A 57671-nucleotide genomic window follows, 5' to 3' on the forward strand; every position below is an offset into this window, starting at 1 on the left:
CTGATCACATATTCCTTCAATCGATCACCATTTTGTTCAACCAATTCACAAGGCAGAATGATCAGTCCTTTCTGCTCATCTCCAGCAAATGCTTTAAACCTGTGATACAAGAACGCTGTCAGCTTTCCTGGAAAACTGGCTTGCGGCCGATCCTCCAAACGATCCTCCTTTCTGAGCACAAGTCCTGCCTCTGTCGTGTTTGAGAAAACAAAGCGGAGATCCGGGTTTTCCGCTACGTGTAAAAATTCCTCGTAATCCGTATACGTACTAATTCCTCTGCTAATCGATTGAATGATCATACGTTCATTCATTTCTTGCTGGTCATGATATCCCTGAATACATAATGTATACAGGCCATCTTGTTCATTTAAGGCTGCTACCGATCCTTTTCGAGGAGGAACAACAACCGCTCTTCCTTTAAAATCTGTGCAGTCGTTCAGCTTCTGGATGTGCCAATTGATAAATCCTCGCATAAAATTTCCTTCACCAATCTGCAAAATCGTTTCCGGATACTCAGGTGCCGGGTATATGGCTTTTGATAATCGTTTCAAATGGATTCCCCTCTCCAAGTATTATGCACACGTGAACATTTTTCTAAGAAGGTGCAGATTACTGCACCTTTTTGACTGAATCTCTGATCATCAGCTCTGTGTGGACATACACTTTTTCCATATGATCTTCTTCTTGCTCTTCACCGTTTATCACTGAAAGGATAGCTTCTGCTCCAAGTGCACACATTTTTTCAATCGGTTTTTTCACCGTTGTCAATGCAGGTGTGGTATAGGATGAAAAGGCAATATCATCAAAACCAATAATAGAAATATCACCTGGACACGTTTTGCCTTTTGCAAATAATGCATTCATTGCACCAATCGCCATGTCATCGTTTGAGCAAAAGAGCGCTGTTGGCGGATCATCAAGGGCCAGCAGCGATTCCATTGATTCATAGCCGCTTTTCATATGATAGTCGCCTTTCATCATATATTCTTTCTTCATAGGTATTTGGTGATCAATTAACGCTTGCAGGAAACCAGCTTTTCTTTCTTGAGTTGATTTAAAGCCTTCTTTCCCTTCAATGATGGCGATTTGTTCATGACCTTGCTGAATGAAATGGTGTGCAGCCTGGTAAGCTCCTTGACTATCATCTGCTAATATATTCATGACCTCATGACTTTCTACACGGCGATTCAGCACAATGATGGGAATGCCCTGTTTCTTCACATGATGGATAAATGCTTCATCGTGTTCGCTTTGACTCATGAGCAAAATGCCATCGTAGCGTTGTTTATGAATGGTTGTGTAATCGTGAAAGTCGTCAATTCCTCTTACAAAGAGATTATAATACTCTGTCATGACGCTGTTGACACCTTTTAACGCATCCACAAAGAAGCTTGAAGATGTGCCTTCTGTTAAACTCGTAAAAAACAGACCGATTGTAAATGATTTTTGTGATACTAGGCCTCTCGCATGGACATTCGGTGAATAATTCAGCTGTTTTGCAATCGACAAAATCTTTTGTTTTGTCTTCTCTTTAATAAAAGGACTGTTATTCAAAGCCCTTGATACCGTGGTATGAGAGACGTTTGCCAATTTTGCTATGTCTTTAATTGTGACTGTCATGCTATTCCGCCTTTTATGATTTTTTACCATCTTATCATAAAACCGTTTTCATTTTCTTCATGTCATTTTGTTTGGTTGGTGCTTGAGCTGATTTGCCCGGTCAAATTGGAAATACTGTCTGGCATTTTCATAGCTGATTCCTTTCACGATTCCCCCTAACAGCTCAAGATCATAAGGGGCTTCTCCTTTTTCTACCCAATCTCCAATGATATCGCAAAGCAGTCTTCGAAAATATTCATGCCTTGTATACGACAAAAAGCTTCGTGAATCTGTCAGCATCCCAATGAAACGGCTGATCAGCCCAATACTGGATAGAGCCATCATCTGTTCTGTCATCCCTTGTTTCGTATCATTAAACCACCAAGCTGTGCCGTGCTGGATCTTCCCAGGTGTCGTCCCGTCTTGAAAGCTTCCAGCCAATGTGGAAATCACAACATGATCCCTAGGATTCAAGGAATAAAGAATGGTTTTTGGCAGTGCCTGTTCTTGTTCTAAACGGTCCAATATTCTGCAAAGCGGCTTGGCAATGTCTTCATCATTCATCGCATCATACCCTGTATCTGGCCCAAGCCGCTCAAACATTTTCGTATTGTTGTTCCTAAGCGCATTGATATGAAGCTGCATCGCCCAGCCCCGCTCATAGTAAGCCTGACCTAGCTTTATGAATGTTTGTGTTTTAAATTTGATCTTCTCTTTTTCCGTCAATGAATGCCCCGACATTTTTTTATAAAAGATGGCTTCCACTTCTTCTTCCGTCGTTTCTTCAAACGTCATTTCGTTAATGGCATGATCTGAGATCAGGCAGCCTTGTTCATGGAAAAAATCAATTCTTGTACGGAGTGCTTTCAAAAAGTCTTGGTAGGATTGGATTGGAGTAGATGAAGCCTCTGCCAGTTCGTGAACATACGCTGTAAATAGGTGATTCGTTATATCAAGTGCCTTATCAGGCCGAAATCCGGGCAGTACTTGCACAGTGAATCCTTCTTCCCGCAGTTTTTGATGATAGCAAAGCGAGTAGACTGGATCATCTGTTGTCACGACTGTTTCAACGTTCGATTTCACAATGAAGTCTCTTGCACCAAAACCCTCTCCTTGCAGCTTTTCATTTACTTTTTGCCAGATGATGTGTGCGGTTTTTTCGTTTAAAAGTTCTTCAACTCCAAAATATCGTCTCAGCTCTAAATGAGTCCAGTGATAGAGCGGGTTTCCAATGGTCATGGGAACGGTCTTCGCCCACGCCAGAAATTTCTCATAGTCTGAGGCATCCCCTGTGACGTGCGATTCGGGTATGCCATTAGCTCTCATGGCACGCCATTTGTAATGATCTCCGTAAAGCCATGCTTCGGTGATATTATGGAAGGTTTTATTTTCATAGATTTCTTTGGGGCTTAAATGACAATGGTAATCTATAATTGGAAGGTCCTTAGCAAACTCATGGTATAGCTTTTCCGCCGTCTGACTGTTGAGTAAAAACTGTTCATCTAAAAAGGCTTTCATCAAACTCCCCCATTTCTCTTATAGATAAAAATAATTTGTTCACGTTAACAATTTTATTGTAATCGTTTACAAAATTGATTTCAATCCTAAAACAGGAAAAAACGATCTCCTTTAGAAAAGAAAATCGTTTTTTGGCTATTTTACAGGTGATGATTTTTTTAGGATAATCGCAATAGTTGTTCCAGTGCCTAGTTCACTTTCAATTTGAATATCACCGTCATGCAGCAAGACGAGCTCTTTTGCTATCGCAAGCCCGAGACCTGTTCCGTTCGTTGGATCATTTGTATTTGTCCCTCTGTAATAGCGGTTAAATAGGTGATCCACCGTTTCCTGTGCCATTCCGCGGCCATTGTCTTTCATTTCGATCCGAACTTCTTCCTCTGTTTCAGATAAAACAGCTGTAATATGGGTGCCTTTTTCGTTATGCTTCACTGCATTCGCCAGCAGGTTCTCAATCACTCGTCTGAACCATGCTTTATCGATCTCAAATATGACACCATCTGTTTGATCTTCAAAGGAGCATGGATAATCCTCAGATGAAGAGCTTCTTGAAAACTCGTCCATAATGGAAGTTAAAAATTCACTGAGTTCAACCGGTTTCCGATTAATAGGCAGGGCACCATTCTTCAATCGGTACGTGAGGTTTAAATCCTCAATCAGTGTCGACATGTATTCTGATTTCTCACGAATCACCTGTCCCATTTCCATGACTTCTTCTTTGGACCATTGATATTGATCGGATTCAAGCATGAGTCCATAGCCGTAAATCGTACTTAGAGGCGTTTTCAAATCATGAGACAATCCTGCAATCCATTCTTCCCTTGTGGTTTGAATTTTTCTTCGGTTTGCTTCATTCTCTTTTAATGTAAGCGTGAGCTGATCCATTGTTTTTAGGATATCCTCAAATAATCGGTATTCCCGCTTAATACGGCCTTTTTTATTTTTACTGACTGGAATTCCCTTTCTATTTGTTGGTTCCTGCAATTTATTTTTTGATAAGAAAATCAGCCAGCGAATAATGTGATAAATTGGCAGCCCATAACGATACGAATACCACAATGTCATGACAATAATAATAGTGAGTGCAAGACCTGCAATTAAGATGGTTGTATATTGATTTAAAGCGTCTCTCTCTTTATCGTAAAGCTCGTCTGGGCTGTATACTTTATTTGGTACCGAGACGATGATATACAGGTTTTTATTCACCTTCATATAAGTGAGGTCACTTCTAAACTCCCAAGGCTTCGATTGATACTTGAGCAATTCAACATCTGTTACGTTATGTTTCAAACTAGTGTTGGCCCGAATGCCTTTTAAATATTTTCCTTCTTCATTGAACAAATGAACCGATCCATTCATTCTCTTCAAGAATTCTTTCGTTTCAACCGAATATTGAGATAATGCAGCCAAATTTTTCTCGTGCTGTTTCAGATAATTGGCTACCTTTGTGCTGTTCGTTTTGAACCCATATAACACAGTAAAACTTTCTTGATCAATCTCAATTGGCCAGAAGTACATCTTGTAATCTTTAAATTCTCTTTTTTCAAAGATCTTGATCATTTCATCCTTTTGATAAGACGTTGGAATTGATTTAGGGCGGTGATAGCTATAAACGGTATTCTTCTTTGAATCAATCACTTGCAGCCAGCCGTCTCTTTTTTCCACTGCTTGCTTGAGCTGATCGTCGGCTTCCATTTTTCCATCCTCGTTAAAATAAAGCCAGCTCATGAGTGTATCTCCATCAGCTTTTGTTAAACCAGTTTCGGTCATGTTCTCATAGTATTTATTTAAATATAAGTTCTCAGAGAACGTATTGCCGATCGTCAGAATGGCAATCACAATAAACATTTGTCCGACAAAGTGAAAGAAAAGTTTTGCTCGTAAATTCATAAATTATTGAAGGACCTTTGCAGGGTGCGGTATAAATTTATATCCCATACCACGGATCGTCACAATATATTCTGGCTGACTCGGATCTAATTCAATCTTTTCTCTCAGCTTTCGAATATGAACCATGACAGTGTTGTTATCACCATATGATGGGACGCCCCATACTTTCTCATAGATTTGATCTTTTGAGAGAACCACATTCGGATGGTCACAAAAGTACTTCAGCAAAGAAAGAAGCTGAGCAGAACATGCCGTCACCTCTCCTCTTACTTTCAATTCGGCTGCATGAGGATGATAGGAGAAATGGGCATAATGATATTGGCTTTGAGTGTCTTCTTGCTCCTCCTGTAAGGAGATATATGTTCGGTTTAGGTGAGCCTTAATTCTAGCCACTAGCTCAAGCGGGTTAAATGGCTTTGTGATGTAATCATCTGCCCCCTGTGCAAAGCCCGTCAGTTTATCGACATCAGACGTTCTTGCAGTTAAATAGAAAATAGGCACTTTCGTTAACTTTCTGATTTCAGGCAGAACGTCAAAACCAGACTTACCGGGCATCATTACATCTAGAAGTAAGAGGTGGATGTCCTCGTTTTTGACAATATCTAATGCTTCATCTGCATGGTAGGCTTTATAAATATGCTTGAATCCTTCTTTTTTTAATACGCGTTCAACCATTTTCACAATTGCTTCTTCGTCATCTGCAATCAATATTTTTGCTGTTTCCACGCATCTCTTTCCTTTCTAGCTATGATCTCTAACCGTATATTACCATTGTCTAAAGTAAAAAAGTACCTCTTTTCCGCATAAAAGCGAAAAAATATCAACTGGAGAAAATGGCAGCACGAGGAAGTTTCAAACATGCAAAAAAACCCGGCAGCTGCACCGGGTTCCTTTACATCTATTATCCATTCACAGCTTCTAGCTTTCGTTCATGATTCATTAAGTCATAGGTTAAACAGATCGGCTTATTCGTTCTAGGATCAAGCACAATTTCTGCATCAATATGGAATACCCGACTGAGTACCTCTTTGGTCATGACCTCATGAGGCGTACCATCTTTTATGACTTTCCCTTGATTGAGGGCAATCATGTAATGTGAAAAACGAGCCGCATGATTCAAATCATGGATGACCATCAACACAGTTCGGCCCTGCTCTCTATTTAAGCGTTCTAACAGCTGAAGAATCTCGAGCTGATGTGCAAGGTCTAAATACGTCGTAGGTTCATCTAATAGGAGCAGCTCTGTTTCCTGGGCAAGTGCCATCGCAATCCATACACGCTGACGCTGTCCGCCGGAAAGTGCTTCAATTGGCCGATCATGAAAAGCAATCATTCCCGTTTCCTCAAGTGCCCACCTAATGATTCGTTTATCTTCATTTGATAAACGGCCAAACCCATTTTGATGCGGGAAACGTCCATATGACACGAGCTCATACACTGTCAATCCACTTGGTGCTTCGGGCGTTTGCGGTAAGATCGCCATTTGTTTTGAAATTTCTTTTGTCGGCGTCTCATGGATAGCCTTGCCATTTAAGTAAACAGCTCCTTGATTGGACTTCATAATACGAGACATCGTTTTTAAAATGGTTGATTTCCCGCAGCCATTCGGTCCAATCAGTGTTGTCACCTTGCCTTTTGGGATGCTGACATTCAAATCTTCTACAATCAAACGGTCTTGATAACCGATACAAAGCTTTTCTGTTTCGAGCGATTTCATATGTTGTCTCTCCTTCCTCATTAGTTCGATTTCATCAATAAGTAAATGAAGTAAGGTGCGCCTAAAGCAGAAACGACAAGGCCAACTGGCACTTCTGATGGTGCAAGGATGACGCGGCCAATTGTATCTGCCAGTAATAATAACAGCGCGCCAATCAGCGCGGAGGCCGGTATCATTCCTTGATGCTTTGGCCCAACAAGCTTTCTAGCCAAGTGCGGTGCGGCTAATCCTAGGAAAGAGATACTTCCTGCAACAGCAACACTCGCACCTGCTAATGCAACGGCAATCAGCATGAGAAGACTTCTTTCTTTATGAACAGAAATGCCCAATCCATAGGACAGCTGATCACCTAAATTCATAATGTTTAAGTAGCGTGATCTGACAAGCGCTAATATAAGGAAAATCAGCATCCATGGCAGAACAGATAGGACATACGTCCAGCTCGAGCCATAAATGCTTCCAGATAACCACACGATAGCTTGGTTAAAATCATTTGGGCTCATTTTCAACTGGATGACCACAATTGCTGCTGAAAACGCAGCATTCACACCAATACCAGTTAAAATCAATCGAACAGGTGTGATGCCTTTTTTCCACGCTAACACATAGATGAGAAATGCAGCAAAGCCTGCACCTACGAACGCGAAAAGCGGCAGTATAAAAATTGTAAGATCACCTAAATTTGTCATCGTGCCTTGAAATGCAAAGATAAATAGCACAACGGCAAAGCCTGCACCGGCATTGACACCAAGAATACCTGGGTCAGCTAAACCATTTTGAGAAACACCTTGCCAAATCGCTCCTGATACAGCGATAGAAGCGCCGACAAGTAAAGCGATGACCATTCTTGGAAGCCTGAACTCGAATAATACGAGTTCATCCATTTCACTTCCGAATCCAAAAAGTGTTTTCAATGTATCCATCGGAGAGATCCGAATTTCTCCGGTATTTAAACTAATGAGAAACACAGCTACGATCGCGAAAAAAATCATGAGCATCGTTCGTTGATATTTCTTTTTCTTTGCTTGCTGCACCATTTCCATTTAAATCCCGCTCCTTTCACGTCTAGCTAAGTATAAGAAGAAAGGAACGCCTATAATCGCTGTAATGGCACCGACTGGCGTTTCAAACGGAGCGTTGACCAGTCTTGCAGCAATGTCTGCATAAATTAACAATGTGGCCCCTAAGATAGCGGAGCATGGGATAATCCAGCGATAGTCCACTCCGACCAAGAACCGAGTGACATGAGGGATCACAAGCCCAATAAAACCAATAGAGCCTGCTACCGACACGGCAGCACCCGTTAAAAGAATAACAACCAATATACCAAGCACCTTGACCGTTTTCGTATACTGTCCAAGCCCTTTCGCCAGTTCTTCACCTAAGCTTAAAACCGTGATCGAACGAGCAAGGATCATTGCAATGATTAGTCCTGCAATGGCAACTGGAATGATGATATGAATGTTACTCCAATTCACACCTGCCACTCCGCCAGCATACCAAAAGCTCATATCTTGAGCGACGTCAAAACGGATGGCAATGGCTGAGGAGATGGAGCTCAAAAGTGCTCCAACCGCTGTACCAGCTAGTGCGAGCTTTACAGGAGTCAGCCCCCCTTTTGACATAGTACCAACACCAAATACAATAGAGGCACCGAGTGCGGCTCCAACAAATGACCAAAGAATTAATGTAAAAGAAGATTGGCCAGGGAAAAATGCTAGTGCAATGGCAATCGCAAATGCGGAACCATTTGTCACACCCATAATCTCAGGTGACGCAAGCGCATTTCTCGTCATTCCTTGCATAATGGCACCTGATACGGCTAAAAAGGCACCGACGAGAGCAGCTCCAACTGTACGCGGCAGCCTCAATTCCCGAATGATTTGATGTGAAGTTTGATGTGGATCAAAATGAAAAACGGCTTCCCATACAGTCTGTAGATGAATGTTTGCTGCTCCTAATGATACTGATAAAAAAAGACCAAATGCTAAAGCGATCATTCCTATGATGATAACAGCTGCTGTTCCAAAAGGCTTCGTGACAATATCGATCGTATCATCGCTGGCTGGCAGCTGTTTATTCGATTGTGAGCCCAAAACCAGTCTCTTCCTTTCCGTTCATGTCTATTCTCTATTAGTGATAATGATTATCAATCTCGAAGTCTAGTATATCACTTTCTTTTCTTTTTGAAATCACTGTTCTGATAAATTTCTTTATTTTCCGCAAAAAACTGTGAGAATTTCATCATTTTTCTTTTGGTTCTAAATTAGCCGATGCATTTTTATTCCTATCATGGTACGATAAAATTGAAAATGAGAATCATTATCAAGGGAAAGTGAATAGGAGAGAATTTTTGTGAAAAAACGAACTGGATTTCTTTTGATTTCTTTATCCATCCTTATGATCTTTACAGCCGCTTGCGGCAGCACTTCAAATAAACAATCTGCAGCGAAAAAGAATGACATGATCACATATCAGGATGCCAAAGGAGAAGTGAAGCTTCCGAAAAATCCGAAGCGAATAGTGCTTCTTGCAGAAAGCTATTACGGGGACCTCGTCACACTCGGCAAGACGCCGGTTGCTACGACATCACCCATCTTTAAAAACCCTTTTTATAAAGGGAAAACAGATGGAGTGAAGAATCTCGGAAGGACCCCATCAGTCGAAAAGGTAGCCGCTTTGAAGCCAGATATAATTATTGCATGGGGAGAAGACGAGAAGTTTGATCAATACAAAAAAATCGCCCCAACTGTAGCGGTTAAATACAACCAATATTCCTTCAAAGACCAGCTAAAAGAATTCGGTAAAATGACAGGTACACCAAAAAAAGCAACAGAATGGATCACGAAATGGGATACTAAAATTGCTGAGGTGAAACCAAAGGTAACAAAAGCTGTCGGCAGCAAAACGGTTTCGATCGTATCGCCATTTGATAAAGGTATTTATATCTTTGGAAACACCTTTGGCCGCGGGGGAGAAATCATTTATGACGAGCTGAAATTAAAAGCACCGAAAGTCGTCAAAAAAGAAGCGATCGACAGCGGTGTCGGCTATGCAAACATTTCTCTTGAGAAGCTGCCAGAATTCGCAGGCGACTATATTTTCACAGGTCCATGGAGCGGCTCAAAAAGTAATGGTGACCAAGTCTATCAAAGCAGCATTTGGTCATCACTTCCTGCCGTCAAAAATAAACGTGTATTTGAAATAGATCCAGTCGGTTACTTCTTTAATGACCCAGTGTCACTAGAAGGTCAGCTAGAGTTCATTGTGGACCGATTGACATCTGCATCATAAAAAAACGTTTCTCCAGAGATGGAGAAACGTCCAAATTATTGACAAAGGGATAAAATGATCTTGATTTTAGCCCTTTGTCTTCTTTTCAGCGTGATAGAAAACCTTTGCAGTCTAGGAAGGACGAGTACCGGAGCGGAGCGAATTGAACATTCGTGAGCACCGGAGCGCAGACCTGACAACGAATGCGAGGGTTTGTCTACACGCTGAACGTTTCTCCAGAGATGGAGAAACGTCTTCCTTATCTTATACCGTTTCTTTGGCAAATCCTTTTGACATAAGTGGATAAAGCAAAATACCCACTAAGAATAGACCGATTCCAAGACCAAAAGTTTTCAAGTCGGCTGTTCCTGAAATAATGACCCAAGCCGAATACCCCATCGCAACAAGTGCAATGATGCCGTCTCTTGTTCGATTTCCTTTTTGAAGCTCATATGTGTCACCTTGCATGATGACCTTAAAGCTGTAGATGGAAGACACAATATACGGAATAAGATACGCAAGTGTCGCTGATGTGGTTAAAAAGGTAAAAGCTTCATTAATCGTACGTGACATCACAGAGAAGATAAACAGCTGTGACATAATATTTGTAACAGTCAAAGCGAAAGCAGGGCTTCCTTTTTTGTTTGTTTTTGCAAATACTGCTGGAAAATCACCAGCCTTTGCTGCTTGATACGGTACTTCTGAACCAAGTAAAATCCAGCCAAGCATCGAACCAAACAAACAAATAATCGCCAGCAGTGCCATGACAATTCCGCCAGCCGGCCCAATAATAAGCTGAAGCACATCCACGAATGGTTTGTCAGAGCCTTGCAATTGATCATGCGGCAGAACGCCCATTGTAATCAATGTGATAATCATGTAGATCGAAAGTGCGATTAAAAGACCTGTAATCGTCGCACGTTTCACATCACGCTGTGAGGATGCTCTTCCTGATAAAATGACAGCTGATTCAATCCCAATAAATGCCCATAGTGTGGAAATAGCCGCATGATGAATTTGGCCTCCAAGTCCGAGCACTCCTTCCCCGCCTGTTTCAACCGGGAAGTAATAATGTTCAAATAATGCCGTTTGAAAAGCAAATAATCCCGCAACAATAAAAAGGACAAATCCAAGCACCTTCGAAAAGGTCGTAATAAAATTCAATTTACTCGCAGCACTTAAGCTTGTGATTAAAATGGTATGTGTTCCCCATAGAAGAAGAGTACATACGATAAACGTCATGAGCTGGCCAAGTGTGACCGCTTCTTTTCCAAAGGTAAAAACCTCAGTCTTCACGGTGAGAATAGGGAAAAAAGTCGTTAAATAACCAGCAAGGCTTGTAATAATCGCGACATTACTAATCCAGCTTGCCACCCAATATCCCCAAACCATTGTAAAACCGGCCGCTTTCCCTTTTTTCGGATCTTTAAAAAGCGCCCTTGCATAACTTTGTGGTCCAGCCGTCAGCTGCGGCTTATGAATGGACAAATGCCCAAATACAAGCGCAATCATCAGCACACCGCCGCCTGTGACAAGCCATGCCATCGTCACACCTAAAGGACTGGCGTGCTGGGCAAGCGTACTTGGCAGCATAAAGATGCCTGAACCTACCATATTTCCGACGACAAAGGCCGTCAATAACCAAAAACCCCATTTTTTTGTCTGTTCCATTTCCGTACCTCCGTTTTATTCACTTTGGACCAGACCCGGCAGTATCTTCATTGATATATTTGTGAAGCAATGACTTGCATTCTTTATGTTCATCATGGATTACCTTTTTAACAGCATACCCTTATTTTTGTTACTCAGAACATAAAAAAAAGCCTGAACAAAAGTCCATGCTTTTCAAAACATACACCTTGATCTCCGGATAGCCCTCCACGCTTTAAAGACGTGGCAGTCCTGCATTTATTCAATGCAGACCCAGCATAAAGAAAGTTGGAGCTCTCTTTACACTTCGGCGCTGATGCCTTTTTTCTCATGATCTACGATTCCATCTCTCCTATGAGTGACTCATCATCCGCGCAACCTCTACCTCACTGAGACATAGCGTGAGGATTTCTATTCATTTTTACTACACGAAGGTTATCAAACATTCTCACATCTGTCAAAGGGAAAAACATAGAAAAAAGGCAGAGAAGTGTTTCTCTGCCCTTTACCTGCTTATTGTTGGTTGTTTTTCTTCTTTTGTACAGCTTCCTGAAGCGGGTCGCCTGCTAGCTCTTTACTTGCTTCCTCTAACAGCTGATCTACCTGCTGATGGTCTTTCTCACTTTTCGCCTTTTTATCCTTTTGGAAAAATGACATCGCTGTTTCCTCCCTTTTCATAAAATGCGATTGCCTGTTTAATTTGTGCTACAGCGCTCAGACTTATTCAAGGGAAGAGGCTCAATCATCATGAAAGGTCTGTCTCATTTTTTGCAAGTACGACAGAAAGGTTTTTAAATCTTCCTTTGTGAAGTCTGACATCATATGCTGAATCACTTTTCCGAAAAGACGTGTATGCTTTTCATAAATCGCCATCCCTTTTTCCGTGACTTCTAAACGAACAAGTGATGAATCGTCCTTGTCCCGTTCTCTCTGAATATAACCCTGCTCACATAATTTATTGAGCGCAATAGAGGCTGCACCTGGGTTTAATGAGAGTCTTTGCTTCAGCTCTTCGGCATGTGATACTTTGCCTTGTATCAAAATAGAAAGAGCATATATCTGCGGCGGCGTGATGTCTTTCTCTAACTCAAGTAACTTGCGGTTTAATTTACGGCTGACTTCATAATGTACAAGAACAATTTCTTTTAAAATGTCTGCATTACCCATCCGAATCGCATCCTTATCGTTAGTATCAACATGACTTCCCCCTTATTATAGAATGTTTTTCCATTCAGCCAACCCTTTTGGCCTCTTTTTCTTTAGAAATAAGCCTTGCTGAATGAATCCACCCTTGATATAGTGAGTACTTGAACTAAAGATAGAACAGGAGTACGCATCATGACAGGAAAAACACACATCATGGGCGGAATTGCCGCCTCCACAGCCGTTGCCTACTATTATGGATTCGACCCAGTGATAATGGCTGCCGCTGGATCAGCAGGTGCCCTGATCCCTGACCTTTGCCATACAAAAAGTAAAATCGGCAGAAAATTCCCGCTGCTCTCGGCACTGATCAGCAGTGTGTTCGGTCATCGCACGTTTACACACAGTTTATTATTTTTGCTGATCATTTATTTTCTAGCGACCACATACATTCCAAATGACAGCCTAAGTATCGGTTTACTAGTCGGGATGGCAAGCCATCTCATCCTGGATGCAGGAACAGTGAACGGGATTAAATTTTTATTTCCAGCTTCCATTAAAGTGCGTCTTCCCTTCTATGTCAAAACAGGCAGCGCAGGAGAACAAGTCGTACTGGCTGCTCTTACCGTCGTTACCTGCTATTACATCGCTGTTATCTGCAGCATATCCATCCCATTCTAATGAATCAAAAAGAGATTTCCGAAAAACACAGGATATGAATTGATCATTCCTCATTTTTTTAGTAGGTTTAAGATAAGTGTTTTTGCCTTGCAGCTGAATACAGAATGGTGAGGAGCTACATAAATGAAAGCGTTTTTCAAAGATCACTGGTTTTTAGTGTACTCCATCCTCTTCATGTGGATGAAAACATACATCATTTATCAATTCGGATTTCACATACGAACAGCCAATCTGTTTCATGAATGGCTGCTTTTGATCAATCCACTTAGCTTTTTGCTCCCCTTGTTTGGGATTGCTCTTTTTTTAAATGAAACGAAGCAAAAGGTTTTTTTATTGACCGCAAATTTGATTTTGACGGCGATTCTCATATCGAATACGATTTTTTATGGATTTTATATTGATTTCATTACGATCCCTGTATTATTCCAAGCGAAAAACATGGGAGATATGGGCAGCAGTATGACGGAATTATTCCACCCGCTGTTCTTGCTGATGCTCATTGATTTCGTGGTGCTGGCTTGGCTGTTAAAGCGCAAACCTTTAGCGCCAAAAGCCTCCTTCAAGACGATCAAAACATATTATGCCGTGTGCTGCAGCTTTCTATTGTTTCATGTCAGTTCAGCCATGCTGGATCACCCTCGCTTTCTGACAAGCTCTTATGATCGAGAAGTGATTGTTCGAAACCTTGGGCTGTTCCAGTTCCACCTGTATGACGGCGCTGCCCAAACAGCGCGTATTGGACAAAAAGCCTTTGCAGATGAAGATACACTTTCAACCGTAGCAAACTACACAAAAGCTGATTACAGTGCACCAAACGAAGAGTATTTTGGACTTGCTAAAGGCAAGAACGTTGTGTTCATTTCACTCGAATCAACCCAGCAATTTGTCGTTGATCAAAAGGTGAATGGACAATACATCACCCCCTTTTTAAATCAACTCGCTAAAAAGAGTTTTTATTTTGATGAATTTTATCAGCAGACTGAGCAAGGAAAGACGTCGGATTCAGAGTTTATTGTCGCAAATTCCCTCTATCCATCTAGCAGCGGCGCTGTCTTTTTCACAGCTAGTGACAACGAATACGACACGTTATACAAGCAGTTGAAAAAAGAGAACTATCAATCCGTCCAATTTCATGCGAATAATAAAACGTTTTGGAATCGTGATGTGATGTATGAAGCGTTTGGGATTGACCGCTTTTATGATGTCGATTCGTATCAGGTCAATGAACAGAATTCAACTGGCTGGGGCTTAAAGGATATCGACTTCTTTGACCAATCCATTGATTATTTAAAAAAGTTGAAGGCGCCTTATTACAGCACGTTCATTACTTTGACCAATCACTTTCCATTTGAAATCGATCCAAAGGATCAATTGATTGATGAATATGATTCGTCCAGCGCCATTTTAAACCGCTATGTGACGACCGTCCGCTATCAGGATGAAGCCATTAAGACCTTTTTTGACCGTATGAAAGAAGAAGGACTGTATGACAATACAATGTTTGTTCTCATGGGAGATCACTATGGAATCTCCGAGGCACATCATCAGGCAATGGCAGAGCTGCTCAAAAAAGATGAGATCACACCGTTTGATGCTGTGAAATTGCAGCGGGTTCCCTTTTTGATTTACATTCCGGGAGTCACAGATCAAGCACCGCAGACAATCTCTGAAACAGCTGGGCAAATCGACGTGAAGCCGACACTCCTGCACTTACTCGGTATTGAAACGAAGGATGCCATTCAATTTGGCAATGATTTATTTTCAAACGAACGGACGCCTTTTGCTGTTTTGAGAAACGGGAACTTTATTACAGATGATTATCTCTATACAAAGAACACCTGCTATGATCAAAAAACAAAAGAACCTGTTGAACAGGATGAGGTGTGTCAGCCTTATATCGAAAAAGCCAATAAAGAGCTTTCCTTATCAGACAAAGTGATCAATGGGAATTTGCTCCGTTTTTATCAGCAATAAAAGCCGCCTTCTGGCGGCTTTTTCTTTTCTCTTTTTACTGAAAGCCTATGAATGGTCAAATAAGTTTGCTTATAATAAAGGATACAGATGATATTGAATAATAAGAGGTGTGAACATGAAGTATACGTTCTTCGCCTTCATCGCCATCTGTTTGCTCCTGAGCGGGTGTCAAACAGAGATGAAGTCATCGGATACAACAACCAAAAAAACAGAGCTTGTCATTTCAGCTGCGGCAAGTCTTCAGGATGCACTTAAAGAAATTGAATCTGCCTTTAACGATGAGCATCCGAATGTGACATTAACAAATAATTTCGGGTCATCCGGCGCATTGAAGCAGCAAATTGCGCAAGGGGCAAAGGCGGATCTCTTTTTCTCTGCAGCTGAAGCGCCCTTTGATGAGCTTGTGAAATCTGGAGACATCGATCAACATTTTATCAAGGATGCCATCCAAAATGAGCTTGTACTCATTGTGCCAAAAGATCACTCTTCCTCTATTAAAAGCTTTCAAGATGTCGAGCACATAAAAGGAAAGGTTGCTCTTGGCACACTTGAATCCGTTCCTGCTGGTACATACGGCAAAGAGATTTTTACAAAACTGAACATCTGGGATCAAGTGAAAAAGAATACTGTGTACGGCAAGGATGTACGGCAGGTTTTAAGCTACGTAGAAACAGGAAATGTGGAAGCAGGTGTTGTGTATAAGACAGATGCCCTCGTTTCCAAAAAAGTAAAGATTGCGGCTGAAGCCAATCAGGACATGCATTCCCCGATCATTTACCCGGTAGGGATCGTAAAAGGGACAGAACATTTAGAGGAAGCCAAGTCCTTTTTTCAATTTCTACAATCAAAAGCAGCCAAATCCATTTTTAAAAAGTACGGCTTTCAAGTGACATAATGCCCATGCTGACTGAAGAATTTCTATCTCCCATCTGGCTGTCCGTGCAAGTTGCCGTTGTGAGCGGGCTGCTGGCAACTGTTTTTGGTACAATGATTGGCTATTGGATGGCGCGAACATCATTTAAAGGGAAAATGATCGTAGAAACACTCTTGATGATGCCGCTTGTCCTCCCGCCAACGGTTGTAGGGTTTTTATTGCTCGTCATATTCGGAAGGCATAGCATGATCGGGGAAGCAATTGAATGGATCTTCCACCAGCCGGTCATTTTCACATGGTGGGCGGCGGTAATTGCATCAACGGTTGTGGCATTCCCGCTTATGTATCAATCAGCAAAAGCTGGATTTTCTACGATTGAGTCAGATATTGAAGGGGCTGCAAAAGTAGATGGTGCTCATTCATTCCAAGTCTTTGCCTATATTACAGTACCACTTGCCCTGCCTTCCCTCTTGTCAGGCAGCGTCCTCAGCTTTGCCAGAGCCCTTGGGGAATTCGGGGCGACCTTAATGTTTGCCGGCAACATCCCGGGAAAAACGCAAACTCTTCCAACCGCTATCTATGTGGCGATTGATTCTGGACGAATGGAGCTCGCTTGGGCCTGGACGATTTGTATTGTGATCTTATCTTTTATCATGCTCTTGGCTGTGCGCCGAAGCAGTACGTAAAAAATCCTCTTTCTCATATAAGAAAGAGGATTTTATTATTTATTCAAACCCAACCGTCATTGTCTCTGGATTTGAGCCGACGCGTTCGTTATTGTTTAATGCATCGATTTTTTCCATGTCTTCTTTGGAAAGCTCGAAGTCAAAGATGTCTGCATTTTGTTTAATACGTTCTTCATTGATTGATTTAGGAATTGTCACAACACCGCTTTGCAGATCCCAGCGCAAGATGACTTGAGCAACAGATTTGTTGTAGCGTGCAGCAATGTCTTTCAATACGTCATGATCTAATAGCTTCCCTTGCATCAGCGGAGACCATGCCTCAATTTGAATGCCTTTTTCCTTTGCATATTGACGCAGTTCAACAAGTGTCAGTTTCGGATGAAATTCAACTTGGTTCACAGCTGGAACAACCTCAGCATCTTTTAACAGCTCTTCTAAATGCTGAATGTAGAAATTGCTGACTCCAATGGCTCTGACTTTCCCGTCTTTATAAAGCTTCTCAAGTGCGCGCCATGTGTCTTTAAATGTATCTGCATTTGGTCCAGGCCAATGAATCAAATAGAGGTCTAAGTAATCAAGACCTAATCGGTTTAAGCTTGCGTCAAACGCTTCAAGCGCTTTGTCATAGCCTTGATCTGTGTTCCATACTTTAGATGTGATAAATAAGTCTTCTCGTTTCACGCCAGATTCTTTAATCGCTTTTCCTACGCCTGTCTCATTTTTATAAACAGCTGCCGTATCAATGCTGCGATATCCGTTTCGTATGGCTGCTTTTACGGCATCTACCACTTGATTGCCGTCCTCCACTTTGAATACACCTAAACCAAACCAAGGCATTTCGACTCCGTTATTCAATGTTACGGTATCATTCAAGCTTTTGACCATTTTAACAACCACCTTTTTTATAGATTCCATCTCTTTCATTATCTCATGTTGTACTTCAAAACTCTATTATCAGGCGTTTCTCTTTGCTTCGATGGCTAAGAGCAGCGCACCTGTCATGCCAGCCTTGTCCTCAAGTCCAGGGGAGACAATGTATGTATCAAGCGGCGGCAGGTCCACATAATCATTGACATAAGCAGCCAGCTTCTCACGAATTAGTGGGAATAGCTGCTTTTGCTTCATGACGCCTCCGCCCATGATGATGCGCTCTGGGCTTAAAATGAGCGAGTACTGCATAAGCGCCTGCGCTAAATAATCCGCCTCAAGTGACCAAACCGCTTCTTCCTTCGTAAGCTCTTTGGCAGGTTTCCCCCACCTTTTCTCAATCGCTGGTCCAGCTGCCAGTCCTTCTAAACAATTTCCATGTGCCGGACAGATACCTGCAAACGAATCCGATTCATCCTGTCTGATAAGGATATGTCCCATCTCAGGATGTGAATGGCCGTGTAGAAGCTCATTTTTCACAACAGCTCCCGCACCAATGCCTGTACCGACCGTGATATACAAACAGCTGCTTAGCCCTTTGGCTGCCCCCTTTGTTAATTCACCTAGTGCTGCGGCATTGACATCGGTTGTAAAAGATACTGGGACACCTAATTGCTTCTCAAGCTCAGGAATGAACGGATAATGCTTCCACTCCACTTTTGGCGTGTTCATGATATAACCGTATGAAGGATCATCCTTTTGAACACAAATGGGTCCAAAGGAGCCAACCCCTAATGCTGCAATGTCATGCTGCTCAAAAAATGGAATGAGCTTTTGTATTGTTTTCTCCGGGTGCTCTGTCGGAATCGTCATTTCCTCTAAGATGTCTCCATGCTCATTGCCGATTGCACAACAAAATTTTGTACCCCCAGCTTCAATTGCTCCATAATACGCCATCATTGATCCCCCCTGCTTGTTCTCTTTCTTCATCATAAAACATGGGGGAGAAGATGACAACATCACGTATTGGTGAGCAGAACAGCTTCCATGTCATTGATATACTCCCTTAAATGATGGGCAATATCACGATTGATCTCACCGTCTTCATATAAGGTTTGAATTTCATTTCGAATCGTCTGTACAGCTTGGAAGTTCAGCTCTTTTTTCTTCCGCTCAAATGAACGGTCTTTTTGCTGGAAGAAGCTTGGACCGTGTTCACAGCGGAAAATCACTTGATTGTAAAAACCAATGACTTGGTGGCACGTTTGTTGGTTTTCATCTGTCATATGATGTTTGATCGAATCTACTGCAGCTTCAGCGGTTTTCTTACGGATTTGTTTGTACGATTCCTCGTTTTCTAAAATGCCGCTTGAAATGTGCTGATTCGGCCGCCATAATTGCAGCCATTGAAGCAAGCGCAGAAACTTCACCTTTGAAAAGCGAATTTTGAAGGAGTTTGAATACAGCATTTCCAGCTCATGAAATCTTTCTTGCAGCTCATAGGCTTCTTCCTTGTCAATTTTCTCTTCCTCAATTAATTGTTGAAGTTTCATCTGTTCTGCTTTGATACCGTGCAGTCTGATTTTTCGCTCTTGTCTTCTCATCCCAAATTGGTAGGGTTCACGCTGGATATTTCTCAGCTTCATTCTATAATCATTGATGAGTGAAAGAGACACTTCCCTGTTGTCCTCATTCATTCCTTCTTTTAAGGTTTTAATAGCACTTCTCAGCAGCTTTCGTTTTGCATGCTGAATCTTTGTATCCAAGTCCACGTCGACTTGCTTGTCTTTTTTCTCTGATAAAAGAGGCAGTAACACACTGGCTAAAATGAGCGTACATAAAATCACACCAGCTGCGAGGAAAATAATCAAGTGCCGCTCTGGAAATGGTGATCCGTCCGCAAGCGTAAATGGAATAGAGAAGGCACCGGCCAATGTCACAGCCCCGCGGACACCAGAGAATGTCATGAGCATCGAGGCGCGAAGCTTCGGCTTTTTCACATTTTGCTTTTTCGTTGCACTCCATTTTCCTGCCCAGAACAGCCATACCCATAAGAACCGCAGCACCATGAGACATAGTGTAATAATTAAGATGTAGCCAATCACCTGCATGTTGTTAAAGGCTTCATCCTGGAAAATAACTGTGGAAACATCCGGAATCTGCAGTCCAAGTATGACGAAAACAAGGCCGTTTAAAATAAATAAAATAATATTCCAGGTGTTTGATGAAGCAATTTGCAGCTTGGCTAAATTCGCTTCCATTCGGTCTTGCTCAATGGCATGTGTCACACCGCCAGCCACAACAGCTAAAATGCCGGATACACCGATTTCTTCCGCTGCTAAATAAATCACAAATGGTGTAAGGATTTGCAGGATGATATGCATTGTGACATCGTCCATTCCTAAACGGCGGAGGAAATAGCGAAAACGAATGATAAAAAAGGATAGAATAAATCCAGTCAATAACCCGCCTGCTGCAATCAGTACAAAACTAAAGGAGGCCTGAGCAATTGAAAAAGCTCCCGTCACCGTTGCAGCAATGGCAAATTTAAAGGCGACAAGTCCTGATGCATCGTTCATCAGCCCTTCGCCTTCCAGCAGTCTCATGATGCCCTTTGGCATATTCACACGGCTGGATAAAGCACTTACTGCCACCACATCTGTCGGTGATAAAATTGCTGCAAGCGCAAATGCGGCTGGAAGCGGTATGCTTGGAATCATCCAATGAATGGTATATCCCGCTACAATGACGGTCGCAAACACTAAACCAAGCGCTAAAAGAAGAATCGGTGCTCTTAATTTCCATAGCTCGTCCCTTGGGGTACGCTTTCCGTCATTAAATAACAGCGGCGCAATAAATAGAACGAAGAAGAGTTCAGGATTTAAAGAAATATGTAAACCTGAAGGAAAAGCTGCCACCAATATTCCTAAGCCCACTTGAATTAACGGAACGGGAATAAAGGGGACAAAACGATTGATAATATTAGATGCTGCAATGAGTGCCAGTAGTACGAGCACTGCCAAAAAAATCTCCACTAGTACATGTCCCTCCTATGTATATTTTTCGTCAAGTTTTGCTTACATGCAAAGATGTGTTCATTACATCCGTCCGCTCAGAAGTGCTTCTTTAGTATTCCGCAAAAAGTGAAACCAACACATAACAATCCATCTAGGCAAAAAAAGGCTGAATCCAGATATTCAGCCTGCTGACAAAATTTTCATCATATGTATTGTTCAAATGATGAACAAAAGACCCTTCTTTTATTTTACACGAAAACTCCATCATCTGCTGATATTCAGCTCTTATTAAACACAAAAAAAAGAGCGGAATCGCCCTTTTTCGTTTTACCCTTTATTTAAAAAATAAGACCTGGCGGGAAGGCGCCATTTGAATAAGTAGGAACAAACCCTGCATACGACGAGGATGACAAACAGCAAATATAAAGCAAGCTCTCCTTGCGCTAAGCCGAGTCCAACGAATAAGCCGCCAAGGGCTGCCCATACGGCGTAAATCTCTGCTTTTAGCACAAGCGGCTTTCGCCCTGCTAATAAATCACGCACAATTCCGCCGCCGCTTCCAGTCAATATGGCTGCCACAATGACTGCACTGAGCGGGAGTTCTCTTTGCACAGCAAATAATGCGCCTTGAATCGCAAACGCTGCTAAACCGATCGCATCCGAGAAATTTCCCCATGTGCTCCAGTGCTTGAGCAAAAGCTTTGGAAAAAGAAACACAATCGTAATGGATACAAGGGCAATCGTAAACATTTTACCCTGTGACCATAAAGCAGACACCGGAAGACCAATTAATAGATTCCGAATCGCTCCACCGCCAAATGCTGTCACAATCCCTAAAATGTACACACCAAGAATATCGTACTCTTCCTCCATTGCAACAATCGCACCACTAATAGCGAATGCGACAATGCCAATGATACTTAAGACTTCCCATGCCATTTTCCGCTTATCTCCTTACCTTTATCTGATCATCTAACACTACTCCCTTAATGTATATCTGACACAGGTGAAAAGCAATACAAATTTTCTTTAAATTTTATCTTTTTGCAAAAATAAAAAATAGCCCGCTTATAAGCAGGCTATCTCTTTCAATCTTCTTTTGCATTTAACAGCAGCATACTAATGATGATGAGAATAAATGCAATAAGAGCTAGCAGTGGAATGGTGATAAAACCAAACCAGTTCAAATAATCAACAGAACAAGGAATACCGCTCAGGCAAGGGCGAATCGATGCAAAGCCAGGTATCTTTTGTTCCATATAATGATAGATAGAAAAACAAGCGCCAATCACAGCCAGAGGCAGAACGTAATATTTCACTTTCACATCGCCTCTGAATGTCGCAATTCCAAGTAAAAGCACGAGCGGGTACATGAAAATGCGCTGAAACCAGCACATATCACATGGGATAAACTTCTTTACTTCACTTAAATACAGGCTGCTCATCGTCGCAACGATAGAAACGATCCAAGCACTGTATAAGTAAACAAGCTTATTCTTCATGATTTTTTCCCTTTGAGCTCTTGATCAATTAATTCTTTGATTTCATCATAGTCATAAAAGTTTTCGACTTGTTTATTGTTAATGAAAAGAGTTGGTGTTGCATTCACTTTATATTGGTTCACAAGCTGATCGTCTGTGTTCAGCTGCGGCTGATATGTTTTCTTTGATAGATGATCTTTAAGCTTGTCCGTGTCTATTTTTGTTGTCTTTTTCGCTAGCTCTGTCAGCTTAGCAGGCGTGACCCATTCTGCTTCACTATCTGGCTGTGCTTGATAGACAGCTTCATGAAATGCCCAAAAGTTTTTCGGATCTTCTTTCCACACTTCTTCAGAAGCTAGTGCTGCCAGCACTGCGCCATCTCCATGAACAGGAAGTGGCAAGTTAATAAACGAAAATGATACATCGCCTTTATCTATGTAGTCCGCTTTCAGCTTTGGGAAAATGTCTGTTTCAAATGATTTACATGATGGACATTTATAATCCCCAAACTCGACAATTTGTACGGCTGCGTTTTTATCTCCCATGACAGGCTGTCCTTTAATAGAAGGCTTACTGTCAACCGTTTGTGCTTCTTTGCTGTTGTTATTTCCAATGACGACGAATAATCCGATGAGAAGAGCTGCGATAATGGTTAAAATGACAGCAAATTTAATGGATGATGATTGATTATTTTTTTTACTCACATAAGCACCTACCTTATCTTTTTCATTCCTTCAAAAGAAAAAGGATAATAGCTTAGAATAATGCCATTATCCAACTTCTTCTATTTTAACAAGAGGGGATTCATTATGAAAGATGGTATTCATGAATTTTTCCTAACAATTTTATTTCATTACCCTCATGGCATTTAAAACAGCGAGTACAGTCACACCGACATCCGAGAAGACGGCTTCCCACATGGTCGCAATACCAAATGCTCCGAGTAATAGGAAAACCCCTTTAACTCCAAGAGCAAATGCAATGTTCTGCCATACAATTCTTCTTGTTCGTTTAGCGACAGCGATGGCTTCTGCTACTTTTGACGGCTGGTCTGTCATAATGACGATATCAGCCGCTTCTACCGCTGCATCTGAACCAAGTCCGCCCATCGCAATTCCTATGTCTGCTCTTGCTAATACCGGTGTATCATTAATGCCGTCCCCAACAAATAATAATTTTTCTTGAGGCGCTTTTTTCTGATCAATTTCTTCTAATTTCGTTACTTTATCCTGCGGTAATAATTCGGCATGTACTTCATCAATGCCAATTTGCTGGGCGACCGCTGTTCCGACTTGCTTGGCATCACCAGTCAGCATGACTGTTTGAATGCCAGATGCTTTTAGAGCTGAGACCGCTTCAATTGCATCATCCTTTAATTCATCTGCAATCAAGATCGATCCGGCAAACTCACCGTTAATGGCCATGTACACAACTGTTCCGCTTCGTTTTTCTTTTTCATACGAAATGCCTTCTCGTTCCATCAAGCGATGATTACCCGCTAACACTTGTGAACCACTGATGGTCGCTTTAATTCCATGTCCCGCAATATCCTCATAGGCTTCGATCTGGCTTTCATCAAGCGGCGAACCATATGCCGCTTTAATCGATTCAGCAATCGGATGTGATGAGTGAGCTTCTGCTAAAGCTGCAAAAGAAAGCAGCTCCTCTTCTGACCACTTGTCGCTCGTTGTCACGATATTGGTCACCGTAAAGTTCCCTTTTGTGAGTGTGCCCGTCTTATCAAATACAGCATAACTCACAGAGTTTAGTGCTTCTAAATAGTTACTGCCCTTTACTAAGATGCCTCGTTTAGAAGCTGCCCCAATTCCCCCGAAGAACCCTAATGGGATGGACACGACAAGCGCACAAGGACAAGAAATCACTAGGAAAACGAGTGCCCGGTAAACCCAGTCAGACAATTGTGCTGATGGAATGAGAAGCGGCGGCACAAAGGCAAGCAGCAATGCTAATACAACGACAGCCGGTGTATAGTATTTTGCAAACTTTGTGATAAAGTTTTCTGTCTGTGCTTTTCGGCTGCTCGCATTTTCAACCAAATCTAAAATTTTCGTCACGGCCGATTCACTTAGCCCTTTTTGCACTTCAATTTCAAGAATACCGTTTTGATTCACAAATCCTGCAAGAACTTCTTTCCCTGCTTCTACATCCCGCGGCACAGACTCACCTGTTAATGCAGAGGTATCCACAAGTGAAAATCCTTCAATGACAAGACCATCAAGTGGAATTTTTTCGCCCGGTTTTACGACGATACGGTCACCGACTTTTACTTCTTCCGGCTTCACTTTTTTTGTTTCATTTCCTACTTTGAGATTTGCATATTCAGGGCGAATATTCATTAATTCACTAATGGATCGTCTTGAACGATTCACTGCTGCCCCTTGGAACAGCTCTCCAATTTGGTAAAACAGCATCACTGCCAGTGCCTCTGGATATTGCTGAATCACAAAAGCGCCAGCAGTTGCAATGGTCATTAAGAAGTTCTCATCAAATACTTGGCCGCGCACGATATTTTTCAGCGCTTTAAAAACCACATCACCGCCGACTAGTAAATACGCTGCGAAAAACATGATAAATTTCAGTAAGCCATCTTCTGGTATAAAATAAGCTGCTGTTCCTATAACTGCACCGCCAATTAATTTCAGCACAATCGCTTTTAAATTCTTTGTCCCATGATCATGATCGTGGTGATGTCCCTCTTCTTTTGGTGATACACTCACATGAGGTTCGATGGACTGAACTGTTTTTTCAATACGCTTTGACATCGTTTCTTGCTTATCTGCATGTGTGACAGTCAATGTCCCTGTCGCAAAATTAACGGAACAAGCTTCAACGCCATCCATTTTGCTGACACCTGTTTCAATTTTACGTGCACAGTTTCCACAATCAAGACCGCTTAATACGTATTCATCCTTCATTTTTTTCATGTTCTCACCTTTTTTCTATATGATAAGTAACGTTCCCTGGATCGATGAAACCTATTAAAAATCAAAAACTTTATATATGAGCATATATTCATATATTAGATTACCTTTATTATATGAGGAGTTCTTGTCTTCTGTCAATCATTTCTGAAGAAATCATTGGTTTTTTGTGTCCAATTCTGTCACACGGATTTTCAATAAACCAAGCTCATGTCCCCCGCTCCCCGCATAACATAAAAACGATCATTTGCAGTTTTTCTCTTTACAAAAGAAGGACATAAGCTTAGAATAAAATAAAAGTTTCCCTAAGGAAACAAATTAGCGTTAGTGAATCATTTCATCCTTTAGTCAAAATTATTTAATGTATGCATATATCTTTAGGAAGTGCAATGATGATTGAAAGGGGCCGCAAGAGATGTCAAATGCTTTAACAATCGACCGTCTTCATGTCTCATATCACGGACAGGATGCATTAGAGAATGTCTCTCTTTCCATACAGGAAGGGACAATGACAGGAATCATCGGTCCAAATGGTGCTGGTAAATCGACGTTACTCAAGGCATGTTTGGATCTCATTGAAAAAGACCAAGGGGATATTCGTTTTTTTGAGCAGCCCTTTAAACAAGTCAGAAAACAAATCGCCTATGTACCGCAGAGAAATGATTTAGATTGGACGTTTCCGATTCATGTACTGGATACCGTACTACTTGGAACATATCCGAAGCTCGGACTAATCAAACGTCCAAAAAAAGAAGACCGGGCATATGCGTATCACTGTTTAGAAAAAGTCGGGATGCAGGACTTTGCCAAAAGACAAATCGGTGAGTTATCCGGCGGACAGCAGCAGCGTGTCTTCCTTGCAAGGGCACTTGCTCAAAACGCACAGCTCTTCTGTTTGGATGAACCATTTGTCGGGATTGATATGGCAAGTGAAGAAACGATGGTTCGCATTTTGAAGGAATTACGAGATGAAGGGAAAACCATTTTGGTTGTCCATCATGATTTGAGTAAGGCAGATGATTATTTCAGCCATCTTGTTCTGTTAAATAAAAAACTCATCAAAGCAGGGCCTGTACACGACATCCTTCGCCCAGAAATCATGCTGGAAGCATATGAAACACAGCTGCCATTCTTAAAATCAGCAGGAGGAGACGTGTAATGGAATTTTTAACCGGACTCTTTGAATATGCTTTTTTACAAAAAGCGCTATTTACATCTGTCATGGTAGGCATCATTTGCGGCGTTATCGGCTGCTTTATCATTTTACGCGGCATGGCCCTGATGGGAGACGCCATTTCACACGCCGTACTGCCAGGTGTCGCCATCTCTTATATGCTGGGAATTAACTTTTTCTTCGGGGCCGTTTTAACTGGGGTGTTAACAGCGATTGGGATCGGTTATGTAAGTCAAAACAGCCGCATAAAAAATGATTCTGCCATCGGCATTGTCTTCACAGCCTTTTTCTCAATCGGAATTATTTTGATCACATTTTTGAAAAGTTCAAGTGATCTATATCATATTCTATTTGGAAACGTTCTAGCTGTTCGATCATCTGATATGTGGATTACACTGGGAATCGGTATTTTTATTTTGCTAGCCGTCATTGTTTTCTACAAGGAACTGCTCATTAGTTCATTTGATCCGGTGATTTCTTCGGTTTACGGTTTGCCGAATCGGATGATTCATTATTTTCTCATGACCTTATTGACCCTTGTGACTGTTGCATCACTGCAAACCGTTGGGATTATTCTTGTTGTTGCCATGTTGATTACGCCGGCAGCCACCGCTTATCTCTTAACGGACCGGCTATGGATCATGATTTATTTATCTGCTTTTTTCGGTGCTGTTTCTGCTGTCGTAGGTCTAGGGCTTAGTTTTACGTATAACTTGTCATCAGGCGCTTCCATCGTGCTGGTCGCGACTATTTTATTCGGCAGTGCCTTTATCTTTTCACCAAAACAAGGCATTCTATGGAGATCATTAAAATCTAAACGAAAACGAACGCACTTAAAAAAGGAAGCGTCTATGTAAAAGGAGGACATATATGAAGAAGGTATTTGCTATCCGTTTGACCGCAGTATTCATTGCTCTTATGATCATCGCAGGCTGTTCGACCCAGCAAAGTAATTCCGGTAAAGATGACGGCACATTAAAAGTTGTCACGACCTACTCCATTCTTTATGACATTGTGAAGGAAGTAGGCGGGCAGCATGTCTCTATTCACAGCATTGTTCCCATTGGTACAGATCCACACGAATTTGACCCGCTGCCAAAGGATGTTCAGTATACGACGGATGCAGACCTTGTTCTATATAATGGCTTGAACCTTGAAACAGGAAACGGCTGGTTTCAGAAGCTGCTTGAATCGAGCGGCAAGGACGGGGATGATGCACCTGTAGCCGAGCTGAGTAAAGGCGTCAAAGTGAAGCATTTGTCATCAAAAGGCCTTGAAAGCCAGCAGGATCCGCACGCATGGCTGAATGTCGAGAACGGGATCATTTATGCCCAAAATGCCCGAGATGCGCTCATTCAAGCAGACCCTGAGCATAAAGAGGATTACGAAAAAAATGCAGAAGTCTACATCAAAAAGCTTCAAGCGCTTCACGATGAAGCAAAAGACAAGTTTGATCAGCTGCCAAAAGATAAAAAGCTCCTTGTCACAAGTGAAGGGGCATTCAAATATTTTGCAGAGGCGTATGGATTGAAAGCCGGCTATATTTGGGAGATCAACACAGAAAGTGAAGGAACACCAGGACAAATGAAGCGCATTATTCATTTTGTCAAAGATCATCAAGTTCCTGCGCTCTTTCTTGAAACAAGTGTTGATAAACGCAGCCTTGAAAGCCTCTCTGAGGAAACCGGGGTTCCGATCAAAGGAAAAGTCTTCACTGACTCTATTGGAAAAGAAGGTGAAGATGGAGACAGCTACTATAAGATGATGAAATGGAATATCGACACCATTTACAAAGGGCTGTCATCATAAGAAAAGACAGGTGGAGTGAATCCGCCTGTCTTTTTTGTCAGCCTGTTATATTTTCTGGATGTTTTTTCGGCCAAATGACGTAGCTGATGCTAATGATGAAATCAATAGTTAAGATCATCCCCCATGTATTGACAAGCTGCATCAGTGCTTCCGTCCGCTCTGGTGCTTGGATAAGATAGGTTAATCCATATAACAGCCCCGCTCCAATAACATAAGAAATGAAATGCCGCGCCCAGCCGACCATTTCATACACAGACCGCTCTTTCCCGTACTTTGGTTTTCCCTTTGGCTTAGGACCTCCTGCAAATCGATAGGCAAACCTAGCATCTGCCCATTTCACCATTTGATGTCCGAAGGCAAGGCTCACACCAATATAAACAGCCGCAAGCCCGTGGATGACACTCGCCACAGCCCCTTGCCTTAAATCTATATAAGTTGCAGCAAGAAGGATTAAATCCAAAATCGGCGTACAGACAAGAAAGAAAGCACCCAACTTTTTCTGTTTAAACACATAACGCAGCGTTAAGCCCATTAGAATAAACAGCCAAAAACCAATTTCACATGCCACAATCAATAAACCGACCAATTTCTCCACATCCTTTTTAATACGATCGTATTAAATAAAAAATAACACAGATGTGTTAAAAAAACAACAGCTATGCTAAAATCAATGTATGCCAAAAATCGTCGATCACCATAAACAAAAACAAAAGGTCGCTCAAGCTGCAATGAGAGTGATTAAACAAGAGGGATTGGAAAACGCTTCTGTACGAAAAATAGCAGTCGAAGCTGGAATTTCAGCCGGCTCTATGCGTCATTATTTTTCCACACAGCAAGAGTTATTTCTATTCTCTATGAATTTAATTCAAGAAAGAGTCAAGGAGCGGATTACAGGGCTTTCATTAAACGGTTCAACGGAGGAAAATGTCCTCACTTTATTGGAGCAGCTTCTTCCACTTGATGAAGAAAGAAAATTTGAAATGGAGGTGTGGCAGGCTTTTGCAGTCAAGGCGCTGACTGAACCAGATTTACAGCCGCTCAATGCAAAGATGTATGACGAGCTTTTCCAAACGGTCCAATATTGTTTAATGAAATTGAAAGAGGATGGGCTGCTGCTAAATGATATCGATCTTTTATTAGAAACCGAACGGCTTTATGCGGTCATCAATGGGCTTGCATTGAATGGAATCGTGCAGCCCGAACGTATACCGCCTCAGCTCATACGCTCCGTACTGCAGATGCACCTGCAATCCATCACAAAAAAAGACATGTCTCCTTAATTGGAGAGCATGTCTTTTTTTAATCTTCCATAAAAATACGTTTCGCTTCGTAGTAAAGCACCTGCACAAATTTCTTCACATTGATGCGGGTGTGTTCTTCTCTTCCGCTCATCTCTTTCGTCAATTCACTCATTTTCTTTCGTACGATGGTGAAATCGAAAAATTTAGATGCGTAATTTTCAAACGTTGGATGAGAAAAATCGGTTAGCCCAAGTGATGCGATGTGCTTTAATGATTGGTTGATCGCACGTCTTACCCGCTGTTCGGCTGCCTTTGCTTCTCTTGCGATGTCTGCCGATGTGTAGGGCTCACTTAACTTATCCTCCGTAATCCCAGTAAAAATGATCTTTAAAGAAGGAAAGGAATCATGATGATCAGCATGCAGCGCTAAATACTGGTCTGTAAACAGAATCATATCTAATAAATCTTTAGACCCCTTCTCACCAACAATACCAAGCTCCGCCAGCAAAAACTGACCTGCCTCTGCAAGACTTTTCCCCCGCTGCTTCGTTTTCGTCTGACCGCGCTGCTGAAATTGCATGACCGATTTGAGTGAGTGCTGAATATTTTCAATTGAATGCTCTAAATGAAGACGTTCAATCATCAGATGGAGGACACTTAAGACCTCTACACGATTGATCGGCTTTGTCACATAATATTCGACGCCAAGCGTATACGCCTGTCCGATTAATTCCTTTGTTTCAACCTGTGACAGCATTAAGTATTTCCCATGAAACTCATCCTTGATCGCTCGAATCGTTTCAAGCCCGTCCCTTTCCGGCATCAATAGATCAATACATAAGATATCAATGTGAAAATCATTTAAGTAGCTGGCTGTTAACTCTGCGCCATCCTCTGCTTCCCCGGCCACAATGCCAAGCTCTTCATCTTCAATGAGCTGAGCCAGTGAAGAACGAACGGCTTCATCATCATCAACTATAAAAAATCTCATCTCCCAATCCCCTCTTTTCTACTGACTTGATTTACTGGTATCGTTAATGTGAAAATCGTTTGTTTATTTGGGATACTCTTCATCTCAACACTTCCGCCAAGCTTCTCCGCTGTATCCTTTACATAGGCAAGCCCGATACCGCTAGATGGATTCCCAGCCTGGTCGTATTTCAAAGTGAAGCCCGGTTTAAAAATCACATGATGATTACGTTCTTTTATGCCAGGCCCGTTGTCGCTGATCTGAAAAATCACGTGGTTTTCTTTCTGTGAAATAGAAAGTGACACCTCTCCATCTACAGGAATGGCTTCAACAGCGTTGGATACGATGTTATTTAACAAAGATAGAATGGTATACACGTGATAGGCGGGATGCTTCCCATCTTCATCATAATGAAAGACGATATTTTTTTTAAGAGATTCTGCGTAATTTTCATGAATGCGAATGACAAGCCCAGCGATATGAGAAGGACTCTCATAAGCCTGGAAGTTTTCCTCATGAATCAGCTTTGATAAGGCAGAAAAAATCCGCTGGTTATCCTTTTTGATTTCATGCACCTCTCCTGCAATTTGCAAGGCGGTTTTACCGAGCTTTTTCAAATCCAATGATTCCGCATCCTTTGCGTGGTGAAGGGATTGATACAATTGATAGGATGTGGCCGTAATGTGCTCGGCATGTGCGAGTGTTTTATGGAAATATGTAGATTCTGTGTAAAGGTTAGACAGAAGCATCAGCAGATGTTCCTTTTCCTTTTTCATCTGACGCTCTCTCGCCTGCTCTTCATATAAGCGAATCATTGTATAACAAGCCAACACGAAAAAGCTTCTGAAAATCGCTAAAACAAATAATTGAAACAGCGTCCGCACCGTTAACATTTCATCCATCGTGCCTCGAAGTGCGATGATCTCAACAACGCTTGCGCACAGCTCCATGACGATGCCTGTTGCGCCAATCAGCCATGGCTGATCGCGGAAACGTCTGACCTTCAATAAATAAAAGAGTGTGCCATAGACAACATAATAAAGCAGGGAAGGAAATCTTAATGAAACTGCCTCTTCAAGCGGAAGATGCCCTGTCACAGCTGTATCAAGCAGCACGCGAAACGCAAAAACAGATATCCCAGCGATGATGCCGCTTGCCCATGCCGGAAATCTTTTCATTTGAAGCAGGATAAAGAAAAAGACAACGGTTCCAAAGCTGACCCGAAAGCTGTCCTCAAATGGATAAAATTTAAACTCTCCGCCAATCGGCGTCAGTACAATGAGCAGCACAATTAAATAAGGCTCTGTATTCAGCCATTTTTTCAGTAGATTCAAACGCAGTCACATCCCTAATAATTGACGATAGTATACTATGTGAGCTAAAGAAAAACAAACCTCCATGAAAAAGCGCACACCGGAACTTTGCCGGTGTGCGCTTCTCATGATGCCGCTTAATCTTCTAAACGATCCTTTTCTAAAAGTGATGCACCAGCAATACCTGGTTTTGTCATTTCAAAAGGATTTAAGATGACATCAAGCTCTTCCTCTGTTAACACATCATTTTGCAGACAAAGCTCACGTACAGATGCACCTGTAAGGATGGCTTCTCTTGCAATTCGTGCAGCCGCTTCATAACCAATGTGCGGGTTCACCGCCGTCATGACACCGGCACTCTTTTCTACATATTCTTTTAATCTAGATTCATCTGCTTTTAGGTCACGCAAGCAGTTGTCCACGAAGGACTCGAATACATTTTTCATCATGCTGAGAGATTGAAGCAGGTTGAACACTAACACTGGTTCCATAACGTTTAGTTCAAGCTGGCCAGCCTCTGATGCAAGACAGATTGTGTGATCGTTCCCAATAACTTGGAATGCCACTTGGTTCATGACCTCAGGCATAACTGGGTTGACTTTTCCTGGCATGATGGATGAACCTGGCTGTCTCGGCGGCAGGTGCAGCTCACCAAAGCCCGCTCTTGGACCTGAAGCCATTAGACGAATATCGTTCGCCATTTTGGACATGTTCATCATACATACTTTAAGCGCAGCCGATACTTCTGTATAAGCATCCGTATTTTGCGTTGCATCGACTAAGTCTTCAGCACCAACTAACGGTAATCCGCTAATGTCAGATAGGTAGCCAACCACTTGGCGAATATACTTAGGATCTGCATTCAATCCAGTTCCGACTGCTGTTGCACCCATATTGACTTCATATAAATGCTGTCTAGACTGCTTGATACGTTTAATATCACGAGCAAGAACTTTTGCATAAGCACTAAACTCTTGTCCAAGTCTGATTGGAACAGCGTCCTGAAGATGCGTGCGTCCCATTTTGATGACATGATCGAATTCCTGCGCTTTTTCGGTCATGACTTGATGCATGTTTTCCATCGTATAAAGTAGTTTTTCAATCATATTCAATGTTGAAATATGAATCGCTGTTGGGAAAACGTCGTTTGTTGACTGCGACATGTTCACATGCGTGTTTGGACTTAGCTCAGTATAAGCGCCTTTTTCCTTTCCTAGTAGTTCAAGCGCTCTGTTTGCAATGACTTCATTGGCATTCATATTCATTGAAGTGCCAGCCCCGCCTTGAATTGGATCGACAATAAATTGATTGTTCCATTTTCCTTCGATGACCTCATCTGCGGCTTGAACAATTTTTTCTCCAAGACCAGAATATAGTCGCTGTGTATCCATATTTGCAAGTGCGGCTGCCTTTTTGACAATCCCTAATGCTTTGATGAGTTCCTCATGAATACGGTAGCCTGTAATTGGAAAGTTCTCCACTGCACGTAATGTTTGAATTCCATAATATGCTTGAGTGTCTACTTCCTTTTCACCTAGAAAGTCTCGTTCGATTCGAACTTGCTTGTCCTGTAGCTTCGTCATTTGAAAAGATCTCCTTTTTTACGCTGCTTTTGTTTGTTGTTTTAATTCCTCAATATACTTCTTCGATTTCTCTTGATCAAATACTTTTTCCCACTTAGACATGACAATGGCTGCAAGTGAGTTACCAAATACGTTCACTGTTGTACGAACCATGTCAAGAAGTCGGTCGATCCCAACGATGAAGGCAAGTCCTTCAAGCGGCAGTCCCATGGCACCAAGAGTTGTGATGACAACAACGATCGATGCACCTGGTACACCAGCCATTCCTTTAGATGTCAGCATTAAAATTAATAGTAACGTAATTTGCTCATAGATGGAAAGCGGCATGCCGTACATTTGTGCAACAAATATCGCAGCAATGGATTGATAGATGGCACTTCCATCTAAGTTAAAGGTGTAGCCTGTTGGAATAACGAACGACGTGATCGCTTTCGGGCAGCCGAACTTCTCCATTTTGTCCATTAATCTAGGCAGTACAGCTTCTGAACTTGCTGTTGAGAATGCAAGAATGATTTCTTCTTTTAATACTTTAAATAGTGTAAAGACGCTTGTTCCAGCCATTTTCGCAATAATGCCAAGTACAACAATGACGAAGAATGCCATTGTACCGTAAACGACAAGTACCAGTTTGCCTAGCGGGAGAAGCGCTCCGACCCCGAATTTGATCACCGTCACACTGATGAGCGCGAATACACCAAATGGTGCAAACTTCATCACTTTATTGGTTACCCAGAACATGGCTTCGAGTATACCCTCAAAGAATCCTAATACTGGTTTTCCTTTGTCTCCAACTGCGGCAATTCCTAATCCGAATAAGACTGTAAAGAAGATGGTTGGTAATAGATCACCTTCTGCAATGGATTGGAAAACGTTTGTCGGTACAAGATGCACCAACGTTTCTGAGAAAGTCGCTTTTTCAGAAGAAGCCTTAGATGTCTCTTCATATTTAGAGATATCGCCTTTCTCCATGTTGCTCATATCAATTCCTGTACCAGGATGGAACAAGTTTGCTGCAAGCAGTCCAACTGCTAATGCAATCGTTGTCACAATCTCGAAGTAAAGAATAGTTTTTCCACCGAGTCTTCCGATCGTTTTCATATCTCCAACACCTGCAACTGCTACAATCAATGCAGCAATAACAATTGGAAGAACGATCATTTTAATTAAATGGATGAATATATCGCCAATCGGCGTTAACACATTAATAACGGTTTCATTTTGATAAAACAGCGCTCCCACGACAACACCCAGAACAAGTGCAATGAGTATTTGAGAAGCTAACCCTAACTTTTTCATACGTGAACCCCCTTTTATTGATAACGCTTTCTTTGTTGCTTAATCGCATCTTAACGACGAACCTACAAAAAACGACAAAAAAGAACAAAAAGAAGTGAATTTTTTATGAAAAATCTTTAAAAAGGTGGGTTTTTCCACAATATTGTAAAAAAAAGACTTCGCTTTTGGCGAAGTCCCAGATTGTTGACAAAGGGCTAAAATGATGTTTATTTTAGCCCTTTGTCTTCTTTTCAGCGTGATAGAAAACCTTTGCAGTCTAGGAAGAACGAGCACTGGCGCGGAGCGAATTTGACATTCGTGAGCACCAGCGCGCAGGACTGCGGGCGAATGCGAGGGTTTGTCTACACGCTGAGACTTTGCTTTTGGCGAAGTCTTAATGATTTTGCATCTGTTCACTTGGTGTAAGTTGATTTGAAAAAAGTTCATCATAAATCGTATATCCAATGAGCACAAGAGCAACATAGAGCAATGCACTAACGGTCCAAACCCATTTGACATTCATCTTCATTCTGCCACTCCCTCTCTGACTGGCTTCAATCGCTGCAATCTGAGCGCATTCAGCACAACGGACACGGAGCTAAAGGCCATTGCTGCTCCTGCAAGCCATGGTGCAAGGAAACCAAATGCAGCGATCGGTATCCCAATACAGTTATAGGCAAGCGCCCAAAATAGGTTTTGTTTAATGTTTCTCATTGTTTTTTTACTAAATTCCAGCGCATCTGCAACGGCATGGAGATCTCCCGTCATGAGCGTAATATCTGCTGCTTCCATGGCAACGTCTGTCCCTGTTCCCACAGCCATCCCAATATTCGCTGTTGCAAGAGCTGGGGCATCATTGATACCGTCTCCGACCATGGCGACTTTCTTTCCCTGTTCCTGAAGCGCTGCAATGTGAGCCGCTTTTTCTTCAGGCAGCACTTCAGCAATGACATAATCAATGCCTGCCTGTTTCGCAATCGCCTCTGCTGTTAGTTTATTATCACCAGTCATCATCACAACGTGAATCCCCTGCTCTTTCAGACGAGCGATGGCTTGAGGAGAGGATAATTTGATTGTATCTGCGACCGCGACAATGCCGGCGACTTCGCCGTCAATCGCAACAAGCATAGCCGTTTTTCCTTGCTCCTCCAGCGTTGTGACAGATGCTTCTATTTGCTCATATTGGATATGATGTTTCTGTAATAGCTTTCGCGTTCCAATCAAAAGCTTGTGTCCTGCTGCCTTTGCTTCAATTCCATGACCTGGATCTGCTTGCAAGGCTTCAATTTCGACTGCTTCAAGACCTTGTTCTTTCATACCGTCTGTGATCGCCCGGGCAAGCGGGTGTTCCGACTGCTGTTCTGCCGATCCTGCTAGCTGAAGCAGCGTATCTTCTGTCCAGTTGGCATATGCCAGTACATCTGTCAGACTAGGCTCTCCTTTTGTTACAGTCCCTGTTTTATCTAACACGACCGTATCGAGTGATTGAGTCACTTCTAAATGCTCTCCGCCTTTAAACAGAATGCCTGATTCAGCCGCACGCCCGCTGCCAGCCATAATAGAGGTTGGTGTCGCAAGGCCGAGCGCACACGGACATGCAATGACAATGACGGCTATAAAGGTTTCAAGTGCTGACGTCACATTTCCTGGGTCAACAAAGAAAAACCATATGAGGAATGTGAGCACAGCAATTCCTACAACAATGGGAACAAATATTCCTGATATTTGATCTGCCATTCTTTGAATTGGTGCTTTTGAGCCCTGCGCTTGTTCTACGACTCGGATAATCTGTGAAAGAGCGGTCTCTTTCCCGACTTTAGTCGCTTTTATTTTGATGAATCCATTTTTATTGATCGTTGCCCCGATGACCATATCTCCTGCTGTTTTATCAACAGGCAGACTTTCTCCTGTAATCATGGACTCATCTATTGCGGTTGTCCCCTCTATGATTTCCCCATCTACCGGTACTTTTTCCCCCGGTTTGACAAACACAAGGTCATTCACTTTCACGTCAGAAATAGTCACAGTCATCTGTTTGCCATCTCGCTCGATAACCGCTTCTTTCGCTTGTAAGCCTATGAGCTTTTGAATCGCTTCTGATGATCTTCCTTTTGCTCTAGCTTCCATTAATTTTCCGAGCACGATTAACGTAATGAGGACAGCACTTGTTTCATAATAGAGGGCTGCCTCATGTGTGCCTTGAACCGCTGACTGAATGCTTTCATATAAACTATAGAAAAACGCGGCAGATGTCCCAAGAGCGACAAGAACATCCATATTGGCACTTTTATTTCTTAAAGCCTTATACGCCCCTACATAAAAGGGCCAGCCGACAATGAACTGCACAGGCGCTGCCAACGCCAGCTGTACCCATGGATTCATAAACGCTTCAGGCAGCCAAATAAAGGACGTAAAAGAAAAATGACTGACCATTGCCCAAAGAAGCGGCAGTGACAAAATCATCGAGAATAAAAAGCGTGCCGTTTGCTTCTCTATTGCTGCTTGGCGGTGATCTTTCTTTCCTTCCTCTGCTTGATCTGCGGCTGGTTCAATTAAAGAATACCCAATAGACTGCACCGCATCTTTTATGTCATTTGTAGACGTTTGGCCCGGATGATATGTGACCTGAAGTGTCTCAAGCGCAAAATTTACAGACCCGTGATCGACACCGTCCATTCGGTTAATTTTTTTCTCGATTCGGTTTGCACAAGCCGCACACGTCATTCCCTCTATATCAAATTCTGCTTGCTCCATCACCACATCATAGCCAAGCGATTGAACTTTTCGCTTTAAATCATCTGGTGTTATCTTCTCTGTTTCATAGACGATATGGGAAGTGTCAAGCGCCAAATTCACACTGGCATCCTCCACACCTTCCAGCCTGTTCAATCCCTTTTCGATACGGCCTGCACAAGCAGCACAGGTCATCCCCGTAATTTGAAAGTCAATTTCCTTTTTCATTGATCTCACCTCTCCATATACTCCATGGGGGTATTATTTTTTGAAAAAAATACGTGCTGTACTGCAGCACGTATACTTATTTATACGACATCATATCCCTGTTCTTCAATCACATCAGAAATACGGTGTAACGTGACTTGATCCGGATGAAATGAAACCTCCACCTGTCCTTTGTCTAAATGGACTTTCACAGATTCCACACCTGCTAATTCTCCTACATTTCCTTCGACTGCTTTCACGCAATGTCCGCAAGACATGCCCTGCACTTGAAGTGTTGCTTGTTCCACTTCTCATCGCCTCCATCAATCATTTTCTACAATTTACTATACCCTAGTAGGGTATGGATGTAAACATAAATGCTACGATTTTGTCAGTTTCGTAAAGACCGTCATTAACTCTTCAATGGCTTCATCCCCATTGCCGCTCTTGATAGCATCTGCAACACAATGATGTGTATGCTTTTCCATCAAATGAAGACTGACTTTTTTCAAAGCCGCATTGACTGCAGAGATTTGATTCACAACATCTATACAGTAACGATCGTTTTCAATCATTTGCTGGATCCCGCGAACTTGTCCTTCCACTCGTTTCAAGCGATTGATCAATTGGTCTTTTTCCTTTTCGGCTCTAGGCGAAGCCATATGTCTTTCTTCATGTTCTGTCATGTGATCACCTTTTTTTCATTATGACTTGTCTTTACCTAAATTAAAGCATATCTCCACCGAAAAAGGCAAAGATATGCTGAGCACCGCATATAAAGCTGTTTGTCCTAATTTGTTAATTGTTCGATATCCTGCAAAAGATTGACGGATTGCTGAAGCTGTTTCATCAATCCCTGCTGATCCTCCAGTATGGCGGCAACATCGATATCGCCTGCTTTCAATTGCTGTATATATGTTTGAATCTCCTCTGACAGCGCTTTATTTTTTTCAATGATTTGTGCATGAAGGTCTTCTGCCATTTTTGGCGCTGTGACTTCATTAAAATCTTGTATGTCTGCCTTCAACGATTCAAGCTGCTGCGTTAATTCTGCCTTTTTGGCGGCGTTTTGCACAGCTTCTTCAGCGAGCTTTGGAAATTCCTCTGTAAATTGCTGAATGTCCGTCACATAGTCATTTGCCTCAGTGACATACGTCGTTGTATCGTTGACCTGATCAAGCAAGCCGGAGCAACCGCTTAATACAAGCGTTCCGGAAAATAGACAAGCTATCACGTATTTTTTCAAGATCGATCATCCTTTCATCTGTAGGATTAAAAGCATCATTTGTTCCGCTTCCCTATCACACAGATGCAAAAAGACCTTAAAAATAGCCAGACCTTTGCCTCATGTGTGATAGGCAAAGGTCTGGCTAACATTGTTCATGCCGGAATGGCCGAGAAACAACGAATGTTTCTGTAGTGACGACCAAAACCGTAAAAGCTACTCCCCTTTAGGAAACCGTTCAAATGTTATGTTTATCATATCGAATGTCAGGACAACAGTCAATGAGGAAGATCCTGCTCTTGATACAGCACATGGCCCTTACCAGTGGATGCATAAATCCGGTTCCGTCCTTGGCGTTTTGACATATACAAGGCCTGATCCGCTTCAAATAGAAGTGTCTCTAATACACAAGGATCATTGGCTGTGTGAGCAATTCCAAAGCTCGCTGTCACTCGCACTTTTTCCTTATCATTCGTAAAGAAACTTGCTTCAAACGAATGTCTTATTTGTTCCGCGATATGACATGCCTCTTTAAATGACTGATGAGGCAGACAAATGGCAAACTCTTCTCCCCCATATCGTCCAAATAAATCATCCATTTGTAAATGCTCCTGACAAATAGAGACAACATGACGCAGCGCTTCATCCCCGATATGATGTCCGTGTGTGTCATTGATTTGTTTAAAGAAATCAATATCAAACAGCATAACAGCGGTATCCTGCGCATCTTCTTCAAGGATCAACTGCGTTCGTTCGATGAATGAAGATCGATTGAAAATATTCGTCAAACCATCGATATACGCACGACGCTCCAGCTCTTCCTGCAGCAAACGCTGCTCTGTAACATCACTGATCACTATTTGCCTGCCCTCAATCTCTCCTCTTCTATTAAATAGAGACGAAGCGGTCAGATGATAATAATAGGACTGGTCTTTTTCTTTTTTCCACATTAAATCATATTGCGAATGATCCTGCGGAGAGCGCAGCCATTGAATGAACGCTGAATCTTTGATGATTGCTGAGAAAATATCGTCGATCTTATAGCCAATTCCCTTTTTATTCGCAAGTGCTGGAATGATCGATGCAGCAGCGGGATTGTAATCAATGAGTGTCCGATATCGATCTAAAATCAAAACCCCTTCAGACATATGCTCAAACACACGCTCCATTGCAATGGGAGACAGCTTAAACAGCTGGAACGACATAATTGCCCATAAATAGAGTGCGTTGGTAAGAAACATCACCACAGGAACCGGATCAATATGCAGGGGTGTAACGCCTAATAAATAAATAAAAGAAGTCAAAATTGGTAAGGACATTCCCACTAACAGTATCAGAATCTGCTTTAAATATTCTTTTTTTGTGACACGTAAAAACCAAAGCAGCATAAAAATAGCAAGCATCGAACAGCCAAACGTATAAACGCCATGAATGATATACCAATAGCCAATCGTAAAATCAGCCAATAAAAACCCATCTACTGGATTCATCGTGATGCTTCGATAAAAGAGTGAATGTAAAGAGTTGGTGAACACCATAATGGTTGTGAGAGTTGGAATCAATAAGATGAGAAGCACGCGGCGCTTTGTGAAATATTGATGGAACCCCGTAAATTGCAGCACAATCAGCAGACTGAGCGGTGCGATAAACGGAAGACCTATGTATTGAAAACAAACCCAGAACATGATTTCTTCAGGGGTACGAGCCAATAATTCAAACGTATGCCCAAAGATATAAATCGCAGTTGCTCCAGACATGTACATAAACAATTGACAGCCAATATACCGGTGGCGGTTCGCATGAGCAATGATTGATAATATCACGGACAGAATGCCAGAAACACTCATGATCACAATAAAATGTAAAACAATCGAATCCATGTAAACGCCCCAATTTCAGTTATTTAGAACTAGTCTAATCTTACTATATATGAGGAAGTCACAAATGGGAAGATGTGATTTTGAATTGGTTGGAGGTTTTTTGTAAAATTTCAGGCGTTATCTGTTTGTGATCCCTTATATTTTCACTACTTTTTGCTTAATTTGAGGGAGAAGTATGTTGCGTCTGGAGAAATATCTGTACAATGTGGGGATGAATGGAGAGGAGACTCGAAAGGAATATGACTTTTTGGATGATTATGACGGGGCTGTTTATGCTGATTCTTTTAGAAAAACCGTTTAAAAAGAGAAGTTCTGGATTGTTATTTTTGATCAGTTATTTACTGCTGATTGCGGTTTATGTGATTCAGACAACGTTTGTGGAACTTGTGCCGGATGGATTTTTGATGATGATTGCGGTGGTTGTCGTTTTTCCTTTGTTTGTTCGGTTGGTGCAGTCTTCTTTGAGAAACCGTACATAAGTAAATAATTAAAGAAACTCCGGTTATTCCTTGTAGGAATAACCCAATCAAAAATGTAAATAAATTCAAAAAACATTAAATATCAAAATCAAAACTAACTTAAAAGTTAATATTTATTATTAACTTTCAAGGCTAGTTAACTTAACTTCTTAAATTAGATAAAAAAAGCCCCTTTATAGAAAGGGGCCTTTTTAAATATTTAAAATTATGGAGACGGTGGGAGTCGAACCCACGTCCAGAGACATCGATTACTTAAGCGTCTACGAGCGTAGTCAACATATTTACGTGTTCACTCATCCTCATGCCTGCTGACGGGCGCTTGGAGAGCTAGTCTGATGAATCTCTTCTTACGTCCTCAGACGGAAACGTAAGCGTAGCCTACTTCATTGGGCTCCTCACAGACACATAGGCGATGTCAGGAAGAGCTCGCTGCGCTTATTAGGCAGCTAGTGCTAAGTTTTGGTTAAAACTTTTAGTTTTGCCAGTTACATTTAAGTGCGTGTTAACGAGATCGCCTCTCGGCTCGCAGCCTAAGCTCGAACCATCCCTGTCGAATCCGTAACGTCCCCTTGTAAAAGGGATATACGGGATGGAAGTTCAGCTTCACTGCTTCCGTATATAACTATTATAACAATCTCATCGCTTGAAACAACTGGTGGTTTCTGTAAAAAAGCGGTGGTTGTTTACTGCATAACATATTGTAGCATAATGCTTCCGCTCTCAGCAAGCCATCTGCATCAGGCTAGAATTGCTTTTGACGATCGCGGAAGGCACGTTCGATTTCACGTTTTGCATCTTTTTTCTTCAGATCTTCACGTTTATCGTATTTCTTCTTCCCTTTTCCGATTCCGATCAGCACTTTGGCAAAGCCATTTTTCAAATAAAGTTTCAGAGGCACAAGTGAGTAGCCTTCTTCCTTTGTCGCACCAATCAATTTGCTGATTTGCTTGCGATGAAGCAGCAGCTTTCTCGTTCTCAGCGGATCATGGTTATAACGGTTCCCCTGTTCGTATGGGCTCACGTGCATATTATGAAGAAACACTTCTCCACGCTCGATTTTGGCAAAGGAATCTTTTAAATTCACTTTTCCAGCACGAATCGATTTGATTTCAGTTCCTTGTAATACTAGGCCGGCTTCGTATGTTTCTTCTATAAAGTAATCATGATTTGCTTTTTTGTTTTGGGAAACAACTTTTCCCTCTCCCTTTGGCATTGGCGTACACCCTCCTTTTGACACAAACACGGTCCAAATCGTACGGATTATTTTATCAAACAATCCAGCTTTCGACAATGCTGACGCCATGTGGTCAAAAAGCAAATAGAGCGGGATGCCCTATTTGCTTTTTGGCACGTTACTTTTTCTTTTTGCGTTTTTGTTTCGGTGCGTTTTCAAATACGCGTTTTTTCTTTTTCTTCTTTTTACGGTTTGTGAACCAGTCACTTCCGCTTTTATCCTCTTTGCCTTTTTCCCCAGAGGCTTTTTGACCTCCACTCCCTTTTTTCGCTGGTGGATCTGTCCGTTTTTTGAACTTGAAATCTTTTGGTGATTTACGGCGAGTGCCTTTCATCCCGACGATTTCAAAATCAATGGAATGCTCATCTTTATTAACATTAACAACTTTGACAGTGATTTCGTCACCGATACGGTAGACATTCCCTGTACGTTCACCGATCATGGCAAAGTGCTGTTCATCAAAGCGATAATAGTCGTCTGTCATGTAGCTGACATGGACAAGACCTTCTATCGTATTCGGCAGTTCAACGAATAGTCCAAAGTTCGTCACGGAACTAATCATGCCATCAAACTCTTCACCGATTTTATCTAGCATAAACTCTGCCTTTTTCAGATCATCTGTTTCACGCTCTGCATCGACTGAGCGGCGCTCCATTGTAGATGCATGATCTGCGATTTCAGGCAGCAGCTGGCCCCACTTTTCTAAGGTCGCTTCATCTGTCTTTTTCTGAATCAAATAGGTTCTAATCAGTCTATGCACGATTAAATCTGGGTAACGGCGGATCGGTGATGTGAAGTGTGTATAGAATTCCGTTGATAATCCAAAATGGCCAATGCTTTCTGGATCATACTTCGCCTGTTTCATAGAGCGAAGCATCACAGTTTGAATGACAACTTCTTCCGGTTGATCCCTGACAGCATCGAGGACACTTTGAAGTGCGCGCGGGTGAATGTTCGTTGACGTCCCTTTCACAATGTAACCAAACGTCGTTACGAACTCTAAAAAGCGCTGAAGCTTCTCAGGGTTTGGTTCTTCGTGAATTCGGTAAATGAACGGAACATTCATCCAGTGGAAATGCTCTGCAACCGTTTCGTTTGCAACAAGCATGAATTCTTCAATTAATTTCTCTGCAACGGAACGCTCACGAATGACAACGTCTTTCGCTGCGCCTTCATCATCTACAAGTACTTTTGCTTCCTTGAAATCAAAGTCTACAGCTCCGCGCTCCATTCGTTTGTCACGAAGAATCTCTGCAAGCTTCTCCATCTCTTGAAACATCGGCACTAGCGGCTCATATTTGTTTAAAAGCTCTTCGTCTTGGTCGACTAAAATCTTATTCACATCAGAATAGGTCATTCTCTCCGTCGTTTTGATCACACTTTGGAAAATCTCGTGTTTGACGACTTTTCCGTTTCGATCAATGACCATTTCACAAGACAGTGTGAGACGATCGACCTTTGGATTTAATGAACAAATACCGTTTGACAAACGATGCGGAATCATCGGGATGACGCGGTCGACGAGATACACACTCGTTCCACGTTCATAAGCTTCCTGATCAATCGGCGAATTCTCTGTGACATAATGAGAAACGTCTGCAATGTGCACGCCAAGCTTATATTTGCCATCATCCAGCTTTTGCACAGTTACAGCATCATCTAAGTCCTTCGCATCTGCACCGTCAATCGTCACAATCGTTTCATTGCGCAAGTCGCGTCTGCCTTCAAGGTCTTTTTCATCAATCGTTTCAGGTGTGTCTGCTGCCTGCTGAAGTGCTTCTTCTGGGAACTCACCTGGCAGACCGTGTTTATGAATGATCGACAAAATATCAATGCCAGGGTCATTTTTATGACCGAGGATTTCAGTCACTTCACCTTCTGCACTCATTCTTCCTTCAGGGTAGCTTGTCAGCGTCACAACGACTTTATGACCTTCGACCGCACCGTTTTTAGCGGATTTCGGAATGAAGATATCGTTTGTGATTTTTTTATCATCAGGAATGACAAAGCCAAAGCTTTTCGTTTCTGTGTAGGTACCGACAACCGTCTGAGTATTACGCTCGAGAATACGGATAACAGTTCCTTCTTTTTTCGTGCCGTTTGATTTGTGGCTGACACGAACCATGACGGTATCTCCATTCATCGCTGTGCCTAACTCATTTGGCGGGATGAAAATATCATCCTGTCCAAACTCTTCAGGCGTTACAAATGCAAATCCTTTTGCATGAGCAGACAGCTTTCCTTTTACCAAATTCATTTTTTCTGGTACACCGTAACGGTCGCTGCGCGTGCGAACGATGAGTCCTTGATCCTCCAGCGTCACAAGTGCTTTGACGAGCTCTTTATAATCATCAGGATTGGTAATCTCCATCATGACTTCCAGCTCTTGAACGGTTAACGGTTTATACGCTTCTTCTTTCATAAAAGCGAGTAATTCATCCATAAATTCTTCTTTTTGCACACTCTAACCCCCTATATATTTAAATTGACCAATCAAGTGATTCTAAGAATGTATAGACATCCTGATGAACCTTCTCCCGCTCTTTATCAAGCGTGATGACATGGCCTGATTCTTCATACCATTTCAAATGCTTATCATCTGTCTCTACTTCGTTATAAATGATATTCGCACTGTCTGTATTAATCATATGATCGTGACGTGCCTGCACAACAAAAGTAGGTGAATAGATCATGTCGACATTGTTTCTAACATCTGCAATCAGTTCTTGCAGGCTCCTCAGTGTATCCATTGGTGTTTTCTTGAACGATTCCATTTCTTGTTCAATTTGGTCCTCTGACTTACCCTCAAATTTCTTATAGTTACGGGCATAATCTAGTACACCCTGGTACATGACTTCTTCACTTTTTATGTACATAGGTGCACACATAGGTACAATTCCCTTTACAGGTACAGTGTAACCTAATTTCAATGAAAAAACTCCTCCGAGGGATAGTCCGCAAACTGCAATCTCCTCATAACCCTCATCTTTTAAGAATTGATAGCCTTCTTCAACGTCTTTCCACCAGTCAGCCGGGCCTGTATGGACAAGCTCTTCTGGCGGCACACCGTGTCCTTTATATTGAGGTGCATGGCATGTATATCCTCTATCGTTCAAATAACGGCCAAGCATTCGAACATCGGCTGTATTCCCAGTAAAACCGTGAAGAAGAAGCACCGCCTTTTCTCCACCTTTAAACGTGAATGGTTTTGGTGTAACAACTTTCATGATGTGACTTCCTTTCCTTCTGGTATGGTTTATATTTTCCACTTGTATGTATGAAACAAACACAAAAGAGTGCTGATAATAAAAAAAGGTCTGAAAAAAGATCAGACCTTCTGTTACTCGCGCTTTACACGCCTAAATATGCCAATGCAAGTGTTAAGATGAAGAAAAGCACTGACAAAATAACCGTTAAACGGTGAAGAATCAAGTCAAGGCCTCTCGCTTTTTGCTTACCGAAAAGCTGCTCGGCTCCACCTGAAATAGCGCCTGACAGTCCAGCACTTTTACTTGATTGTAGTAATACAACGATGATAAGTGCGATACTGACAATTACGAGTAATGTGATAACAAATGCGTGCATGAAAACACCTCCAGACAAACTGGTACACATAACTTTATTTTACATGAAAACAAGGTGCATGTCACGAAACATCAAAATAAAGATTTCCTGTATATTGTCGACTTGATTCGTTATTTTGATACAATTTCGTTCCAAAGTGCTGGCTGCAGCATTTTTATATGCAATTTTTCGGTTAAAAACACATTTTTAATGAGTTGCTTCTTCCTTCAATAGCTGTTTTAATTCTACTAACAAACGTTCAGCTCCTTCAGGACTCAGCATCACGTTCCCATTTCCATAGCTTTTGTTGTACTTCGTCACTTGTCCCGTCAGCAGGCAGCTCTTATCTGCATCATATTTTTTCAGCATAATGGTTTGATCTTCAATGAAAATTTCTAACAGCTGCTCTTCTTTAATATTGAGTACCTTGCGCATTTCTGAGGGCAGAACAATTCTGCCGAGAGAATCAATGTGTCTGACCATCCCAGTCCTTTTCAATGACATTTCCTCCTTAATGATGATATGATGATATCACTCATTGACTTTTGTCAACATTTTCATAGTAAAATAGATCTTCAAATTTTTTATCAAAGTAATGAATCATTTTGCCAATGACAAGCTGTCCCGGTTTTCGGTGACCATTTAATACCCTGCTAAGTGTGGCAGGAGAGATGCCAATTTCATCAGCGAGCTGATTTAACGACATATCGTTCTCGATCATATACTGCATGACAAAAGCCCGCCTGATCTGAATCTTTTCGACCATCATTACAACCTCCTATGGAATCATTATGTACAACATGTAAGACTCTCACATCAAGCAGATTCATTAACTTATGTCAACACTTTTACCCCTCTGCTATTTCCTTTGGTCAATGATCATACTAAAATAAGTCATATACTGAAATGTGAGGTTCGATGTCATGAATCACTTTGGTGAACAATTACGCATTTTAAGAGAAAATAGAAAAATGTCGGTCAATCAGCTTGCCATGTATTCAGGTGTAAGCGCTGCTGGTATTTCTCGTATTGAAAATGGAAAGCGCGGTGTGCCAAAGCCTTTAACCATAAAAAAATTAGCACACGCCTTGAAGGTGCCTTATGAGGATTTAATGCTGCTTGCCGGTCATATTGAACAGGAACAAGTTCATGAAATGAAACCGAAATATGAGTCCATGCTAAAAATCTATCAAACGGCGCTTCAAAAGGATGTAGAACATCTCCCTATTTTTGACGGGGACAAATGGGAAAGGCTCTCCGCACAAGACATCAGCCAGCTGAATGAATACTTTCTCACACTCATCAACCAAAAAAGGTGAACAAATAGCGGGGCATAAACCTAATGTACATCCACCATTAACTAATGTCAATATTTTCATGGTGCACTTATTGCCAATAGTCAACAAATCAAGTAAAATAGACATATCTAATCTATAACCATGTGAGGTTTTGCGTTAATGAACTTTGGTGCATATTTAAGAGCATTACGTGAGGAAAAGAAGCTGTCGGTGAACCAATTAGCGATGTATTCTGAGGTCAGCGCTGCCGGTATATCTCGTATTGAAAACGGGAAACGCGGCATTCCGAAACCTCCTACGATTAAAAAGCTAGCTGGTGCGTTAAAGGTACCTTATGAAGACATGATGCAGGCTGCGGGCTATATTGAGGAAGCCGCTTCTGTCCAACAGCTTAGGGAAGATGATCTTGCTTTATCCAAAATAAAGGAAGCCGCAGCGCAATATGAACTTGGTGATCTCGAAATATTTGATGGTGACATATGGTCAACCCTTTCGAAAAAAGAAATAGAGGACCTCAACCGCTATTTGTTATTTATGTTAAACAGCCGTTCGTCCTCATAAATGTTTAAGCTTTTTGCGCCGATTTATGACAGATTTACGGTATAATGGGTTCAGATTGGAGTGAAGAAAGATGAATCAATCTGACATGTGCCCGCGGTTTGAAAAAGCAGTTGAGTTATTGAGTAAACGCTGGGTGGCACTGATTGTTTTTCAGCTTCTCTCAGGTCAGCAGCGCTTTAGTGAAATTGAGGCGGCTCTGACAAATTTAAGCGGAAGAGTATTATCTGAGAGATTAAAAGAGCTGGAAGCAGCAGGTATTGTAAAACGGGAGGTTTTTGCTGAAACACCCGTGCGCATTGAGTATTCTTTAACAGATATGGGGCGTTCACTTGCACCCGTTTTTGAGGAAATTGCGAAGTGGTCCTCTGAATGGATCACGCTTGAATCATAAACCAGCATTCGAACCGCCTGATCATCATAAAACAACCTCCCTTACAGCGATGTAAGGGAGGTTTTGTCTTTTCAACTGCTTAAGCAGATGTGATGTTTTTTTCAGCTAACGCTTTTCTTTCTTTTTTCTTGTTTGTCGGGCTTAAATAGCGTTCGAGCCAGCCCATGACAAGGTCAGCGATAATAGCCATAAGTGCAGTTGGAATCGCACCTGCTAAAATGATGGCTGTTCCGTTTGTGGCGTTTGACCCTCTGATGATGATATCACCAAGACCTCCCGCGCCCACAAATGTTCCAATCGCTGTAATTCCGATGGCAATGACCAGTGCGGTTCTTAAACCAGCCATAATGACTGATAAAGCAAGCGGTAGTTCAACCATTCTCAGCACTTGCCATTTCGTCATGCCCATCGCTTTACCTGATTCTAAATAGGCATGTTCAATGCTGACAATGCCTGTATATGTGTTTCTGATGATCGGCAGAAGCGAATACAGAAAGAGTGATAGGATGACTGTATTTGCGCCAAGTCCTAATACAAGCATCAACACGGAAAGCATCGCTAATGCCGGTATCGTTTGGATGACGTTGGTAATGGCAAAGACCCAATTGCTCAGCTTGCGGTAATGCGCGACAAAGATGCCTACTGGAATCCCGACAATCGCCGCAAACAACACCCCATACGCCGACATGAGAAAATGCCGATAAAATTCTTCTAACACATATGACCCGTTCTGCTGATAATACGTCCATAATTGCTGCAGTGTGTCCATCAGCCGTGACACCTCCCCATCTTACTCAAAGTAATTGTGTTTTTTCAAGAAATTCTTCGCAACGGTTGCTGGTTCTTGAAGCTCTCCGTCGACTTGATAGTTCAGCTCTTGCATTTGTTCTGTATCGATTTTTCCGATCAGCCTGTTGATCACCTTATCAAGCCCTGGATTTTCTTTTAAGACTTTCTCCGGGACTACTGGCGATGCATCATATGGCGGGAAGAACCGTTTATCATCTTTTAAGATTTTGAGATTATAGGCTTTGATTCGTCCATCTGTTGAATAGGCAAGTACAATATCCATTTTTTTATTTTTTAATGCATCATAGACTAAACCAATCTGCATCGGATATGTGCTGCCAAATTTGATTCCGTATGTTTTCACAAATCCGTCATAGCCGTCGCCTTTCTTTTTGAGCCATATGTTATCGACCCCAAATCGGTAATTGGTCGCATTCTTTTTCAAATCAGAGACCGTTTCTAAATTATTTTCCTTCGCCATCTTTTGCGTCACGGCAAAGGCATACGTATTATCAAATCCATAAGAATCAAACCATTTGTAATCATAGCGTTTTTTAAATTCTTTTTGGACGATCTCCATCGCCCGCTCCGGGTCTTTTTCCGCATCCATTCCAAGCGTGCTTGTTAAATCTGTGCCTGAATATCTTGTGGCAGAAATGTCGACATCTCCGTTTTCCATTGCTTTCTGCTGCACAGTGTTGGAACCTAAGTTTTTCACAATGGTCGTCTTTTTATCAGTGTAATGTTCGATCATATCGCTAACCATATAGGCCATAATTTCTGATTCGGTAAAGTTTTGTGCTCCAATTCGCAGCGTGCCCCCTGAGGAGCCGGCTAGTCCAGGAAGTGAACAGCCGCTTATCAATAGCAAGCATCCGGCAAGCAGTGCACTGATCCATTTTGTTTTTCGATTCTTCACATAAGCCAACTCCTTATGAAACTTCCTTCAATCCTTTTAAGCCTTCAGGTGTTACTTTTTTCTCCAGCTTCATTAATGATAGGTCGATGATGACTGCTAAAATTGTGACTGGGATCGCACCCGCAATAATGAATTCCGGCTGATACAGCTGAAGTCCAATCAAAATGTAGTCACCTAGACCGCCTCCACCGATAAAGGCTGCAAGTGTTGTCCAGCCAATCAAATAAATCGTTGACGTTCTGACACCTGCCATAATGACCGGTACAGCAAGCGGGAGTTCAACAAGACGAATTTGTTCCCATGTTGTCATCCCGATTCCTTTACCGGATTCAAGCAAGTTTTTGTTCACACCTTGTACCCCGGCATACGTATTTCTTAAAATAGGTAAAACCGAATAGAAAAAGAGAGCAACGATTGCAGGTATTTTCCCAACCCCCAAAATAGGAATAAAAAAGGCAAGAATCGCTAAACTAGGGAGTGTTTGAAAGATATTCACGATACCGATGATAAAACCTGCGCCTCGCTTCATTCGTGTGAGTACCACGCCTAAAGGAACGGCAACAAGAATACCGAGCACAACAGCAATTAAGGAAATATATAAATGCTCCCACATTTTTGTGAGGAGTTCCCCGCCATTTTTCTCTAGAAAGTCGATGATTTGATCCATGTGTACACCTCCCTTACTTCATTTCAGTGACAGCTGCCGGCGTATCGTCTCCCCAAATGGAGTCGTACACAACATCTACCAGACTTGCACGTGTCACAATGCCTTTTAAGTGCCCTTCTGCATCCACAACCGGTACATATTTAATGCCGCGTATTAAGATTTTCCGGACAGTGTCTCTTAGAAGTGCGCCTTCTTGTACGGTATAGAACTCTGTATTTAAAATATCACCAACAAAAGCTGCTTTTCTGCGGTTCGCATCGATTGTTTCAATATCGATATAGCCTTTTAGCACATGATGTTCATCTACTACAAGCAAGGAATCGACCCGCTTTTCTCTCATGATGTAGATGGCATCTGTTAATGTTTTTTCAACTGTAACGGTGACTGGTGACGTGTTCATCATTTGTTCTACACGTTCCATATTCGGATTTGATTGAAGCAGACGTTCTTTGCCGATGAATTCTTCTACGAATTCATTGGCTGGGTTTCGCAGAATATCGTCAGGCGTACCTACTTGGACAATCTCTCCATCTTTTAAAATCACAATTCGATCAGCTAGTTTAATAGCTTCGTCCATGTCATGTGTGACGAATACGATGGTTTTATTTAACGTTTTTTGCAGTTTCTTAAATTCTTCCTGCAATGAATCTCGTGTGATTGGATCAAGTGCGCCAAACGGTTCATCCATGAGGATCAGAGGGGGTTCCGCTGCTAGTGCGCGAAGAACACCAATACGCTGCTGCTGTCCTCCGCTGAGTTCATGAGGATAGCGCTCTAAATATTCCGGTCCCATGTCGACAAGCTTCAGCAGTTCACGCGCCCGTTCTTTTCGTTTTTCTTCCGGCCATTTTAACAGCTTCGGAACAAGTGAAATGTTTTGTGCGATGGTCATATGGGGGAACAGTCCAATTTGCTGAATCACATAGCCAATTTCTCTTCTTAATTGAACTGGATCTTTTTTCATAATGTTTTCTCCCTCGATGAAGATTTTTCCTGAGGAAGGTTCGATGAGTCGGTTGATCATCTTCATGGTTGTTGTCTTACCACAGCCACTCGGTCCAATAAAACAAATAAATTCTCCTTTTGCTATTTCTAAATCAATATTTTTGACAGCTTTTTTTCCGCCTTTATACGTCTTAGATACATTCTCTAGTTTCAGCAAATGAGACACCTCCAATTAGTCGGATCAATATTTTCAGAAAATTTACACCTTATTTATTATAGTGCAAACTTTATAAAATAAAAAGTTTACGATGTGTTTGTATTGCATAACATTTATTTAAAATTTTCAGTTAACGGCCCAATAGATAGAGATCTCTCCTTTTTCCTCCAAATTACGAGCAAATACTCAATATTTATTGTTTTCATCAACAAACAGGTATATGATATATTGTGTTACAAATTGTCAGTCGTGAAGGGATGAATCGGGGAGTGGACAAGCTAGCGTTAGGCGCCATTCAAAAAGCACAGGATCATTATATTGAAAAAGCTGCCGAGAACATGAATGCCTTTGGTCTTTCTTCTACAGTGGGTAGAGTGCTTGGTATCATTCACATGAACCGTAAACCAATGACGCTTGGGGAGCTATCAGAGGCGACAGGCATGAGCAAAACGAGAATGAGTCAAGTCGTTCGAGAAATGCTTGATTTGAATATTGCGGAAAAGGTTTATGAAAAAGGAATACGTAAAGATCTATATGACGTTGAGCAAGATCAATACCAAACGTTTATTTCCTTGTTTGCAGCCAATTGGTCCCGAGTTGTCAGCAAAAACCGCAAGGCACATAAGAAAACGTGCAAGGAATTGCTGGAGCTGCTTGAACAGGACGACCTGCCAGAAGAGACAGAGGATAAAATCAATCTGCTTCTTTCAGAAATCAAGGAAAGTCTTGATTACTATGATTGGATTAGCCGCTTAATTGAATTCTTTGAAAGTGAAGAAGTGTTTAAGCATGTGCCGAAACCTTAAAAAAAGCTGTTTTATTTTACATCATTGTAGAAAAAACAGCTTTTTTATATACACTTATTGCATAAACATTGGAAACATCCCTTTTAAGCCTGCGCCGATCATCTCAACTGCCACTACAGCAAGAATTAATCCCATTAACCGCGTCACGACATTCATCTCTGTTTTCCCCATTTTCCGCATAATGAAACTTGAATAATGAAAGGCATAAAAGGTCATTGCCAGAACGATGACAATGCCAATTACAATCGCAAACATGTGAAGCATCACTTGACTTCCCGGGGTTAAGCTCATCACTGTAGCGATTGTACCAGGACCAGCGATGATCGGGATCGCCAGCGGCGTAACGGAGACATCCGCTTTCTCTTTGCTTTCTGCCTTTTCTTCAGAATGTGGATTTTGGACATGTGACTCCTTTGCATTCAGTAAATTGTAAGCGATACCAAAAATAAAAATACCTCCAGCGATGCGGAGTGCATGAATATCGATCCCAAACAATTTGAAAATAAGCCTGCCTGCCAATAGAAAGGCAATCAGAATGATGAAAGAGACCACAATGGCTTTTTTGGCTGTCTGGGAGCGTTCTTTCTCTGTATATCCCTCTGTTAAGGTGATAAAAAGAGGCACGTTTCCAATGGGATTTGATACAGCAAATAATGAGACCACGACATGAATCATAAAGGAAATCAACAGACACCCTCCTTTTTTCATAGTGTCTGCCAATCTGATGTGAATATTCCCTTGTGATGTTAAAACCTGTCTATATTTAACCGATGATAATAAAGGTTTTATAGAAAGGGGAATGACACATGAAGAAAACGATCACCATTATCCTTCTATCTGTTGCGGTTTTAGGCGCAGCCGGCTGGATGGTTTGGCAGCAGCAGACCATCAAAGCAGCAGAGGAAAAACATCAGCAAGAAAGCAAAACGAACACTGAGCAGCTTTCGCAGTTGAAATCAGATCAAGCGGATATGAAGCATGAAAACGAAGATCAAAAAAAGAAACTGTCGACCATGTCGAAAAAGCTCAAAAACGAAAAGAAAGCCTATCAAAAAGAAGTCAAGCAACGTAAAGCGCTTGAGGCAAAAATTGACCAGCTTCAAAAAGAGCTGACAGCAGCGAAAGCCACTGCTCAAGCGAATAAGCAGAGAGCACAGGCTGCAAGGAAACCAACTGTCAAAAAAGACCCAAATGTCACCCACAATCCGCCCTCACAATGGGTACAGGATCAATATGATTGGGGTGTGAAACAAGGGTATATTAAAGAGTAGAAAGGATGAAAAAACATGATACACATTCGGCCATTGTCAGGTGATCAATCTGTCCCTATGGATCTTTTACTCTTAGCTGATCCTTCCAAGGAAAAGGTTCTTACTTATGTGCAATCCGGCTCTTGTTATGCCGCATATCATGAACAGGACGTGATTGGCGTCTATGTGCTTTTATCTCTGTCTCAGCAGACAGTCGAAATCATTAATGTCGCCGTGAAGGAATCATGGCAAGGAAAAGGAATTGGGAAGCAGCTGATCCGCCATGCCATTGATGAAGCGAAAGCCGCAGGTTTTCACACAGTTGAAATCGGCACAGGCAACTCGAGCATTCAGCAGCTCGCACTTTATCAGAAATGCGGCTTCCGCATGACATCTATTGACCACGATTTCTTTCTTAAGCATTATGATGAACCGATTTTTGAAAATGGCATTCAGTGTATGGATATGGTACGGCTGTCACTCACTTTGCAAGCAGACTGATGTTTTGTTCCGTCTGCTTTTTTTATGTTCTGCGCTTTTTTACCACATGCTTCACATATTGAATGAAGAAATAAAGGACGGCGCCAGCTAAAAAACAGACCACACATCCAAAGAGCGTCGCCTCTGAGCTGAATTGATACTCTTCAATTTTCATGATATAAAATGGCATGCCAAACAATGTTGGGCTTGATTCAACATGATTGACCTCTAGCAGCAGTAAAAAAACAGGGGTCATAAACACAGCAAATACATACAGCATCGCAAGTGTTATACCGCTGGAAAACGAATGAAATACTTTGATCATCTCTTTCTCTCCTTCATCTCTTTTAAACTGGCTGTGATATTTTTCCCGTCTGGACAAGCTGGATGCAGCATCACCGTATTTAGTAAAGAAAAAAACAGCAGCTGATGACTGACCGAATGCTTCCATATCATAAAAAGCACAATCGAACAAAGCACCGGAAAGAGCGGCCCTGCAAGTGCCACCATCATATTGAAGCTCGGCCGGCCAAACGTTTCATGGACGACCGCCACATGCTTCCAATCAATCGTGACCACAAAATCAAAGAGCGGCCTTTTTTCGATTTTGTTACACAACATGACCATCAGTATATGACCGAGTTCATGTATCACCACAACCGCTAGGAAACTAAACACAAGCTCTATCATCGCAAGACAGGCCTCTTTAACATGACTGCATATATACAGCTATAAAACGCAAGTGAACCTAGCAGATAGGCGGTAGCGAGAAGATACACATCTGTTGAAAGCCACTTCAATAAAAGCATATCGATAAAGCTGAATACAGCAATCATCATCACGATGACAAACAGTTTATTAAACTCACTGATCTTCACGATAAACCCTGTACAGGCCGCCATGGCAGTGATCAACAAAATGGACAAACTTGCGAGGCCATGCCCTTCACTTTTAATGCCTATCACCATAGATGCAAGCCCAATAAACACAAAATAGATCAACAAATTAATGGCGTAATAAAATAAAATTCTCGACAATAAATAAGCACCCTTTGATGTATTTAACATAAAGATGGCCCTTTGATTGATATGATATTCTCTGCCAATCATCAGCGGAAGCATGATCAATATTTCCTTTAATGCATACTGCACAATAAAGGCATACAGCCAGCCGGTTTCTACCGGTGTAAAAACAAATGGCAGCCCCGCCGTCAAACAAACGAGAAATAAAAACAAAATGCCCTGTTCTTTAAAAACAGCTGACCGGCTGAAATAGACCAATTCCTGCCGCAGGTGCGTCAGAAAGGAAGATTGCGTTCTGATTTTCTTGTAAGAAAACGACTTTACCTCTGTTTTCAGCTGCAAAAACATCCGATGGACATAAGAAGCCGCTAACCCCTTCAGCCATAGCCAGCCAGCGCTTAGAAGGATCACCAGAAATATGAGATAGACTGATGGCCATACACGGATCATCTCCATTGCTTTTTTCAAAAGGAGAAACACCAATAGATTCAGCACCGCAAAGCCTAGCGTTTGCAGCAGCAAATGCTCTTTTGTTTTTGATACGAAATGGCTCACAGCAATCCGCATCACCATCCAAGAAGCAAGTGCAAGCAGCGCCAGTACACAGCAAGTCATGCATACAGCCGTTATCCAATACAAAGATGGCGTAACACCGCTGATCAAAAGGCCTAAGACAATCGGTAAAAAAAGCAGTCCTACCATGAGAAAACAAAAGAGCATCGGAAAAAAATACACACAAAGGACAAATGGCACACTTTGTATCGCACTATTCAAAAAGTAGAATTGATATTCCTGTCGCTTTAATTTATTGCGGGATAACAAAATAGCTGCGCCTAAAAGTAAAAGCGTCATTTTCATCAATTGGAGGTATAGAGCAGCCGGCTCACTTTCTCCTGCCTGCATGAAAAAGCGCAGGCTGATAACGACGTATATCGCGTACATGAGCAAGAAAAAAGCCGCGGCTGCGAGAAGCTGTATAGGGTACTTTTTTGCAAGCTGCTTTCCTTTCGTTGTCAGCATTCCCCATTCTATTTTATGAAGAACGTGTCGTGTCCAGATCATTGAGTAACCTCTCCACCTGCATATAGTAATCTCGATTCACTTCTTTATAAATCTCTTCAAGTGCCTGATGAGGAAATGTCTGATTCGTTTCTTGGCGGGACATATCCAGCTTGACGTCCCCATTTCTTAAGATCATGAGATGGTCATAAAGCGTATCACCAAAGCTCAAATGATGGGTTGAAATGAGAATGCCAGCGCCTTGATTTCTCAGCTTCATGAGCACCTTTTTTAAGATGATCATCATATCTGGATCAAGTCCGTTCGTTGGCTCGTCGAACACATAATAATCACATGGCCTGAGGAGCTGGGAAATGATCTGCGTTTTCTTTTGATTGCCATGAGACAGCTGAGCGATAGGCTGATCCATATATGAACCCAGCTCAAACAGTTCGATGAACGTCTCCTCCCGTGTGACATCTTGCTCATTTGGCAGCTGAAGTAATTGAAAGTATTCCCTCGGTGATAAATAATCGAACAACGAATGCTCGTCAGGAATATAGGAAACATGTTTTTTCAACAAGGAGATGTGTTCTGAGGATTGAAGGTTCAGCTGTTTACCGTGTAAAGTGACGCATCCTATAAATGGTGTCAGCCCAAACATGGATTGGATCATCGTCGTCTTTCCCGCACCATTATGCCCCAAAAGCAGCAGCATCTGCCCTTTCTCGACATTCATTTGAATATTACGGAGAGAGAAGGTGCGGCTATATGTTTTTTCTTTTAATTGTAATGTCAGCATCATATCCCTCCGTTTGTTTCAGATAGAACAGATGACCTTGCATCTGTTCTCATCCCTGTTAAAAACCGCACTGGATTTTAACGTACATGCCTAATAATTTGAACTCTCCTAAAAATTTCGAGCCCCGTCCAAAGGTCTTGCATGCCCAAATCAATGCTCCAAGTGAAATAATGCCTAATATAGCGGCAAGGACATAAATCCAAAATGCGTTTTTCTGTACATTCTTAGAAGTTAAAATTCGTTGCTTCCTTTCATCATATGCCGCCAATAGGTGAAGGACATACATATACACACCTACTGGAAAACGAAGGCTAAAAGGATTCAGCATCTCATCACCCCCTAATATATGTAAAATGATACCACCTCCTTACAGAAAGCATAAGTTCATTTCAGATCATATTTTTAGTCGATTTTTCATGATTTAGTACTTATAAATGGAGGGGATTTTGGCTTCTTCTCTAACTGAAGGAGGATTTTTTACAGAAATAGGATAAGCCAAATGAATTAGCCACCGGATTTTCGCTCA

Annotated in this window: 61 protein-coding genes, 1 other RNA gene and 1 riboswitch (1 of these 63 only partly in view); of the genes, 16 read left to right on the forward strand and 46 right to left on the reverse strand. The window is 41.9% G+C overall.

Going from position 1 to position 57671, the window contains the following annotated elements:
- From MHB66_RS15580 to MHB66_RS15615, 8 genes are all read right to left on the reverse strand, one after another.
- A protein-coding gene (locus MHB66_RS15580; protein WP_046313211.1) for a tagaturonate reductase crosses the window boundary here: on the reverse strand, nucleotides 1-551 show its beginning. It extends 907 nt beyond the left edge of the window; the window shows 551 of its 1458 coding nt (coding positions 1-551); its start codon is at nucleotides 549-551; the stop codon falls past the left edge of the window.
- Nucleotides 552-609: 58 nt separating this feature from the next.
- Entirely contained in the window at nucleotides 610-1620 is a 1011-nt protein-coding gene (locus MHB66_RS15585) for a LacI family DNA-binding transcriptional regulator (protein WP_034280892.1), read from the reverse strand.
- A gap of 57 nt (nucleotides 1621-1677) precedes the next feature.
- Nucleotides 1678-3117 carry a glucuronate isomerase gene (gene uxaC / locus MHB66_RS15590; RefSeq protein WP_046313209.1) on the reverse strand — a complete coding sequence of 480 codons (1440 nt, stop codon included), beginning with the start codon at nucleotides 3115-3117 and terminating at the stop codon, nucleotides 1678-1680.
- A 135-nt stretch (nucleotides 3118-3252) separates the two neighbouring features.
- The gene (locus MHB66_RS15595; protein WP_342490558.1) at nucleotides 3253-5007 is read right to left on the reverse strand and encodes a HAMP domain-containing sensor histidine kinase; all 1755 of its coding nucleotides are present in this window, start codon (nucleotides 5005-5007) and stop codon (nucleotides 3253-3255) included.
- A gap of 3 nt (nucleotides 5008-5010) precedes the next feature.
- Complete coding sequence (locus MHB66_RS15600; RefSeq protein ID WP_024423448.1) at nucleotides 5011-5733, reverse strand: response regulator transcription factor; 723 nt, start codon at nucleotides 5731-5733, stop codon at nucleotides 5011-5013.
- A 175-nt stretch (nucleotides 5734-5908) separates the two neighbouring features.
- Entirely contained in the window at nucleotides 5909-6724 is an 816-nt protein-coding gene (locus MHB66_RS15605) for an ABC transporter ATP-binding protein (RefSeq protein WP_046313207.1), read from the reverse strand.
- Nucleotides 6725-6744: 20 nt separating this feature from the next.
- On the reverse strand, nucleotides 6745-7767 hold the full coding sequence (locus MHB66_RS15610; RefSeq protein WP_034280896.1) for an iron ABC transporter permease: 1023 nt from the start codon (nucleotides 7765-7767) through the stop codon (nucleotides 6745-6747).
- On the reverse strand, nucleotides 7768-8820 hold the full coding sequence (locus MHB66_RS15615; protein ID WP_024423451.1) for an iron ABC transporter permease: 1053 nt from the start codon (nucleotides 8818-8820) through the stop codon (nucleotides 7768-7770). It abuts the gene before it with no gap.
- A 259-nt stretch (nucleotides 8821-9079) separates the two neighbouring features.
- Here MHB66_RS15615 and MHB66_RS15620 point away from each other — a divergent pair, with 259 nt between their 5' ends.
- Nucleotides 9080-10018: an iron-hydroxamate ABC transporter substrate-binding protein gene (locus MHB66_RS15620; protein WP_046313205.1), complete on the forward strand. Its 939-nt coding sequence runs from the start codon at nucleotides 9080-9082 to the stop codon at nucleotides 10016-10018.
- A gap of 243 nt (nucleotides 10019-10261) precedes the next feature.
- On the opposite strand, the gene MHB66_RS15625 is transcribed toward MHB66_RS15620, so the two are convergent.
- The 3 genes from MHB66_RS15625 to MHB66_RS15635 all read right to left on the reverse strand — a co-directional run bounded on the left by MHB66_RS15625 (nucleotide 10262) and on the right by MHB66_RS15635 (nucleotide 12814).
- Nucleotides 10262-11668, reverse strand: a complete 1407-nt coding sequence (locus tag MHB66_RS15625) for an amino acid permease (protein ID WP_041107769.1) — start codon at nucleotides 11666-11668, stop codon at nucleotides 10262-10264.
- A 192-nt stretch (nucleotides 11669-11860) separates the two neighbouring features.
- A riboswitch (Lysine riboswitch) is annotated at nucleotides 11861-12039 on the reverse strand.
- A 121-nt stretch (nucleotides 12040-12160) separates the two neighbouring features.
- On the reverse strand, nucleotides 12161-12304 hold the full coding sequence (gene sspJ / locus MHB66_RS15630) for a small acid-soluble spore protein SspJ (RefSeq protein WP_034280900.1): 144 nt from the start codon (nucleotides 12302-12304) through the stop codon (nucleotides 12161-12163).
- Nucleotides 12305-12385: 81 nt separating this feature from the next.
- Nucleotides 12386-12814 (reverse strand): MarR family transcriptional regulator, encoded by a 429-nt coding sequence (locus MHB66_RS15635; protein ID WP_034280901.1) that lies wholly within the window; start codon nucleotides 12812-12814, stop codon nucleotides 12386-12388.
- Nucleotides 12815-12985: 171 nt separating this feature from the next.
- Between MHB66_RS15635 and MHB66_RS15640 the strand changes: the two genes are divergently transcribed.
- The 4 genes from MHB66_RS15640 (at nucleotide 12986) to modB (ending at nucleotide 17005) form a co-directional block, all read left to right on the forward strand.
- Nucleotides 12986-13471 (forward strand): metal-dependent hydrolase, encoded by a 486-nt coding sequence (locus tag MHB66_RS15640; protein ID WP_342490559.1) that lies wholly within the window; start codon nucleotides 12986-12988, stop codon nucleotides 13469-13471.
- A 123-nt stretch (nucleotides 13472-13594) separates the two neighbouring features.
- On the forward strand, nucleotides 13595-15445 hold the full coding sequence (locus MHB66_RS15645; RefSeq protein WP_046313203.1) for an LTA synthase family protein: 1851 nt from the start codon (nucleotides 13595-13597) through the stop codon (nucleotides 15443-15445).
- A gap of 115 nt (nucleotides 15446-15560) precedes the next feature.
- Complete coding sequence (gene modA / locus MHB66_RS15650) at nucleotides 15561-16340, forward strand: molybdate ABC transporter substrate-binding protein (protein WP_342490560.1); 780 nt, start codon at nucleotides 15561-15563, stop codon at nucleotides 16338-16340.
- Nucleotides 16340-17005 (forward strand): molybdate ABC transporter permease subunit, encoded by a 666-nt coding sequence (modB, locus tag MHB66_RS15655; RefSeq protein ID WP_046313199.1) that lies wholly within the window; start codon nucleotides 16340-16342, stop codon nucleotides 17003-17005. The genes modA and modB overlap by 1 nt, the downstream gene beginning before the upstream one ends.
- 39 nt (nucleotides 17006-17044) lie before the next feature.
- Here modB and MHB66_RS15660 read toward each other — a convergent pair whose 3' ends face one another.
- From MHB66_RS15660 to MHB66_RS15690, 7 genes are all read right to left on the reverse strand, one after another.
- Nucleotides 17045-17890, reverse strand: coding sequence for an aldo/keto reductase (locus tag MHB66_RS15660; RefSeq protein WP_039181397.1), 846 nt, complete (start codon nucleotides 17888-17890; stop codon nucleotides 17045-17047).
- A gap of 69 nt (nucleotides 17891-17959) precedes the next feature.
- A complete protein-coding gene (locus tag MHB66_RS15665; protein WP_034280908.1) occupies nucleotides 17960-18829 on the reverse strand; it encodes an ROK family protein in 870 nt (289 codons plus the stop codon).
- 62 nt (nucleotides 18830-18891) lie between these two features.
- The gene (locus tag MHB66_RS15670) at nucleotides 18892-20907 is read right to left on the reverse strand and encodes a Na+/H+ antiporter (protein WP_046313196.1); all 2016 of its coding nucleotides are present in this window, start codon (nucleotides 20905-20907) and stop codon (nucleotides 18892-18894) included.
- Nucleotides 20908-21216: 309 nt separating this feature from the next.
- Nucleotides 21217-21828, reverse strand: coding sequence for a trimeric intracellular cation channel family protein (locus MHB66_RS15675; protein WP_024423463.1), 612 nt, complete (start codon nucleotides 21826-21828; stop codon nucleotides 21217-21219).
- Nucleotides 21829-21977: 149 nt separating this feature from the next.
- Nucleotides 21978-22391: a disulfide oxidoreductase gene (locus MHB66_RS15680; RefSeq protein ID WP_024423464.1), complete on the reverse strand. Its 414-nt coding sequence runs from the start codon at nucleotides 22389-22391 to the stop codon at nucleotides 21978-21980.
- Nucleotides 22388-23074, reverse strand: a complete 687-nt coding sequence (locus tag MHB66_RS15685; RefSeq protein ID WP_034280910.1) for a DsbA family protein — start codon at nucleotides 23072-23074, stop codon at nucleotides 22388-22390. The genes MHB66_RS15680 and MHB66_RS15685 overlap by 4 nt, the downstream gene beginning before the upstream one ends.
- A gap of 141 nt (nucleotides 23075-23215) precedes the next feature.
- Nucleotides 23216-25315, reverse strand: coding sequence for a heavy metal translocating P-type ATPase (locus MHB66_RS15690; RefSeq protein ID WP_041115669.1), 2100 nt, complete (start codon nucleotides 25313-25315; stop codon nucleotides 23216-23218).
- Between the two features lie 412 nt (nucleotides 25316-25727).
- Between MHB66_RS15690 and MHB66_RS15695 the strand changes: the two genes are divergently transcribed.
- The 3 genes from MHB66_RS15695 to MHB66_RS15705 are packed head-to-tail and all read left to right on the forward strand — an operon-like array spanning nucleotide 25728 to nucleotide 28295.
- Nucleotides 25728-26471, forward strand: a complete 744-nt coding sequence (locus tag MHB66_RS15695; RefSeq protein ID WP_024423467.1) for a metal ABC transporter ATP-binding protein — start codon at nucleotides 25728-25730, stop codon at nucleotides 26469-26471.
- Nucleotides 26471-27343 (forward strand): metal ABC transporter permease, encoded by an 873-nt coding sequence (locus tag MHB66_RS15700; RefSeq protein ID WP_024423468.1) that lies wholly within the window; start codon nucleotides 26471-26473, stop codon nucleotides 27341-27343. The genes MHB66_RS15695 and MHB66_RS15700 overlap by 1 nt, the downstream gene beginning before the upstream one ends.
- 13 nt (nucleotides 27344-27356) lie before the next feature.
- Nucleotides 27357-28295 carry a metal ABC transporter substrate-binding protein gene (locus MHB66_RS15705; protein WP_041115667.1) on the forward strand — a complete coding sequence of 313 codons (939 nt, stop codon included), beginning with the start codon at nucleotides 27357-27359 and terminating at the stop codon, nucleotides 28293-28295.
- Nucleotides 28296-28332: 37 nt separating this feature from the next.
- Here the strand turns inward: MHB66_RS15705 and MHB66_RS15710 are convergent, their stop codons facing one another.
- On the reverse strand, nucleotides 28333-28881 hold the full coding sequence (locus MHB66_RS15710) for a hypothetical protein (RefSeq protein ID WP_034280914.1): 549 nt from the start codon (nucleotides 28879-28881) through the stop codon (nucleotides 28333-28335).
- 88 nt (nucleotides 28882-28969) lie between these two features.
- Here MHB66_RS15710 and MHB66_RS15715 point away from each other — a divergent pair, with 88 nt between their 5' ends.
- Complete coding sequence (locus MHB66_RS15715) at nucleotides 28970-29575, forward strand: TetR/AcrR family transcriptional regulator (RefSeq protein WP_046313193.1); 606 nt, start codon at nucleotides 28970-28972, stop codon at nucleotides 29573-29575.
- Nucleotides 29576-29594: 19 nt separating this feature from the next.
- On the opposite strand, the gene MHB66_RS15720 is transcribed toward MHB66_RS15715, so the two are convergent.
- The 10 genes from MHB66_RS15720 to MHB66_RS15765 all read right to left on the reverse strand — a co-directional run bounded on the left by MHB66_RS15720 (nucleotide 29595) and on the right by MHB66_RS15765 (nucleotide 40722).
- Nucleotides 29595-30527 carry a response regulator gene (locus MHB66_RS15720; RefSeq protein WP_046313190.1) on the reverse strand — a complete coding sequence of 311 codons (933 nt, stop codon included), beginning with the start codon at nucleotides 30525-30527 and terminating at the stop codon, nucleotides 29595-29597.
- Nucleotides 30524-31840 (reverse strand): sensor histidine kinase, encoded by a 1317-nt coding sequence (locus MHB66_RS15725; RefSeq protein WP_046313189.1) that lies wholly within the window; start codon nucleotides 31838-31840, stop codon nucleotides 30524-30526. The genes MHB66_RS15720 and MHB66_RS15725 overlap by 4 nt, the downstream gene beginning before the upstream one ends.
- A 116-nt stretch (nucleotides 31841-31956) precedes the next feature.
- Nucleotides 31957-33402 (reverse strand): aspartate ammonia-lyase, encoded by a 1446-nt coding sequence (gene aspA, locus MHB66_RS15730; protein WP_024426050.1) that lies wholly within the window; start codon nucleotides 33400-33402, stop codon nucleotides 31957-31959.
- A gap of 18 nt (nucleotides 33403-33420) precedes the next feature.
- The gene (locus MHB66_RS15735) at nucleotides 33421-34698 is read right to left on the reverse strand and encodes a cation:dicarboxylase symporter family transporter (protein WP_024426051.1); all 1278 of its coding nucleotides are present in this window, start codon (nucleotides 34696-34698) and stop codon (nucleotides 33421-33423) included.
- Nucleotides 34699-35071: 373 nt separating this feature from the next.
- Complete coding sequence (locus MHB66_RS15740) at nucleotides 35072-35206, reverse strand: hypothetical protein (RefSeq protein WP_259407163.1); 135 nt, start codon at nucleotides 35204-35206, stop codon at nucleotides 35072-35074.
- Nucleotides 35203-37638: a heavy metal translocating P-type ATPase gene (locus MHB66_RS15745; RefSeq protein ID WP_328214836.1), complete on the reverse strand. Its 2436-nt coding sequence runs from the start codon at nucleotides 37636-37638 to the stop codon at nucleotides 35203-35205. The genes MHB66_RS15740 and MHB66_RS15745 overlap by 4 nt, the downstream gene beginning before the upstream one ends.
- An 80-nt stretch (nucleotides 37639-37718) precedes the next feature.
- Nucleotides 37719-37925: a copper chaperone CopZ gene (gene copZ, locus MHB66_RS15750; RefSeq protein ID WP_024423475.1), complete on the reverse strand. Its 207-nt coding sequence runs from the start codon at nucleotides 37923-37925 to the stop codon at nucleotides 37719-37721.
- 72 nt (nucleotides 37926-37997) lie between these two features.
- Nucleotides 37998-38303: a metal-sensing transcriptional repressor gene (locus MHB66_RS15755; RefSeq protein ID WP_012011272.1), complete on the reverse strand. Its 306-nt coding sequence runs from the start codon at nucleotides 38301-38303 to the stop codon at nucleotides 37998-38000.
- A 104-nt stretch (nucleotides 38304-38407) separates the two neighbouring features.
- Nucleotides 38408-38863, reverse strand: a complete 456-nt coding sequence (locus tag MHB66_RS15760; protein WP_046313184.1) for a DUF6376 family protein — start codon at nucleotides 38861-38863, stop codon at nucleotides 38408-38410.
- Nucleotides 38864-39120: 257 nt separating this feature from the next.
- Nucleotides 39121-40722, reverse strand: a complete 1602-nt coding sequence (locus MHB66_RS15765; RefSeq protein ID WP_046313181.1) for a histidine kinase N-terminal 7TM domain-containing protein — start codon at nucleotides 40720-40722, stop codon at nucleotides 39121-39123.
- A gap of 239 nt (nucleotides 40723-40961) precedes the next feature.
- Between MHB66_RS15765 and MHB66_RS15770 the strand changes: the two genes are divergently transcribed.
- On the forward strand, nucleotides 40962-41201 hold the full coding sequence (locus MHB66_RS15770) for a hypothetical protein (protein ID WP_046313180.1): 240 nt from the start codon (nucleotides 40962-40964) through the stop codon (nucleotides 41199-41201).
- A 205-nt stretch (nucleotides 41202-41406) separates the two neighbouring features.
- Here MHB66_RS15770 and ssrA read toward each other — a convergent pair.
- The 7 genes from ssrA to MHB66_RS15805 form a co-directional block, all read right to left on the reverse strand.
- Nucleotides 41407-41770: a transfer-messenger RNA gene (gene ssrA / locus MHB66_RS15775) on the reverse strand.
- A gap of 173 nt (nucleotides 41771-41943) precedes the next feature.
- Nucleotides 41944-42414 (reverse strand): SsrA-binding protein SmpB, encoded by a 471-nt coding sequence (gene smpB / locus MHB66_RS15780; RefSeq protein WP_012011279.1) that lies wholly within the window; start codon nucleotides 42412-42414, stop codon nucleotides 41944-41946.
- Nucleotides 42415-42553: 139 nt separating this feature from the next.
- Nucleotides 42554-44896, reverse strand: coding sequence for a ribonuclease R (rnr, locus tag MHB66_RS15785; RefSeq protein ID WP_046313178.1), 2343 nt, complete (start codon nucleotides 44894-44896; stop codon nucleotides 42554-42556).
- Between the two features lie 19 nt (nucleotides 44897-44915).
- On the reverse strand, nucleotides 44916-45662 hold the full coding sequence (locus MHB66_RS15790; RefSeq protein WP_046313175.1) for a carboxylesterase: 747 nt from the start codon (nucleotides 45660-45662) through the stop codon (nucleotides 44916-44918).
- Nucleotides 45663-45786: 124 nt separating this feature from the next.
- Nucleotides 45787-46020 (reverse strand): preprotein translocase subunit SecG, encoded by a 234-nt coding sequence (gene secG / locus MHB66_RS15795; protein WP_003212746.1) that lies wholly within the window; start codon nucleotides 46018-46020, stop codon nucleotides 45787-45789.
- A 186-nt stretch (nucleotides 46021-46206) separates the two neighbouring features.
- Nucleotides 46207-46497 (reverse strand): AbrB/MazE/SpoVT family DNA-binding domain-containing protein, encoded by a 291-nt coding sequence (locus MHB66_RS15800; RefSeq protein WP_024423481.1) that lies wholly within the window; start codon nucleotides 46495-46497, stop codon nucleotides 46207-46209.
- A 37-nt stretch (nucleotides 46498-46534) separates the two neighbouring features.
- Nucleotides 46535-46768 carry a helix-turn-helix transcriptional regulator gene (locus MHB66_RS15805; RefSeq protein WP_024719830.1) on the reverse strand — a complete coding sequence of 78 codons (234 nt, stop codon included), beginning with the start codon at nucleotides 46766-46768 and terminating at the stop codon, nucleotides 46535-46537.
- 154 nt (nucleotides 46769-46922) lie between these two features.
- Here MHB66_RS15805 and MHB66_RS15810 point away from each other — a divergent pair, with 154 nt between their 5' ends.
- The 3 genes from MHB66_RS15810 (at nucleotide 46923) to MHB66_RS15820 (ending at nucleotide 48249) form a co-directional block, all read left to right on the forward strand.
- On the forward strand, nucleotides 46923-47318 hold the full coding sequence (locus MHB66_RS15810) for a helix-turn-helix transcriptional regulator (protein ID WP_034280928.1): 396 nt from the start codon (nucleotides 46923-46925) through the stop codon (nucleotides 47316-47318).
- 138 nt (nucleotides 47319-47456) lie between these two features.
- Nucleotides 47457-47858, forward strand: coding sequence for a transcriptional regulator (locus tag MHB66_RS15815; protein WP_034280930.1), 402 nt, complete (start codon nucleotides 47457-47459; stop codon nucleotides 47856-47858).
- Between the two features lie 70 nt (nucleotides 47859-47928).
- Nucleotides 47929-48249, forward strand: coding sequence for a helix-turn-helix domain-containing protein (locus tag MHB66_RS15820; RefSeq protein WP_024423485.1), 321 nt, complete (start codon nucleotides 47929-47931; stop codon nucleotides 48247-48249).
- 79 nt (nucleotides 48250-48328) lie between these two features.
- Here the strand turns inward: MHB66_RS15820 and MHB66_RS15825 are convergent, their stop codons facing one another.
- From MHB66_RS15825 to MHB66_RS15840, 4 genes are read right to left on the reverse strand one after another with little or no spacing between them, the layout of a single operon-like run.
- Nucleotides 48329-49018, reverse strand: coding sequence for an ABC transporter permease (locus MHB66_RS15825; RefSeq protein WP_034280931.1), 690 nt, complete (start codon nucleotides 49016-49018; stop codon nucleotides 48329-48331).
- Nucleotides 49019-49039: 21 nt separating this feature from the next.
- Nucleotides 49040-49957 carry an osmoprotectant ABC transporter substrate-binding protein gene (locus tag MHB66_RS15830; protein WP_034280932.1) on the reverse strand — a complete coding sequence of 306 codons (918 nt, stop codon included), beginning with the start codon at nucleotides 49955-49957 and terminating at the stop codon, nucleotides 49040-49042.
- Between the two features lie 13 nt (nucleotides 49958-49970).
- A complete protein-coding gene (locus MHB66_RS15835) occupies nucleotides 49971-50624 on the reverse strand; it encodes an ABC transporter permease (RefSeq protein ID WP_034280933.1) in 654 nt (217 codons plus the stop codon).
- A 13-nt stretch (nucleotides 50625-50637) separates the two neighbouring features.
- Nucleotides 50638-51786: a betaine/proline/choline family ABC transporter ATP-binding protein gene (locus tag MHB66_RS15840; protein WP_025094044.1), complete on the reverse strand. Its 1149-nt coding sequence runs from the start codon at nucleotides 51784-51786 to the stop codon at nucleotides 50638-50640.
- A gap of 269 nt (nucleotides 51787-52055) precedes the next feature.
- Between MHB66_RS15840 and MHB66_RS15845 the strand changes: the two genes are divergently transcribed.
- Nucleotides 52056-52592 carry a GbsR/MarR family transcriptional regulator gene (locus MHB66_RS15845; protein ID WP_034280936.1) on the forward strand — a complete coding sequence of 179 codons (537 nt, stop codon included), beginning with the start codon at nucleotides 52056-52058 and terminating at the stop codon, nucleotides 52590-52592.
- A gap of 54 nt (nucleotides 52593-52646) precedes the next feature.
- Here the strand turns inward: MHB66_RS15845 and MHB66_RS15850 are convergent, their stop codons facing one another.
- Nucleotides 52647-53279 (reverse strand): NAAT family transporter, encoded by a 633-nt coding sequence (locus tag MHB66_RS15850; protein WP_034280938.1) that lies wholly within the window; start codon nucleotides 53277-53279, stop codon nucleotides 52647-52649.
- Nucleotides 53280-53398: 119 nt separating this feature from the next.
- On the opposite strand from MHB66_RS15850, the gene MHB66_RS15855 reads away from it, so the two are divergent.
- Nucleotides 53399-53863 carry a hypothetical protein gene (locus MHB66_RS15855; protein WP_046313173.1) on the forward strand — a complete coding sequence of 155 codons (465 nt, stop codon included), beginning with the start codon at nucleotides 53399-53401 and terminating at the stop codon, nucleotides 53861-53863.
- A 15-nt stretch (nucleotides 53864-53878) separates the two neighbouring features.
- Nucleotides 53879-54343, forward strand: coding sequence for a GNAT family N-acetyltransferase (locus tag MHB66_RS15860; protein WP_046313171.1), 465 nt, complete (start codon nucleotides 53879-53881; stop codon nucleotides 54341-54343).
- A gap of 22 nt (nucleotides 54344-54365) precedes the next feature.
- Here the strand turns inward: MHB66_RS15860 and MHB66_RS15865 are convergent, their stop codons facing one another.
- Genes MHB66_RS15865 through MHB66_RS15885 form a run of 5 tightly spaced genes read right to left on the reverse strand, consistent with a single transcriptional unit; the run spans nucleotide 54366 to nucleotide 57473 of the window.
- The gene (locus MHB66_RS15865) at nucleotides 54366-54647 is read right to left on the reverse strand and encodes a hypothetical protein (protein WP_024426069.1); all 282 of its coding nucleotides are present in this window, start codon (nucleotides 54645-54647) and stop codon (nucleotides 54366-54368) included.
- The gene (locus tag MHB66_RS15870) at nucleotides 54644-55012 is read right to left on the reverse strand and encodes a metalloprotease family protein (protein ID WP_046313169.1); all 369 of its coding nucleotides are present in this window, start codon (nucleotides 55010-55012) and stop codon (nucleotides 54644-54646) included. The genes MHB66_RS15865 and MHB66_RS15870 overlap by 4 nt, the downstream gene beginning before the upstream one ends.
- Nucleotides 55009-56406 carry a hypothetical protein gene (locus MHB66_RS15875; RefSeq protein WP_046313167.1) on the reverse strand — a complete coding sequence of 466 codons (1398 nt, stop codon included), beginning with the start codon at nucleotides 56404-56406 and terminating at the stop codon, nucleotides 55009-55011. Before MHB66_RS15875 ends, MHB66_RS15870 begins: the two co-directional genes overlap by 4 nt.
- A complete protein-coding gene (locus MHB66_RS15880; protein ID WP_041115638.1) occupies nucleotides 56378-57145 on the reverse strand; it encodes an ABC transporter ATP-binding protein in 768 nt (255 codons plus the stop codon). Before MHB66_RS15880 ends, MHB66_RS15875 begins: the two co-directional genes overlap by 29 nt.
- Nucleotides 57146-57203: 58 nt before the next feature.
- Nucleotides 57204-57473, reverse strand: a complete 270-nt coding sequence (locus MHB66_RS15885) for a hypothetical protein (protein ID WP_024423498.1) — start codon at nucleotides 57471-57473, stop codon at nucleotides 57204-57206.
- Between the last annotated feature and the right edge of the window lie 198 nt (nucleotides 57474-57671).

This window comes from Bacillus sp. FSL L8-0167, from assembly GCF_038630295.1.
GTDB classification, from domain to species: Bacteria; Bacillota; Bacilli; order Bacillales; family Bacillaceae; genus Bacillus; species Bacillus safensis.

Bases quoted from the DNA above. Each gene is read 5' to 3' on its own strand.
- MHB66_RS15585 (WP_034280892.1), bottom strand. From the start codon at position 1,620: ATGACAGTCACAATTAAAGACATAGCAAAATTGGCAAACGTCTCTCAT.
- uxaC (WP_046313209.1), bottom strand. From the start codon at position 3,117: ATGAAAGCCTTTTTAGATGAACAGTTTTTACTCAACAGTCAGACGGCG.
- MHB66_RS15595 (WP_342490558.1), bottom strand. From the start codon at position 5,007: ATGAATTTACGAGCAAAACTTTTCTTTCACTTTGTCGGACAAATGTTT.
- MHB66_RS15605 (WP_046313207.1), bottom strand. From the start codon at position 6,724: ATGAAATCGCTCGAAACAGAAAAGCTTTGTATCGGTTATCAAGACCGT.
- MHB66_RS15610 (WP_034280896.1), bottom strand. From the start codon at position 7,767: ATGGAAATGGTGCAGCAAGCAAAGAAAAAGAAATATCAACGAACGATG.
- MHB66_RS15625 (WP_041107769.1), bottom strand. From the start codon at position 11,668: ATGGAACAGACAAAAAAATGGGGTTTTTGGTTATTGACGGCCTTTGTC.
- sspJ (WP_034280900.1), bottom strand. From the start codon at position 12,304: ATGTCATTTTTCCAAAAGGATAAAAAGGCGAAAAGTGAGAAAGACCAT.
- MHB66_RS15635 (WP_034280901.1), bottom strand. From the start codon at position 12,814: ATGGGTAATGCAGACATTTTAAAAGAAATTGTTCTTGTACATTATGAA.
- MHB66_RS15640 (WP_342490559.1), top strand. From the start codon at position 12,986: ATGACAGGAAAAACACACATCATGGGCGGAATTGCCGCCTCCACAGCC.
- MHB66_RS15645 (WP_046313203.1), top strand. From the start codon at position 13,595: ATGAAAGCGTTTTTCAAAGATCACTGGTTTTTAGTGTACTCCATCCTC.
- modA (WP_342490560.1), top strand. From the start codon at position 15,561: ATGAAGTATACGTTCTTCGCCTTCATCGCCATCTGTTTGCTCCTGAGC.
- modB (WP_046313199.1), top strand. From the start codon at position 16,340: ATGCCCATGCTGACTGAAGAATTTCTATCTCCCATCTGGCTGTCCGTG.
- MHB66_RS15660 (WP_039181397.1), bottom strand. From the start codon at position 17,890: ATGGTCAAAAGCTTGAATGATACCGTAACATTGAATAACGGAGTCGAA.
- MHB66_RS15665 (WP_034280908.1), bottom strand. From the start codon at position 18,829: ATGGCGTATTATGGAGCAATTGAAGCTGGGGGTACAAAATTTTGTTGT.
- MHB66_RS15675 (WP_024423463.1), bottom strand. From the start codon at position 21,828: ATGGCATGGGAAGTCTTAAGTATCATTGGCATTGTCGCATTCGCTATT.
- MHB66_RS15680 (WP_024423464.1), bottom strand. From the start codon at position 22,391: ATGAAGAATAAGCTTGTTTACTTATACAGTGCTTGGATCGTTTCTATC.
- MHB66_RS15690 (WP_041115669.1), bottom strand. From the start codon at position 25,315: ATGAAAAAAATGAAGGATGAATACGTATTAAGCGGTCTTGATTGTGGA.
- MHB66_RS15695 (WP_024423467.1), top strand. From the start codon at position 25,728: ATGTCAAATGCTTTAACAATCGACCGTCTTCATGTCTCATATCACGGA.
- MHB66_RS15700 (WP_024423468.1), top strand. From the start codon at position 26,471: ATGGAATTTTTAACCGGACTCTTTGAATATGCTTTTTTACAAAAAGCG.
- MHB66_RS15705 (WP_041115667.1), top strand. From the start codon at position 27,357: ATGAAGAAGGTATTTGCTATCCGTTTGACCGCAGTATTCATTGCTCTT.
- MHB66_RS15715 (WP_046313193.1), top strand. From the start codon at position 28,970: ATGCCAAAAATCGTCGATCACCATAAACAAAAACAAAAGGTCGCTCAA.
- MHB66_RS15720 (WP_046313190.1), bottom strand. From the start codon at position 30,527: ATGAGATTTTTTATAGTTGATGATGATGAAGCCGTTCGTTCTTCACTG.
- aspA (WP_024426050.1), bottom strand. From the start codon at position 33,402: ATGACGAAGCTACAGGACAAGCAAGTTCGAATCGAACGAGACTTTCTA.
- MHB66_RS15735 (WP_024426051.1), bottom strand. From the start codon at position 34,698: ATGAAAAAGTTAGGGTTAGCTTCTCAAATACTCATTGCACTTGTTCTG.
- MHB66_RS15740 (WP_259407163.1), bottom strand. From the start codon at position 35,206: ATGAAGATGAATGTCAAATGGGTTTGGACCGTTAGTGCATTGCTCTAT.
- MHB66_RS15745 (WP_328214836.1), bottom strand. From the start codon at position 37,638: ATGAAAAAGGAAATTGACTTTCAAATTACGGGGATGACCTGTGCTGCT.
- MHB66_RS15755 (WP_012011272.1), bottom strand. From the start codon at position 38,303: ATGACAGAACATGAAGAAAGACATATGGCTTCGCCTAGAGCCGAAAAG.
- MHB66_RS15765 (WP_046313181.1), bottom strand. From the start codon at position 40,722: ATGGATTCGATTGTTTTACATTTTATTGTGATCATGAGTGTTTCTGGC.
- MHB66_RS15770 (WP_046313180.1), top strand. From the start codon at position 40,962: ATGACTTTTTGGATGATTATGACGGGGCTGTTTATGCTGATTCTTTTA.
- smpB (WP_012011279.1), bottom strand. From the start codon at position 42,414: ATGCCAAAGGGAGAGGGAAAAGTTGTTTCCCAAAACAAAAAAGCAAAT.
- MHB66_RS15790 (WP_046313175.1), bottom strand. From the start codon at position 45,662: ATGAAAGTTGTTACACCAAAACCATTCACGTTTAAAGGTGGAGAAAAG.
- secG (WP_003212746.1), bottom strand. From the start codon at position 46,020: ATGCACGCATTTGTTATCACATTACTCGTAATTGTCAGTATCGCACTT.
- MHB66_RS15805 (WP_024719830.1), bottom strand. From the start codon at position 46,768: ATGATGGTCGAAAAGATTCAGATCAGGCGGGCTTTTGTCATGCAGTAT.
- MHB66_RS15810 (WP_034280928.1), top strand. From the start codon at position 46,923: ATGAATCACTTTGGTGAACAATTACGCATTTTAAGAGAAAATAGAAAA.
- MHB66_RS15815 (WP_034280930.1), top strand. From the start codon at position 47,457: ATGAACTTTGGTGCATATTTAAGAGCATTACGTGAGGAAAAGAAGCTG.
- MHB66_RS15820 (WP_024423485.1), top strand. From the start codon at position 47,929: ATGAATCAATCTGACATGTGCCCGCGGTTTGAAAAAGCAGTTGAGTTA.
- MHB66_RS15825 (WP_034280931.1), bottom strand. From the start codon at position 49,018: ATGGACACACTGCAGCAATTATGGACGTATTATCAGCAGAACGGGTCA.
- MHB66_RS15835 (WP_034280933.1), bottom strand. From the start codon at position 50,624: ATGGATCAAATCATCGACTTTCTAGAGAAAAATGGCGGGGAACTCCTC.
- MHB66_RS15855 (WP_046313173.1), top strand. From the start codon at position 53,399: ATGAAGAAAACGATCACCATTATCCTTCTATCTGTTGCGGTTTTAGGC.
- MHB66_RS15860 (WP_046313171.1), top strand. From the start codon at position 53,879: ATGATACACATTCGGCCATTGTCAGGTGATCAATCTGTCCCTATGGAT.
- MHB66_RS15865 (WP_024426069.1), bottom strand. From the start codon at position 54,647: ATGATCAAAGTATTTCATTCGTTTTCCAGCGGTATAACACTTGCGATG.
- MHB66_RS15870 (WP_046313169.1), bottom strand. From the start codon at position 55,012: ATGATAGAGCTTGTGTTTAGTTTCCTAGCGGTTGTGGTGATACATGAA.
- MHB66_RS15875 (WP_046313167.1), bottom strand. From the start codon at position 56,406: ATGATCTGGACACGACACGTTCTTCATAAAATAGAATGGGGAATGCTG.
- MHB66_RS15880 (WP_041115638.1), bottom strand. From the start codon at position 57,145: ATGCTGACATTACAATTAAAAGAAAAAACATATAGCCGCACCTTCTCT.
- MHB66_RS15885 (WP_024423498.1), bottom strand. From the start codon at position 57,473: ATGCTGAATCCTTTTAGCCTTCGTTTTCCAGTAGGTGTGTATATGTAT.